Below are 57,400 nucleotides of genomic sequence, written 5' to 3' on the forward strand. Positions count from 1 at the left end.
GCAGGTGGAGGATCACGGCGGGCGGGTCGAGGCCGAGGTTGAGGTAGTGATTGCGGCCGCGCCAGAGGCCGCGCGGGCCGGCCAGCAGGTCCTCAACGGCGAAGCTGTCGCCCACGCCGAGCTCTGCGCCGGGAATCTCAATCGGGCCCTCCTGGGCGTGCGCCGGGTCGAGATTCACTCCGACCACTAGAACATCCTCAAAGTCCGGTGAAAAACGCGCGTAGAGCAGGATTTGGGGGTTCTCGGCGTGCAGGAAGCGCAGGCCCTCGATGCGCTGGAGCGCGGCGTGTTCGCGCCGGATGCGGTTTACCTTCGCAATCCAGTCTTTGATATTGCCGGGCCGGTTCCAGTCCCAGACCTTGAACTGGTACTTCTCCGAATCGGCGTACTCTTCCGTGCCCGGCAGGGCGCGGTTTTCGCATAGCTCGAAGCCGTTGTACATACCCCAGGAAGGGGAAAGGGTCGCCGCCAGCACCAGCCGCTGCAAGAACGCGGGCCGTCCGCCGCGTTGCAGAATCTCGGGCAAGATATCGGGCGTGTTCACAAAAAAGTTGGGCCGGAAATATTCCCGGCTCGGTCCCAGCGCCAGCTCAGTCAGATAGTCCGCCAGTTCGGGTTTGGTATTGCGCCAGGTGAAGTAGGTGTAGGACTGCGAAAAGCCCAGCTTGGCCAGCCGCTTCATTGGCTTCGGGCGCGTGAAGGCTTCGGCCAGAAACACCACATCGGGATAAGCCGCGCGCACCTCGCGCAGCAGCCACTCCCAGAAGGGAAGGGGCTTGGTATGGGGATTATCCACGCGAAAGATTCGGACTCCGTGGCGCGCCCAGAACAGCAGCAGATCGCGTATGGCTGCGGCTAATTCCGGCGCTGCGGGTCCATCAAAATTCAGCGGGTAAATGTCTTCATACCGCTTGGGCGGATTTTCGGCGTACTGAATGCTGCCGTCGGGCCGGTGATAGAACCACTCCGGATGCTCCATTACCCAGGGATGGTCGGGCGAGCAATTCAGCGCCAGATCGAGCGCGATCTCGATGCCCTGCGCGGCTGCCGTTGCCAGGAAGTGGTCGAAGTCTTCGATGGTGCCCAGGCCAGGATCGACAGCATCGTGTCCGCCGGCGGCGTTGCCAATGGCATACGGGCTGCCGGGATCGGCCGCCATGGCACGCAGGGCGTTATTCCGGCCTTTGCGGTTGGTCTGGCCGACCGGGTGAATGGGCGGCAAATAAATCACATCAAAGCCCATGGCGGCGATTTCGGGCAGCCGGACTTCGCATTCGGCGAAGGTGGCGCTGCGCGTAGGGTCGGTGCCCTGGGAACGCGCGAACATCTCATACCAGGAGCCAAAGCGCGCCCGCGGCCGTTCCACCAGCACCTGCCACGAGCGCTCCGCCTGCTGTCGTGCGGTCAAATCGGGCCACTGGCGTTCGGCCGCCAGGACTTCGTCCGCCAGCAGCGCCGCGGCGGTTCGCGCCGCGGCAGCGTCGCGCAGCACCGTGGCATCCTCGGGCGCCTGCGCCCGCGCGGCCGTGGCCGTGGCCAGCGCTGCTCCGGCGGTCAGCTCGCTGGCGATGTCCTGTCCCGCCGCCCGCTTGCGTTCCGTATCCCGCCGCCAGCTTGCAAAGGCCTCGGTCCAGGCCACAAAACTGAATTCATAGATCCCCAGTTTTGTGACAGTAAAGCTGCCGCGCCAGCGGTCATTCTCGGGCACGCCCAAGGGCAGCTCCTGCCAGCCGGTCTGTCCTGGCGCTTGCACCCGCAGCGCGGCCGCCAGCACGCCATGCCCGTGCTGATAGATATCGACAGCGACGTCAACCTGGTCGCCCAAGGTCCGTTTTACCGCAAATGCACCCGCATCCACGCACGGCGCGATGCATTCCATTACGATAGAACCAGGCTCGGTCACCGCCGCGGCGGTCCGTCTCCGGGGGCGCGCGGTTTGGGTTCGGACCGCTGAGCGTCGTATCATATACCAATCTTATGGTGGGTGTGCAACAGATCCTGCAGGAAGTTACCTCGCTGGAGGGCCGGCGCTTTATCGTGGTCTCCAACCGGCAGCCGTTTGCGCATGTGCGCCATGGCGACAGCATTCGCGTCGAAAAGCCGCCCAGTGGCCTGACGCTGGCCCTGGAACCCATTGTACAAGCGACGCACGGCACCTGGATCGCATCGTCCAGCGGCGATGCCGATGCCGAGCGCGTCGATGACAAAGGCCGGGTGACGACGCCGCCGCCGGGTGTGGAGTACGACTTGCGCCGCATCTTTCTGCCGCCGCGGCTGCAGCAGGACTTCTACACGGGCTTTGCCAACTCGACGCTTTGGCCGCTCTGCCACATCGCCTATCACCAGCCCCGTTTTGAGGAACGCTGGTGGAAGGCCTTTCTGCAGGCGAATCAGGTTTTTGCCGATACGGTGGCGGACGAAGTGAACGGGGACTCGGCCATCATCTTCGTGCAGGATTTCCATCTTGCGGTGCTGCCGTTACTGCTGCGCGAGCGCTGCCCGCAGGCGGTCATCGCCCAGTTCTGGCACATTCCCTGGCCCAATCCCGAAGCCTTCCGCATCTGCCCCTGGCGGCGCGACCTGCTGCGCGGACTGCTGGGCAATGACCTGCTCGGTTTTCATCTGCCCTACCACTGCAATAACTTCCTGGACACGGTCGACCGTGAGTTGCAGGTGCGGGTCGACCGCGCCGGCAGCGCGGTGGTGGGCGGGCAGAGCCGCACCAGCGTCGCGGCTTTCCCCATGAGTGTCGACTACCATCACATCCAGCGCGCTTCGCGCGAGCCGGCAGCGGTGCGCGAAGCCTCGCATCTGCGCCGCGAGTATATCCACAACGGGGACCGCAAGTTGGTGATCAGCGTGGAGCGGCTGGATTACACCAAGGGCATCCGCGAACGGCTGGAGGCGATTCAGCGCCTGTTCGAGCGCCATCCGGAATGGAAGCGCAAGGTGGATTTCGTCCACATCGCCACCCCCAGCCGGACCACCGTCCGCGCCTACCGCGACTACGCGGCCGCGGTCGAGCGCACGGTCGCGCGCGTCAACGCCCTGCACGGCACGCCCGACTGGACGCCCATCCGGCCGCTGCACATCTATGTCGAGCCGGAAAAGATCTGGCACTGGTACCAGGCGGCCGACGTGGTCATCGTGAGCTCGCTGCATGACGGCATGAATCTGGTCAGCAAGGAGTTCGTGGCGGCGGCGCGGGAAGACGCGGTGCTGCTGCTGAGCGAGTTTACCGGCGCGGCGCGTTCTTTGCGCGAAGCCGTGCTGATCAATCCCTACGCCACCGACAGCTTTGCCGATGCCATCGCCGAGGCGCTGGCCATGCCGGAAGTGGAGAGGCGGGAGCGCATGCGGCGGCTGCGCTGGCGGGTGGCGCATTATGATATTGGAGTATGGGCGCGGGAGATTTTGCGTGCCATACGGCAGCGCGAATTTGATGCCCAGGATCCCCGCCTTTCTCTCCCTCCCCTCTCCCCCGGCAGTCTCGACGGCAGCTTCGACGCCGGCAGTGGACGGCGCGGTCCGGGGCAGCGCGTGCTCGATGCCCGGCGGCTGGAGGCAACGGCTGGCCCACGCCTCACGCATCCTCATCGCCACGGACTTTGACGGCACCTTGGCGCCTATAGTGGCGGATCCCGCCGCGGCTTTGCCGCTGCCGGGGATGCTGGACGTCCTGACGGCACTAGCGGCGCGGCGCGACTTCCGCGTCGCGGTAGTCAGCGGCCGGGCCCTCAGCGACCTGCGGGCGCGCTGCCCCGTACCCGGCTGCTGGTATGTCGGCGGCCACGGCAACGAGACCACGCCCGGCGCGGGCGATGATCTCGGCCCGCCACCGGCACCGCCACGCGCCCAGGCCATGCGGCGGCGGCTGGCCGAAATTGCCGACTCGATCCGGGAGCGCTTGCCGCAATGGCCGGGCGTGCGTCTGGAAGCGAAGCCGTATTCGCTGGCGCTGCACTTCCGCCAAGCGCCCCAGTGGGAAGAACCGATTCGCGAGCTGGTTTCCGGCTATGCCGCCGGAGACGGGTTTCGCACGCTGGCCGGCCGCCAAGTGATCGAATTGTTGCCCGATGACGCGCTCACCAAAGGGCATGCGCTGGAACGCCTTCTCCGCCGCCTGGGCTGTGATCTGGGGTTCTACTTCGGCGACGATACGACCGATGAGGACGTTTTCCGCCTGTACAACCCACAGCTTCTGGGCATCAAAGTGGAAAGCCGTGAAAACTCCGCCCCCAGCGCCGCCGACTATGCGGTGGGCTCGCCCCGCGGGGTGCTGCTCGCCCTGCACGAAATTGCCCAGCTGCGACGGTTGCCGACAACTGCACACGCGGCAAAGAAAAACATGCATAATGAGGCGATTCAGCCGTAGGCTGGTAGTTGCTGGTGCTGTATGCCGGTGGTCGGAGGGCCGAACAGATGCGCGTTTTCCTGATCTATCCCAAGCGTGACCCGGAGTCGCTGGTCCGCACCCAATTCAGCATGGAACGGGTGCATGAGCTGGCGTTCTGGCCCTTGCGCGGCAAGAGCTACGGCCTGCAGTTCAACGGGCTGGAGTCGCTGAGCGCGCTCACGCCGAAATGGGTCGATCTCACCGTCATTAATGAGAATCTCCGTGACATCGACATGGACGCCAATGTCGATCTGGTCGCCATCACCGTGATGGTGACCAACGCTACGCGGGCCTACCAGATCGCCGATCATTTCCGTAAACGCGGGGTCAAGGTGGTGATGGGCGGCTATCACCCCTTCATGATTCCCCACAACAGCCTGGCCCACGCCGACGCCATCTGCACCACCGAGGCCGAGTACGTCTGGGGGCAAATTCTTACCGACTGCCGTGACGGCAAGTTGCAGCAGATCTACCGGCAGACCGAAAAGACCGACATGATCAAGGCGCAACATATTCCCCGCGTCAAGCGCTGGGAGTGGTTGCATCAGGTGTCGCTCACGCTGCAGTCCAGCCGCGGCTGCCCCTTCAGTTGCGAGTTCTGCTCTATCGTGCAGATGCTGGGCCACGACATGCGGTACAAAACGCCCGCGCACCTCACGGAAGAGCTGGAAGTCTATTTCAAGCACGACATCCTCGGCCGCGTCTTTTACCGGCCCATCTTTTTCGTGGACGACAACATCTTCGGCCACCCGCGCACGGTCAAGGAGATGCTGCGGGCCATCATCAAGCTCAAGAAGAAATATCCGCATTACCGCGCCGTCTTCGGCTCCCAGATGACCATCAATGTCTATAAGGACAAAGAGGCGCTGGCGCTACTCGAGGAAGCCGGCTTCTACAACATCTTCATGGGCTTTGAAAGCCAGGATCGCGAGACCCTGAAGGCCTTCAATAAGCTGCACAACATCGCGCACAACTACGACGAAGCGGTCGCGACCCTGCGCGCGCACGGCATGGAAGCGATCTCCAGTTTCATTTTTGGCACGGACGGCGATACTGAGGCCTGCTTCGACGCCGCCTACGATTTCTTCGACCGCAACAACGTTCTATATCCGTACTTCAACATTCTCACGCCCACGTCCGACCAGTGGAAGCGATTCCTGGCCGAAGGCCGCATTCTCACCGTCAAGGCCAAGCTCTACGATGCGCACCACACGGTCTTCGTGCCCATGAAGATGACGCCCCGGCAATTACAGGAGGGCTTCATCAAGCTGGTGTCCAAGACCTTTGATTACAAGAACATCGCCAAGCGCATGCGGGGGGTTTACCTGGACAGCGGCCGCCGTCAGGCGCGCTTGTCGCTGCCGCTGCCGCTCGAAAAGGCGTTCTATCACAAGCTCCACTTCACCCTGGGCATGCAGAACGATCGGGAAGGGCAGAGTTTCATGGAAGAACTGAAACCGCACGTCTGGAGCGGCATGGTTCCCATGGCTTCCGTGCTGCTCCAGATCGATCAGCACGACTGGGCGGTTCGCAACCGCTTCACCATGGCCGAGCACCGCTACAACCTCGATGTGCCCGCCTGGAAGGACCGGCCGCACGAGGAAACGGCGATCGCCGGCGAAGGGCTGGCTTCCGATATTGCGGCCCAGGTGCGGTAAAAAGGAAGTATGGCGGCCACTTCCTCGAAGATGGTGCCACTCGGCACCCCGGCGCCCGATTTTTCTTTACCCGACGTAGTGAGCGGCGAGACCGTGCGACTGGCGGATCTGCCCGCTGATCGTCCGCTGCTGGTGACGTTCCTCAGCCGGCACTGTCCCTATGTCTGGCACGTCAAAGCCGCGCTGGCGCAACTGGGGCGCGACTACCGCGGGCGGGCCAGCCTTGTGGCCATCAGCGCTAACGATGCCCGCGCCTATCCGGAAGACGCGCCCGAGCGGCTGCGCGCCCTGGCGGTCGAGACCGGTTTCAATTTCCCCGTTTGCTATGACGAGCCGCAAACCACGGCGCGTGCGTATGGGGCCACCTGCACGCCCGATTTCTTTTTATACAATAGCCAGCGCAGACTCGTCTATCGCGGTCAGCTCGATGTCAGCCGCCCGGGCAATGGCGTTCCGGTCACTGGCACCGACGTGCGGGCTGCGCTGGAGGCTCTGCTGGCAGGCCAGCCGGTGGCCGCCAGCCAAAGTCCCAGCCTAGGTTGCAACATCAAGTGGAAATGATGGCGGGGAATTGGCTGCCGGGCAGGGACTCGAACCCCGATAGGCAGATCCAGAATCTGCTGTCCTACCATTGAACGACCCGGCAAGCTCGACGAACAATTATACCGTGACCGCTTAAAGCAAAATCAGCGTTCGCGTATCCCGCATCGGACTGAGGCGTACGGCATTTCCTGATGTCAAAGCCGCAGGCGGTTCGATCCGCCGGGCCACAGCGATGCTGATTTTGCTTTAGCCGGAGTGTTTTCCCCAGCGGTAGCGGCGTTTGCCGCAGCGCCGGCAAGAATAGGGCCAGAGCATCGCTACGGAGGCCAGGCGGTCACTGACGGTTTCCCGCCGCCGGCGGTCCAGATCGGTGCCGCAGCGCCAGCAGTTCTTCACATGGTAGACGGGATTGCGGCGGCCGCAGTGCGTGCAGGCATAGACGATCCGGCATCCCGCCAGTTTTTCACCGAATTTCCGGTGCGTGCGTGCGGTTTCCGCGCTCTCGCAGTACTTGCAGACTGGCATGCTTGCGTTGGCGCCTCGTGCTACGGAGTTACTCACGCAGTCTATACCATTCTTCCAGTTTTGCGGTAATTTCTTCGGCGCTTTCTCTGCGGAAATGCAACATCGGTCCGAATTTCACATATGCAGGCCCGCGATGGGCGCGGCGCGCTTTGTCCGGCAATATCTCGTATAAGCCGCCAATCTCGATCGGCACGACCGGCAAGCGCAGGGCCGAAGCAAAGACGCCAATGCCGGGGCGGAAAGGATGCAATTTGCCATCGGGCGTGCGCATGCCCTCCGGAAAAATCAGCGGACAATAGCCCTGATCGGCCAGCCGCCCGGTGTGCCGCAAGGAGGCACCCACGGCGCCGTAGGCGGTGAGCAGATAGCCGTTGAAAAAGAGCTGCGATAACTGCAGCCGCCAGCGATCGCGGAAGCGGCGCCAGCGTGAGGCGCGCGGGTCATAGGCACCGACGTAGGGGTCAATCCCCATGGCCGGTGCCAGCCAGGGCCGCCATTCCCGCGGCATGGCACGCAGAATCAGGGGCACGTCCAGCATGCTCTGATGGTTAGAAATGAAAAAGATGGGGCGCTGCCAGTGGGCAAACTGCTCCGCGCCTTCGACGGTCAAACGTGAAACGGCCGTTTTCAGGACCGGGAAGACAATCGCATCGAATAAGCCGGCGCGAACATGGCGCACAGCGGGGTGCAAGGGCCAGGTTTTCTCGTGCGCCGGCACCAGCAACGGCGGCGCTTGCGGCGGGGGCAGCACAGCACCGCCCCCGACGCCGCTGACCATGGCCGCGCTCTTCTCCGCCGCGGCGGCCTGCGGCACGAGCAAGGCATCGACGTCCGCCACGGTTTGCGCCAGCACGATCGAGGTTTCCTCCAGCGCGCCGGCTGCATGCGCCTCGATCCAGCTCCACAATTCCACGCGATCGAGCGAGGACAGTCCCAGATCCGTATCGAGCCGCACCTGCGGCAACATCCGCGCCGCCGCGATGCCCCAGCGCCGCGCCACAAACTGCTTCCAGTTAACTGCTTCGCCGTCACCGATCTTTTCCGGCGTGGCTGGCTGACCCTGATTGACCCAGCGCGCAATCGCGATGCGCTGCAGCTTGTGGGTCGAGGTGGTGCGAGGCAAGTGCGCCTGCGGCCATAAGGAGGCCGCGCGCACACGCTGGTGCGGTTCCAGTTGGCCATTCGCACCGGCCACGGCCGCGTCCAGTTCCGCGGCCGGCGCGCCCTCGCGCAGCACCACCACGGCATGGACCTTGCTGCCGCCATTGCGCCGGTCTTCCACGGCCGCCACTTCGGCCACCGCCGCCTGCGCCAGCAAGGCCCGCTCCACGTCCTCGGGATATACGTTCAGCCCATCGGGTGTGACGATGACTTCTTTTTTCCGCCCCAAAAACGTCAGGTTCTTGTTTCCGTCAATTCGCCCCAGATCACCGGTATGCAGCCAGCCATCGGCAAACGCCTGCTGCGTCGCCTCGGGATTGTTGTAATAGCCCGGTGATACATTCCCGCCGCGCACCAGGATTTCTCCGTCCGGAGCGATCTTCACTTCGACTCCGTCCAGCGTCTGCCCCACCGCGCCGCGCCGGATTTTGAAGGGATGCGTAATCGCAATGGCGGGCGCGGTTTCCGTCAACCCGTAGCCTTGGACCACGGCATACCCGAGCGCGTGCCAGCCATCTTCCACTTCCTGGCTGAGCGCGGCGCCGCCGGAAATGAACGCCCACATCTTCCAGCCCAACCGCCGGTGCAACTTGCGCCAGCGCCGGAAGCGCCACAGGATGCCGTGGGCCTTGCTGATCTCGATGGCCTCCGGAAAGGTCGTGCCGATTTCCGCCAGCGCCCACTGGCTGAATAGCTGCAACTGCTGCGGGACGGCCACCAGCGCCGAGGCGCGATAGCGCTTCATCAAGCCGGCCCATTGCGCCGGCGCCTGGGTTTCCGGGTAGATCACGGTGCTGTCCACCAGGGTGGGGATCAACAACCCCATTATCTGACCGAACAAGTGACTCAGCGGAATCAGGTGAATGAATCCCAGCGGCAGCAGGATCCGCAGCCGCGGCTTGTACTTTCTAACTTCGTTGGCTACGGGCCGCAGATTCGCCAACACGTTCCCGTGCGTGATCATCACGCCCTTGGGTTCGGCGGTGGCGCCGGAGGTATAGACGATTTCCAGCAGGGAATTCGCATCGACAGCCGCGGGCTCGGGCGCCGCAGCCGCCGGCGGCAACTCGCGGATAGCGGCAAAGGGCAGGACCGCGGTATCCAGGGTTTCGCCGCGATCGGTGCACAGCAGCACGGCCTCGGTCTGCTTGCGTACCCGTGCGGCCAATTCCGCCGAAAAGGCCACATCCAGCGGCACCATGACTGCGCCGGTCAGCACACAGCCGTAAAAGGCGATCGCCCAGGCCGCCCCGGCTGCGCCCCACAGCATCACGCGGTCTCCGGGCTTCACTCCCCGGCGCACCAGTTCCTGTTGCAGAGCGCATGCCTTGCCGATCAACTCGGCGTAACTCAGCCGGTAGGCGCGATAGAGCTGTTGCTCGATGAGGGCCGTACGCTTGCCCAGACGCGCCAGCCCCAGAATGTAGTGCGACAGCGAGTCTAAGTTGTCGTGGGCGTTTGGCATGCGACTGAGACAGCCTGCAGCCCTTTCATTTTAAGCGATCCGGCCCAATCTAGACCGGCGTCGGATATTGCCCAGTAAAACACGATTTGCAGAAGCGGTCGTCGCGGTTGCCGACCGCCTCGTCCAGTCCCCCCAGCGACAGGTAGGCCAGGCTGTCGGCGCCGATCGCCGCCCGGATTTCCTCCACGCTCTCATTGGCGGCCACCAACTCCTGCTTGGTCGGCGTATCGATGCCGTAGTAGCACGGCGAGATGAACGGCGGCGAGGATATGCGCACATGCACCTCCTTCGCTCCTGCGTCCCGGATCATGTTCACGATCTTGCGGCTGGTTGTCCCGCGCACAATCGAGTCATCCACCAGCACCACCCGTTTGCCTTCCAGCAGCCGCCGCACCGGATTCAGTTTCAGCTTTACGCCGAAATCGCGTATCTGCTGCGAGGGTTCGATGAAGGTCCGGCCGATATAGTGATTCCGGATCAGGCCGAAGCGGCAGGGCAGGCCCGCGGCTTCAGCGTATCCGAGCGCGGCAGCCACGCCCGAATCCGGCACCGGTACCACCACGTCGGCCGCCGCCGGAGCCTCGCGCGCCAGAATGCGGCCCATCGCCTCGCGGCTCTGCTGCACGCTCTGGCCGAACACCTGGCTGTCCGGCCGCGCGAAATACACATGCTCGAAAACGCATTGCCGCAGCGGCCGCGGCGGGGCGAAGCGGTGGCTTTCGATCCGGGGTGCGTCTGCATCCCAGCTTACCCGCACCCATTCCCCGGCTGCGATATCCCGCTCGTAGCGGGCGCCGATGAGGTCGAAGGCGCAGGTCTCGCTGGCGAAAACCACCCCACCCTCGGGCAGGCGTCCCATCGCCAGGGGCCGGAACCCCCAGGGATCGCGGATGGCATATAAGCTGTCGGAGGTCAGCAAAACCAGTGAGTAGGCCCCCTCGACTTGTCGCAGGGCCTGCTCCAGCGCTGTATCAAAGTTCCCCGTCTGCGCTTGTGCCAGCAGGTGCAGAATCACTTCCGTGTCGCTGGTGGTCTGAAAAATCGACCCTGCCGCCTCCAGGCGCTGGTGAATCCCGGCGGCGTTGGTCAGATTGCCGTTGTGTCCAATGGCGATTTGGCCTTTGTTGCACTCGATGGTCAGCGGCTGGGCGTTGTTCAGGCCGCTGTCGCCGCACGTGGAATAGCGCGTGTGGCCGATCGCCGCCCGCCCGGGCAGGCCGGCCAGCACGTCGGGCGTAAAAATATCCGCCACCAGTCCCATGGCGCGCTGGGTGTGAATGGCATCCGTCGCGTTCCGCGCTTCCGTGGACGCGATCCCGGCCGATTCCTGTCCCCGGTGCTGCAGCGCGTACAGTCCCAGATACGCCAGCTTCGCGGCTTCGGCGTGTCCCCACACGCCTACGATGCCGCACTTCTCGCGCAGATCATCGAAGGGAGCACTCATCGCGTCATGGCCTCCCACGCTGCGGTCATCTCCTCCAGGCTCAGGCGGACCATCTCCTGACCATGCCATGTAATCTCCAGCGGCCCCAACTGGGTTGAACCGAGGCGATGTGCCCGCAATCCTTTCGCCTCCGCGAGCGCTATCAACCCGGTGGTGTCTTCCGGAGCGCAGCTAATCACCACCCGGCTCGCGGCTTCGTCAAACAACGCCAGCATCGCGCTCGCTGCGGCCAGCTCCACCTTGGCTCCGAACCTTTCCGCGGGCACTTCTTCCGCCCGCCGCGCCAGGCAACATTCAGCGAGGCAAGCGGCCAAGCCGCCGGTCGAAACCTGATGCGCCGATCGCAACCAGCCTTGCGCGTGGGCCGCGTGCAGGACTGCGTGCAGCCGCTGCTCGGCCTCCAGATCCAGCGCGGGTGGCATTCCCCACGTCGATCCCAGAATGGCAGCCGCGTACTCGCTGGCCCCCAGCCAATCGCCTTCGGGCGCGCCGCTCAGCAGCACAATTGCCAGCCCCGGGGCAGGGAATCGGCTGCCCAAAGGTCCCGGGCGAATTTCCAGCCGTCCCACCACTCCGACCACCGGAGTCGGTTGAATTCCGACGCCCAGGGTCTCGTTGTACAGACTCACATTGCCGCCCGTGATGGGCGTTCCCAGCGCCCGGCACGCTTCCCCGATGCCGGCAATGGCTTCCGCCAACTGCCACATGACCTCGGGTTTTTCGGGATTGCCAAAATTGAGGCAGTTGGTCGCGGCGATGGGTACGGCACCGGTGCAAGCCACCTTGCGGGCTGCCTCCGCGACAGCCAATTTGGCCCCGGTTTGGGGGTCGAGGGCGCAATAGCGTCCGTTGCCGTCGAGCGCCATCGCCAAGGCAAACGGCGTGTCTTTTATGCCGATTACGCCGGCATCGCCACCTGGACCGGCGAGCGTGTTGGTGCGCACCATGGTGTCGTACTGCTCCCACACCCAGCGTTTGCTGCACACATTCGGGGAGGCCAGCAGCGCCAGAACATCGGCCTTCCAGTCCCGTTGCTGGTCCAGCAGGCCCAGTGGCGCCGCCATCGGAATCGCCCGCTCCGGCCGCTGCTGCGGGCGCTGATACCGCGGCGCCGCTTCGGTTAGCGCGGCATTGGGGATTTCCGCCACAACCTTGCCGTGATGACTCACCCGGAGCTTGCCGTCTCCGGTGACCTCCCCGACGGTGACGGCATCAAGGCCCCACTTGGCAAAAACATCGAAGACTGCTTTCTCGCGCCCGCGCTCGGCCACCAGCAGCATCCGTTCCTGGCTTTCGCTGAGCAGCATCTCGTACGCCGTCATGCCGGTTTCGCGCTGGGGAACCCGGTCGAGATTCAGTGCCACACCCGTGCCGGCGCGGCCACCCATTTCGCAGCTCGAGCTGGTTAGCCCCGCGGCGCCCATGTCCTGAATGCCCACCACGGCGCCGGTCGCCATCGCCTCCAGGCACGCCTCCAGCAGCAATTTCTCCAGGAACGGATCGCCTACCTGCACGTTCGGCCGCTTGGCGGCGCTGGTTTCGGAGAATTCCTCGCTGGCCATGGTGGCGCCGTGAATGCCGTCGCGCCCGGTCTTGGCACCGACGTAAATGACGAGGTTGCCGATACCGGCGGCTTTGCCAAAAAACAGCTTGTCTTCGCGCGCAATGCCGAGCGCGAAGGCGTTCACCAGCGGATTGCCGCTGTAGCTGGCATCAAACACCGTTTCGCCGCCCAGGTTTGCCACGCCAAAGCAGTTCCCGTAATGGCCGATGCCGCGAATGACGCCGTCCATGATGGCGGCGTTCTGCGCATCTTCCGGTGGTCCAAAGCGCAAGGAGTCCATAATCGCCACCGGTCGCGCTCCCATGGTGAAGACGTCCCGCAGAATGCCGCCCACGCCCGTGGCCGCGCCCTGGAAGGGCTCGATGTAACTCGGGTGGTTGTGGGACTCGATCTTGAACACGCACGCCCAGCCGGCGCCAATCCGCACGACTCCGGCGTTTTCGCCGGGGCCCTGCAGAATGTCGGGCCCCGCCGTGGGCAGCGTCTTCAGGTGCACGCGGCTGCTCTTATAGGAGCAGTGTTCGCTCCACATCACCGCAAATACGCCCAGCTCGGTCTCGTTGGGCTCGTGCCCCAGCAGCGTGCGGACGCACTCATATTCCGCCTCCGTCAGCCCCTGCAACCGGATTTGCGCGTCGCCTACCGGCATACCATCTCTAAAGAATGCAACACCCGCCAGCCGCCCTGCGATCCCAGTGCGGCGTCAATGGCCCGCTCCGGATGCGGCATTAGCCCAACCACATTGCGGCCGTCGTTGCAGATCCCCGCAATGTCGTGCATCGAGCCGTTGGGATTGTCCTCAGGCTCATAGCGGAACACAACCTGCCGGTTGCGCTCCAGACGCTCCAACACCTCCGGCTCCGCCACGTAATTGCCTTCCCCATGGGCCACCGGAATGGAAATCACTTTGCCCGCCGTGTAGGCGGCTGTAAATGGTGTATCGATGACTTCTACCCGCACCCGAATCTGCCGGCAGACAAAGCGCATGCCGGCGTTGCGGACCAGCGCCCCCGGCAATAGTCCGGCTTCACAGAGTATCTGAAAGCCATTGCAAATTCCCAGCAGTGGATGCCCGGCGGCGGCAAACTTCGCCAGCGGCTTCAAAATTGGCGAAAAGCGCGCAATCGCTCCGGTCCGCAGATAGTCCCCATAGCTGAACCCGCCGGGCAGAATGATGGCGTCGCAGCCGCGCAGGTCTTCGCTCTCATGCCACAACGCTTCCGCCGGCTGCCCAGCCGCCAGCGACGCCGCGGCCAGCGCGTCGTGGTCGCAATTGCTGCCTGGAAACACCACCACGCCCAGTTTCATGATTTATGTACTCAGGAGACTTCTATTCTACTACTGCGCGCACCCGCCCCAGTCCCGCGTCCAGCGACGCCTGGCTGCGCGCTTCGACATTGAGCCGGAGCAGCGGTTCGGTATTCGACGGCCGCAGATTGAACCGCCAATCCGGATACGCTACCGACAATCCATCCGTGTAATCCATCTCTCCGCCGGCAAACGCGGTTTCCGCGCGCGCGATCACGGCCGCGGCATCGGCCACCTCGAAATTGATCTCCCCGCTGGCGAAATACTTTGCGCGCAGCGGCGCTACGTACTCCGACAGCTTCTTCTTCTCCCGCCCCAGCAGCTCCAGCATCAGCAGCAGGGGAATCATGCCGTTGTCCCGGTACCAGTTCCGGCGGAAATAGAAATGCGCCGACATCTCTCCCGCAAAGGCAGCGTTCACCTCCCGCATCTTTGCGGGAATGATCGTCATTCCCGCCCGGCTCAGCACGGTCTTGCCTCCGAGCGTGGCAATGGTCTCCTGTGTTGCCCAGATGCTGCGCGGGTCAATCACCACCGTCGCCCCTGGTTCATGGTGCAGAATCGACCGTGCCAGGATCGCCGTGGTGAAGTAGCCGGACAGGAAATATCCCGTCTCATCCACGAAAAAGCAGCGGTCGCCGTCGGCATCCCATGCCACGCCGAGATCGGCATGGTTTTGCTTCACCGCTTCCACAAGCTCGCCCTGGTTTTGCGGCAGTAAGGGATTCGGCACGCCGCCCGGTACGGGGAAATTTCCGTCCGGCTCCTCGTACATGCCCTGGATCTCCAGTGGTAGTCCGCCGCGCCGTGCCACCAGCCGCAGCACTTTGACCTGCAAGCCGCAGTTGCCATTGGCCACAATCCGCATTGGCCGCAGTTTCGTCCGGTCAATGTAGCCCAGCACGTAATCGGCAAACCCGTCCCAGACGTTTTCCTGCCGCAGTGCCCCCGGCACACTCGCTGGCGCTCCTCTGTTGTCGCGCAGCGCCAGCTCGCGAACCTTTTCCAGGCCGCTGGTGAGCGCGAGGGGTACGGCCCCGCGGCGGCAGCAGTTGAAGCCATTCCACTCTTTGGGATTATGCGACGCCGAGACGGTAAATCCTCCGTCCACGTCAAGCGTCGCGGCGGCAAAGTAGAACATGTCGGTCGACACCGTTCCGATGTCTACGACCTCGACTCCGGCGCGGAGTAGCGCTCCGATCGCCGCCGCGGCCAGCGCCGGGCCCGAAGCCCGCACGTCTTTGCCGACCACGACCTGCTTCGCGGCCACCACTTGTGCAAATGCCCGGGCAATCGCTTCGGCCCCGGCCTCATCCAACTGGTCCGGATACACTCCGCGGATGTCGTAGCTCTTGAAAATTTCCGGATCGATCACGTCGCCTCCAGACGCCAGTGTATCCTGCGGCGCTTCTCGGCTGGCAGCCGCGGCGCACCGCCGATCCGCTATAACACGAATGCCCCGTCACACTTGCGTGCGCCGGGGCTCGTGGGTAGTACTGCAACCTTCACGGTAACAAAAAATAGCCAGTGGCACTCAACTTTCGAGCACCGCCGGCCCAAACTGATAACTGACAACCGATAACTAAAAACTAGAAGTTCGGTTTGGCCGTCAACTCGATCAGGCGCGGCAATTCATCGTCGCCCAGGAACGATCGCAGCCGGCTCGTGGGTACGCTCACCGCGCTCAGGATTTGTCTTGCAGATGTCATTGATCGGGTTACCAGAGTTGGGGTAGTTGAACGGATTGAAGAACTGCGCTGCCAAACCCAACTGCGCGGTCTCCCAGCCGGGAATTGCCGTGTTCTTGAATACGCTCAGATCGATGTCAACCGAAATTCTGGTTGGTCGGCGTGCCCGATGCCGCCTTATCCACCACGCAGAAGAACATGTCGCATGGCTCATGGGGTGATTCAACGCAGAGCCCGGCCCGGTCGCCGCAAGCTGCGTTTGACAGCTTACAAAAAACCGGCGCCCCGCGTGTCTCCACGCGCGGCGCCGGGAGTTACAGCAAGCTGGAAGCTGTAAGGACCTAAAAGATCAACTTCGCCGTCAGCTCAATGAGACGTGGCGAGGCATCTCCTCCCAGGAACGAGCCCAGCAGGCTTGTGGGTACGCTCACTGTCCGAATAACGGTCCCGAACTGTGAGTTGGCAACATCGGCCACGGGCTGGTCGAAGTTGGGGTGATTGAAGAGGTTGAAGAACTGGATCCCCAGCGCCAACTGTCCGTTCTCCCAACCCGGAATCGCCGTGTTCTTCATCACGCTCAGGTCGGTGTCGAAGAAGCGCGGGCCGCGGAACTGATTCCGGACCTGGTTGCCAAAGCCAGTGGGCGTCGCGGTCGAGGGGGAAAACGCGGCGGCGTTCAGGCACTGCTTGTCGATCGTGCAGGTGCCGTTCTGCCCGTTGCCGGTCAGCTCACTGGCGAACAGCACTGCACTGGTCGAGGTGCCATTGCCGAAGTTGGTGGCGGCCAGTGTCGAAGTCGCGGCGTTGTCGATCACCGTCATCGGCAAGCCGCTGCGGGCAAACAGGCTTCCCGCCAGCGTCCAGCCCTTCCAGAGCGCGCTGCCGCCGCCCGAACCGAACACCCGGTCAAACGGAATCGTCCATACGTAATTCAGGCTCAGGTATTGCCGGATGTCATAGTCGGCGTTGCCGTAGTTGAACCGCCGCAGGTTGAACGGATCCTGCGGGCTAAGAACGCTGGTGTTGGTGCCGAAGTTGAAGGGATTGAAGCCACCATTGGAAATTTCATCCAGCGCGTGGCTCCAGGAGTAGTTCACGCCGAACTCCAGCCCGCCCGCCATACGGTGCTGGAATCGCACCGTCAGGCCGTTGAAATTCGAGATGGCCTGGTTCTGGAGGTGAGTGACGGTGGCGAAGCGCGGGTCTGGGGCCGTGGCCGGCAGGCCCACAAAGCCCGTCGCGAAGGCATTGATGCCGCTGTTGAGCACGGGCTCATGAATGCCATGGTTGCCTACGTAATTCAGGCTGAAGCTGGAGTTGGCGCCGATCCCCTGCTGCAGCTCCAGGTTCCATTCGTAGTAGGTCGGTGGCTTCACTTTCGTCGGCGTGCTGAAAAAGCCCGGCGGCACAAAGCCCGGGTTAGTTGCCGAAATCGAGGCCAGGGTGCCCCCGTTAGCAAAGGCGGTCAGGAAGGCGGCATTATCCGCGGTGGCGGCGGCCGGCGCAAACCCGGGCGTACCCGGCGCCAGCGTGCCCGGCACGATGAAAGTGTTCAGATTGGGAGAGTTCCCTGCCAAGCTGTCCATCAACTGTCCCGGCAGCGAGTCATTGAACATGCCAAATCCGCCCCGCAGCACCGTGTTGTGCATGCCGAAGACCTGCCAGGCGAAGCCAGCGCGCGGTTGCCACAGCACCGTTTGCGTGGAGGGGAACGCCCGCCGGAGTCCGGTCTGAATCACCGCGTTATAAGGCACGGCGGGATCGTGCGCCAGTTCCGGGAACGGCGCCGTTAGCCGGGACACGCAATTGTGCAGGCACACCGGATTGGAGTGATGCTCCAGCCGCAGCGTCAGCGTCAGCTTCAAATCCGGCGTCACGGCTACGTCATCTTCCACGTACCCGCCCAGCCGGTACAGCCGCACCGGCTGGTTGAACCGGTTGGGGAAGGCCTGTTCGGCAAACAGCGATTTGCCGGCGAAGAAGTTATCGAGGGTGGTCACGACCAGCGGGGTCGTCAAGATCCCCAAGTCGTAATCGTTGACGTCGTTCAGGGTCCAATCCACGCCGAATTTCCAGGTGTTGATGCCGTCGACCAGGGAAAAATCATCGGTCAGGCCGAACTGGGTCACGTTGCGTCCCTGCGGGAAGAGATAACTCAGCCCGCCCAGGTTGGCGAACGAGCCGCCGGCGAAACTCAGCGAATAGGGAAACACGGCCGCACGCGCCGCTGGATTCGGTCCGAAAATGGCAGAGTAATGGTTGCCGCTGGCGTTGAACTGGTTCACCGAGCCGCCGCTGAAGCTGTGGGTCCAGTTCGTCTGGCCCTGGTATTCCGGCTGGTTACTGGTGATGTTGAACGCCGGGTTGACCGGGTCAGTTTCCGTGGCCTGAATTCCCCGGTCCATCGAGTAACGGAAGTAGGCGGTATCGTTGGGGCCAAAATGCTGGTCTACCCGGGCCGCCAGGTCCCACTCGTGTGTCTTGTTGCTGGTGTTCGAGAAGAACGAATTTGCGCACACCCCTCCCGCCGGCAGGCCCGTGAATGTGCCGCACGACCCTGCCAGCGGTGTCGCCCGGCTCGCGCCGTTGGCGGTGTTATACAGGTTGAAGATGCTGTTATAGAACGGCACCTGGGCCGCATTGCCCGTGGCCGCTAGATTGGCCAAGGTCGCCGCCTGAAACGCCGGGCTCGGAATTCGGGTCTGCACGCTGGTGGGCAGCACCACATACAGGCCGTCGGTGTTCACAAAGAAAAACGTCTTATCTTTCACGATCGGGCCGCCAAAGCCCACCGACCAGTTGTTGATGTTGTCGAACGAACGCGGCGCGCCGCTGGCGTTGTTGAAGAAACTATTGGCGTTCATCGTCCGACCGTTCCAGTTGTAGGTCGCATCCCCGTGCCAGCCATTCGTGCCTGACTTGGTAACGTAGTTTACGTTCGCACCGCCAAAGCCGCCGTACTGGCCCGAGTAACCGTTGTTCACCACGGTCACCTGTTGCACCCCGCTTTGCCCCAGCGTGAGGTTGGTCGGTCCGGAGTTGTTCAGATTCAAAAACGGATCATTGTCGGGCTGGCCGTTGATGGTAAACAGGTTGGATGTGGCCGGCAAGCCGAAGGTGGAGAAATTGCCGTACCCGCTCTGGGTGTTCATCACCGCCCCCGGCGCGGTCTGCACCATCGAGGTCAGGTCGCCGCCCCCGTTGGGCACCTGTTGCACTTGCGCGTTGCTGAAACTGGTAGTGATGTTCGCATTGTTGATCTGTACCGGCGCCGCCTCGCCGGTCACGGTGACGGTTTGCGTGGCCGCGCCTACCTGCAGACTCATGTTGGCCGCCGCCACCTGGCCCACGTTCACGGCGACTCTCACCTTCTTGGGAGTGAAACCGGTGGCGACCGCCTCGACCGTATAGCTACCCGGTGGCAGCAGGGAAAACTGATATTCCCCGTGTGCGCCGGTGCTGACAATTTTTGCCGTGCCGGTTTGGGTGTTGATCAGGGTTACCTTGGCGCCCGGGATGGCGGCGCCGCTGGGATCGGTGACTACGCCAGTGACGCCGCCTGAGGTCAGGCTCTGGGCCGCCAGCAACCCTGCTACCAGCAGAAACAGAAGAGGGACGAGCAAACGGAACGATAGGACAGTGGTGCGGTTCTTCATGCCCATCCTCTTGCACCCGCAGGACCGCTCCCGCTCTGCTCCTTTTGGCTGCAACCATTGATACTTAGCAGAGCTGCCCCGTGTCTCCGGATTCCAGTCCCCACAACCCGCTACACTCGATCTAAAATTCCGGAGTGGCGGTTGCGCGCGAAACTCTCGCCAGCTTCTTTCAACCCGGTGACCGCATTGCTGCTGCGGTCTCCGGCGGCGCCGACTCCGTTGCCCTGTTCCTGTTGCTGGCGGAGCTTGCGCCTGTCTATGGCCTGCAGCTCTCAATTGCCCACTTCGATCACCACTGGCGGCCGGAATCGGCCGCCGACGCCGCCTTCGTGCGCGGCCTCGCGGCCCAGCACAGTGTTGATTTCCACCTCGGCGAGGCCCCAGCGGCGCCTCCGGCGCGCGATCGCGAGCAAGCTGGCCGGCGCCAGCGTTACGCCTACTTCACCGCGCTGATCGGTGCCGGCAGGGCTGATTTCATTGCCACCGCCCATACCGCCGACGATCAGGCTGAAACCGTCCTGCTGCGGTTGCTGCGGGGCGCCGGTCCGTCCGGGCTGGCGGGGATTCTCCCCCGTCGCGCCGATGGCATCATTAGGCCGCTGCTGGGCTTTCGCCGTGCCGAGCTGCGCGCCTGGCTCGAAGCCCGCCAGCAGCCCTGGCGCGAGGACGCCACCAACGCCGACCTCGGTCCGCGCCGCAACCTTCTGCGCCATCGCTTTGTGCCTGAGCTGGCCGCTGCCTTCAACCCGGCGCTGGCTGTCCACCTGGCCTCTCTGGCCTCGTTCGCACAGGCCGAAAACGAATTCTGGGCCAGCTACCTCGATCCCCTCCTTAGCCACCTCTGGACCCCTACGACCACTGGCGGCACGCTACCCCGGAAAGAACTCCTCGCCCTGCCGCTTGCTGTTCAGCGGCGCCTGCTGCGTGCTGCGGTGGAGCGTCTTCAGGGTGACGTTCGCGGCCTCGATTCGCTTGCCTTAGAAGAAATCCTGGCCTGGCTGGCCGCGCCCGCCCGCCGTCCGCGCCGCCGCTCCCTCGCTCGCTGCAGCTGTCTTCTGACCGCTCGCACCCTCGAACTCATCACCCCTGGCGCGGGACCGCTGCTATAATGGGAATAGCGTCGTGCGTGTGCCAACCAGCAGCACTATGCCTCTCTGTGGGAACTATTCTCCGCCATTAACATCTAAAAAAGCAGCAGCTTCGGCGCCGGCATTGGAAACCTAAACTCGAAACTCAAAACTTCCTGTGAATTCAACTGTCAAAAGCGTCGTTCTCTGGGTGGTTCTAATTGCCGCCGCGCTCGTGCTGTGGCAAATGGTGAAAATGGGGGGAGCCTCTGCTCGTGAACAGCAGATCAACTTCACGCAGTTCATGACGCAGGCGCAGAACGGCAACATCGCCTCGGTCACCATCGACGGCCAGGACGTGCACGGCAAGGTGCGCAGTCCCAAAGACGAAACCTTCCACAGCATCATCCCGGCTTCTTACCCCGACGTTTTCAAGGTCCTACAGGACAAGGGCGTCTCCGTCAACGTCAAGAACCAGTCCAACTCCGGCTGGATGGCCGAGCTGCTGATTGACGGCCTGCCCTTGCTGCTCATTCTGGTGCTCTGGATCTGGATGATGCGGCAGATGCAGACGGGCGGAAACAAAGCGCTCTCCTTCGGCAAGAGCCGGGCCAAGCTGCTCTCGACGCAGCAGAAAAAGGTCACTTTCAAAGATGTTGCTGGCGTGACCGAAGCCAAGGAAGAGCTGCGCGAGATCATCGAATTTCTAAAGGAGCCGCAAAAGTTCCAGAAGCTGGGTGGCCGCATCCCCAAAGGGGTGCTGCTGGTCGGCCCTCCCGGCACCGGCAAGACGTTGCTTGCCCGCGCGATTGCCGGCGAAGCCAACGTCCCGTTTTTCTCTATTTCCGGCTCCGACTTTGTGGAAATGTTCGTCGGGGTGGGCGCCAGCCGTGTGCGCGACCTGTTTGAGCAGGGCAAGAAGAACGCCCCCTGCATCATCTTCATTGATGAGATCGATGCCGTTGGCCGGCATCGTGGAGCGGGTCTCGGCGGCGGGCACGACGAGCGCGAGCAGACCCTCAACCAATTGCTGGTGGAAATGGATGGCTTCGAGAGCAATGAGGGCGTGATTCTCGTGGCTTCGACCAACCGCCCCGATGTGCTCGATCCCGCGCTGCTGCGCCCCGGCCGGTTTGACCGCCGGGTAGTGGTTCCGCGTCCCGATCTGCGCGGCCGCGAGGAAATCCTCCGCGTCCACGCGCGCAAGATTCCTCTTGCCGAAGATGTGGATCTGGGCGTGCTCGCCCGCGGCACCCCCGGTTTTACCGGCGCCGATCTCGCCAACCTGATCAACGAGAGTGCCCTGCTGGCCGCCCGTTACAGCCGTAAGACGGTGATGATGTCGGACCTTGAGGCCGCCAAGGACAAGGTGCTGATGGGCGCTGAGCGCCGTTCCATGATCATCACCGACGAGGAAAAGAAAAACACCGCCTATCACGAGGCCGGCCACACACTGGTCGCCGCCAAAGTCCCCAACTCCGACCCGCTGCACAAGGTCACCATCATTCCGCGCGGCATGGCGATGGGCGTGACCATGCAGTTGCCCACCGATGACAAGCACACCTATTCGCGCGATTATCTGGAAGCGCGCCTGGCGGTGATGATGGGCGGCCGCATCGCCGAAGAGCTGATCATGCAGCATATGACCACCGGCGCCGGCAACGACATCGAACAGGCCACCGATCTGGCCCGCAAGATGGTCTGCGAGTGGGGCATGAGTGAGCTCGGACCGCTCACCTTCGGTAAAAAGGAAGAGCAGATCTTCCTCGGCCGCGAGATTTCCCAGCACCGCGACTTTTCCGAGGACACCGCCATTCGCATCGATCAGGAAGTGCGGCGGCTGGTGATGGAAGGCTACGACCGCGCCCGCAAAGTCCTGACCGAAAACGTGGACATGCTGCACAAGCTGGCGCAGGCGCTGCTCGAGCGCGAATCGCTCGATGCCGAAGAAATCCGCATGGTCCTCGCCGGCCAGCCCCTGCCGCCGATGCAGGCGCCGCCGCCGCCGCCTTCGAGCGGCGAGCCGCAGCAAGAGGTGCTGCGGCCGGAGCCGGCCCGTCCGCCGCGGCCCGTCCCCGGCGATCATCCCCAACCCGCGTAAGTGCAGCGCCGCGGAGCGACGCGCGACACAACGAGCGAAAGCGGGGGTAGCGCGCCGCAAGCGCTGAGCCTACTCCCCGCTATGGCCATCGCACCGCAGCACTCCCAGATATTGCGCCCATGGCCCCACGGCTTCGCGGTATTGATGCGCCAGAATCCTGGAAATCTGGTGTAGATGGGTCAAATCATGCACCGCCCACGCGGCCAACAATTCTGTCAGCGTGATCGTCCCCAGCGCCGGATGCCTGCCCCGCAATTTCATCTCCCGATCGCCCAGCCGTAGCCCCCGCAACTGCTCCAAATTCTGCGCCCGCAGGCGCGCAAACTCGTCGAGCAACGCCCCCAGACTCTTCCCGCGCGTTTCCTGGGCAAACCCCCACCGGTTTAGCGGTTCAAAGGTCCGCTCCTCGCCCGATTCCAGAATGAGCCGCACCCTGGGCATCCAATCGACGCGCTCCACGTAGGCCAGATGTGCCACGACTTCCTGCACGCTCCACGTCTTCTCGCCCTCGTTCCGCGCGACCCAGTTCTCCGTCAGGTCCCGCACCAGCGCGCCCACTGCGCCCGGCGTTCGAGCCAGCAGGGCAATCGTGTCTCCCAGTTCTTGTTCCAATTGGTCTCGCCGCTCTGTCGCTCGCTTCAATGTACCAGAGCGACACGGGCTGGCGAGCGCCCGCGCATGTACGTTTCCGGACGGGCTTTACCCGGCTCTCCGCCTCGCGCCGCCGCCGGCGAGCGCCCGGACGATGACGGTCAGCACCACCGCTCCTAGAATTGCTACCAGGATGGTGTAGATCATCCCTCCGCTGGCAGGTGCTCCCAGCGCCTGCATAATCGCGCCGCCCAGAATCGCCCCAATGATACCGATCACAATGTCCAGGAGGATGCCATAGCCGCCGCCGTGCATGATTTTGCCCGTTGCCCAGCCCGCAATCAGCCCCACGATCACCCACCATATCAGGATCATGACGTATTGGATGCGCCTTGGAGCTTCCCGGCTGCACTTGGTCATGGCCCCCGACCTCATTCCGTCCGCAGAGTCACTGCCGGGTCCACGCGGCCGGCGCGGCGCGCGGGCATGTAGCAGGCCAGTGCCGCGATCAGGACCAGCAGCACCGCTACGCCGGCGTAGGTCACCGGATCGGTGGGGCTGACCTGATACAGCAGTCCGGCTAAGACCCGGCTCGCCCCCAATGCCAGTACCACGCCGATCGCCACGCCGATCGCCGCGGTCTGCACGCCGCGCCGCACCACCGATCCCTCCAGCGAACCCGGCGAGGCTCCCAGCGCCATCCGCACCCCGAATTCCCAGCGCCGTTGGCTCATCGTATACGCCAGGCCTAGGACCGCCAGGACCAGTGCCAGCAGGCCGAAGGCGCTCAGCAGGATCACGGTCACGTGAGCGGGGAACAGCGATACCGCCAAAAACTGCTCGCCCGTCTGCAGAGGCGACAGATCGGGATCCACCTGCCGGAGGCGCTGCTGCACGGTGAGCAGTACTGATTGCGGGGGGCCGGCGGTATGCATCATCAGAAAGCCGGTGGTTGAAAGTTTCTGCAGCTCATACAGGAACGGCTTGGGCGGCTCATCGAGCGCCGTATACTTGCCCGTCGGCGTCTCGCCAATCACGACCGCCTGTGGGGTGGTCTCATCCAGAAAGTTGACCTGCTTCCCGATCGGGTCCTGTCCGGGCCAGAACTTCTCGGCAAACGCCCGGTTGACGACCACGACACTGCCCGCATGCGCCAGGTCGGCCTCGGTAAAGCTGCGGCCACGCAGCAGTGGTGTCTGCATCGCCGCAAAAAAGCCGGGACTCACCTGCGTGTCCTGGATGTCGTAGCCACGATGGCCCGCCGGCGGCGCCACGCCCGGCACGTTCAGCATGGCGTCGGATTCGCCCGCCTGCAGGGGCGGCATCGAAATCCAGTCCGCCTGCCACCAGCGCCAGGACAATGCTTTCGATCAGCACCTGCCGGATCAGACGTCCGCGGCTCGCGCCCAGCGCCGCCCGCAGCGCCATTTCCCGGCGCCTTCCTGTGGCTTGCGCCAGCAGCACATTCGCCGCATTGGCACAGGCGATCAGCAGCACCAGTCCGACTATGCCCATCAACAGCACCATCAGTCCGCTTGCCGCCTGCCGGAACGGCATGGGGACTGTCTCCAGCGGCACCGCGACGGCACTGAACACTTTGCGGTCACTGCCCGGATAAGCCGCATCCAGATGTTGCGCAATCAGCGCCAGGTTCGCCGACGCCTGCTGCAGGGTTACACCCGGCCGCAGCCGTCCAGCCGCGAAAAAAGTGCGTGCGTTCCGGTTCGTCAGGTCTTGCTCGGCGGTAGGCGTGCCGAATGAGCCCAACCGTCCCAGGATTTTCTGCGGATGCCCAAATCCGGCTGCAGGCCCGCAAACAATCCCGCAAAGCCGGGCGGCGCTACCCCGACCACGGTAAATCCCTGCCCATTCAGATCAATCTGCTTGCCGAGGACGTCGTGGCGGCCGCCGAACTGCTGGCGCCAGAACTGATCCGACAGCACCACCGCCAGCGGTCCGCCCAACTGGGTTTCGCTCGGGTCAAACGCGCGCCCGATTTGCGGAGGCACGCCGGTCACATTGAAATAGGCTCGCGTCACCATCTGCAGCATGATGGTCTGCATCCCGCCCCGCGCCGGCCGGTAGGTGGCAAAGCCGAGCGCGTATGCAGTCAAGCCGCTGAAGCTCTGGCTCTGCGTACGGAAATCCTGGAAATCCGGATAGCTCATGGGCAGATAGCCATTCAGCGGCGCATTGGCCTCGTGGTCGCGCGTATACACTTCCGCCATCTGCCCAGGTTGCGCCACGTCCGGGGCGCGTAACACCACCGCGCGCGCCAAACTGAAGATGGTCACGTTGGCGCCAATGCCCAGCGCCAACGAGAAAATCGCCACGGCCGCCACGGCCGGCTTACGCGTCAGCAGCCGTCAGCCGGAGCGAAGGTCTCTGCCAATACCTGTGCTCATACGTGCTCCATGGCAATCCCAGGCCCACAGGCGGCTGTTGATGGCAAAGCACTTATGCGGTGGCCACTGTCCGCTTACGGGCAGTTCCATCTCATGACCGGACGATCCGCACCTAAGCAGGGGAGGCGAGAGGGTTCACGCCCTCCAGCCCAAACCAGCGCGCCGCTTCCAGTATGCGCCGATCGTTACTGTAAATTTCGGCGAACCCGTGCTGCCGCGCGCACGCCAGATGCAAGGCGTCCCCGGCCCGCAGCACCACCTCTTCCGGCAACCGCTCCAGCGTGCGCCGCGCTGCCTCGACCAGTCCCGAGTTAAGCGGCAGCCATCGCCAAACGCCGGCACTCTCGTCCCGCACAAATCCTCCCTGTGCGAGTTCCACGCCCTCCGGCGTCAGCCTCCGCTCTCTCCAGTGGCGCCGAAATACAGAGTCAACTTCAATTCGCGAGAGCTCGCAACTGGCGATCGTTTCCTGCTGCCGCGCCAATCCGCGAATGATGTCCGCTCCCGCCTCGTTCAAGTAGCACTTCGCGATAAACGCCGCGTCGAAGTAGATCATGCCCGGTCGCGGTCGTCCTGCTGGTACACCACGGAGTCAATCGTGATGAAGGGCTGACTCTTGATTTTGGCTTCGCGGTCGGGCAGCCGTGCCTGCTTGCGCGGCGCTTCGTAGGGTTGCAGCTCCGCCACCTTACGTCCGCGGTCAGTCACGACCACCGGACCCTGTTCCGCGGCATGCCGCACCCATTTTCCGGTGTCCAGATGCAGTTCGCGGATGGAGATGGTCTTCATGTGCACAATGTAACACATTTACTCGGGTGCAGCGCTGCTGGCGGCATCGCGGCCCAGGAGCGCGGCGGCGATCTCATCCAGCACGGCTACCTGCTGCTGGGCGTATTCTCTTGCCGTCGCACACAGCGCCGGGATCGCTGCGGGATTGTCCATCGCGCTTTCTTCCGGCTTCAGCTCCGGTTGCAGCCGCCAAAACCGGTCCTGACCCCGTTCGCACAGCCAAGTCGCCTCGTAATCGTCCGCCTCGCTCACCCCGTCCATCATTACCGGAGCGATCTGGCGGGCCCAGCCCAGTAATCCCCAGTGAATCGCATCGCGTGCCCGAAGGTCATCGCGCGCATTGCCGGTGCCGATCGAGACCAGATGAATCACGCTGGCCTGGGGAGATCGCCGCGCGGCTTCTGCATACGCCGCAACTGCCGGATTGTTGGCATAAAGGCCGCCATCCGCAAAGACGTAGCGTTGCCCATCCGGACCTCGCGTCGCGAAAGCCGGCAGGTAGGTCGGCGCCGCGGAGGTGGCCAGCGCCACGCTCACCAGCGGCCAGTTCTGCTGCGGCTGTACTTTCGCGCTTTCGCTCTTGAAGAAGTAGGGGACCTGCCGCGCCAGGTCATAACAGGCAATGAGTACCGGCGTCAGAGCCTCGGCCAGCCTTGCCTGTTGAAACAGCCGCGCCAGCACCCGGGTCAGTCCCGCGCCGCTGTACTTGGGTGCGAACAAATTCCGCACGCCATTCCACCAATGCTGCGGAAATATGACGTTGCCGTTGTCGCGGTAGACTTCGAGCAACTCCCCCGCGGTCAACGGCCGCCCGTCGCGCAGTGGATAACTCAATCCCAGCGCGATCAAGCCGCCGGTCGATGTTCCCGCAATGAGATCAAAGTGCTGATGCAGCGCCCCGCCCAGCCGCTGTTCCAATTCTTGCAGCAGGATGGCCGGAATCACACCCCTGACCCCGCCCCCATCCACGGCTAGCACGTTCACGGCGCGTCCCTCTTCCCTCAGTACTTCATCTCCGCGTCCCCCGCGGCCTCGGTCCGGAACAGCGCCGAGTAATCCTTGACGCTTACATCCAGCGATCGCTCACGGTTTTTCTTTACGATCTCTTCGGTCACCGCCGCCAGCGCCATTACCCCTCTGTCCTTTTCCTGATAGGTACGCACGGCCACCGTGCCGGCTTCGGCTTCGCGCTTGCCCACGACCAGCATGTAAGGAATTTTATGCAGTTCGGCATCGCGGATGCGGTAGCTGATCTTGCTCTCCGCCGGCATCATTTCGGCGCGCAGTCCCGCAGCCTCCAGCTGTTCGAGCACCTGGCGCGCGTAGGCGTCCTGGCCCTCGGCAATGGGCAGCACCATCACCTGCACCGGCGCCAGCCAGGTGGGCAGCGCCCCGGCAAAGTGTTCCAGCAGAATGCCCAGGAAACGCTCGACCGAGCCGAACAGCGCCCGATGGATCACCACCGGCGTACGCGGCTGGTTATCGCGGTCGGTGAACTCGAGCTCGAACCGCCGGGGCTGATTAAAGTCAATTTGCACGGTGCCGCATTGCCATTGCCGTCCCATGCTGTCATGCACCATCACATCGATTTTGGGTCCGTAGAACGCGCCGCCGCCAGCATCAACCGTATACGGCAGCTTCAGCGTGTCGAGCGCCTGGCGCAAGCCGGCCTCGGCCTTTTCCCACAGCTCCGACTCGCCCATCGCCTTTTCCGGCTTGGTCGATAACGTCACGGTGTAGCGCAAGCCGAAGAAGGAATAAATCAGCTTGAGCAGCTCCATCACCCGCACGATTTCGTCCTGAATCTGATCCTCGTGCAGATAGATATGCGCGTCGTCCTGGCTGAAGACGCGCGCCCGCATCAGCCCGTGCAGCGCGCCCACGGGCTCATTGCGGTGCAGAAGCTGGCCTTGGGAGATGCGCAGCGGCAGCTCGCGGTAGCTGTGCTGGCGCGTTTTGTAGTACAGCATGGTGTCGGGGCAGTTCATGGGCTTGAGCGCCATGTTCGCTTCCGGCTCTTCGCCCTCGCGTACCAGAAACATATCTTTCTGGAAGTGCTCCCAGTGTCCGGAGGTTTCAAACAACTCCTTGCGGTAGAGTACCGGATTCAGGATCTCGATGTAGCCCGCCTTCTTGTGGGTCTCGCGCCACAGCCGGCGCAGCTCCTCGCGCACCACCAGACCGCGGGGATGCCAGAAGGGGCAGCCGCCCGACCAGGGATGAAAACTGAACAAGTCGAGCTGTTGGCCGAGCTTGCGGTGATCGCGCGCCTTCGAGTCTTCAAGGAATTGCAAATACTCGTTGAGTTCCGCCTCGGTCTCCCACGCCGTTCCGTAGATGCGCTGCAGCATTTGGCGATGCTCATCGCCGCGCCAGTAGGCTCCCGCCACCGAGAGCAGCTTGAAAGAGCCGCAGACGCCACCCTTGGTGACATGCGGCCCGGCGCACAAATCAATGAACCGGTCCTGCTTGTAGAGCGATACCGCCGGGTCTTTGATACCTTCGATCAGTTCGACCTTATACGGCTGATTCCACTCCCGGAACACTTCCAGCGCCCGCTCGCGCTCCAGCGTGCTGCGGTAAAACTGGGGATCGCGCGCCACGATCTTGCGCATCCGCTTTTCGATCTCCGGCAGATCGGCCTCGGTCAGCGCCCGCGGCAGCTCCATGTCGTAATAGAAGCCGTTCTCAATCGGTGGTCCGATGGCCAGCTTGGCGTCAGGAAAAACCTCCCGTACCGCTTGCGCCATCACATGCGATGCCGAGTGCCGAATCCGCCGCAGCCGCTCCTGCCGCGGCAGATCCTGCGGCGCCTCGTTCGCCTGCCACTCAAGTCCCTGCAAAATCTCATTCGCTACCGGCATAGGGTTCAGTTTACCCTGCCCTCCGGTGGCAACGGTGTCGAAGTGCCGCGTGAAGGCAGCACGCGCTGCCGTGCTGGGCACACGCCGCTATTACTTGACGGTCATCAATCTGGGCGCCGCGCTCCGCGCCGCTGCTTTCCGGCGGGCAGGCGCGCTCCGAGTGCGTGCGACCGGCTGCCCTGACGCAATTTAGGGTCCGGTGACTTTGTTCGTACTCGGCCTGACCGTCATCAGGTAGTTGTAAATGGCTATCAAGTCGGCATCGGGCACCTGTGCGAGGCCCTGCCAGGGCATCGGTGGCTGAAGGACGTGCCCGCTGGAGTCTTTACCGGTGCGCAGCGTGGTGAGGAACTCCTGTTGCGTCCAGCTCCCGATGCCGTTGGTCTTGTCGGAGGTGATATTGCGCGCCAGGCTCAAGCCCCACGGTCCCCGGAAGGCTCCGTTGATCTCGATCAGATCCGTGCCCTCCACCGTGGGCGGCAAGGGTCCACCTTCGGGGAAGCCGGAGAGCGCCCGGTTCATATCCGGTTGCCCGCCGGGCAGCCGAGGCGTGTGACAATCGTTGCAACCGCCCAGCGCCACCAACTGTGCGCCACGCGCCGCGCTGGTATCTCCCGCCGCCACGGCCGGCGCCGAATGCGAGGAACACGCCGCCAGAGCCAAGGCGGCAACCGCTGCCACTGAAATCAGAATCGTTTTCATAAGCTCACCCATTTACCGCTTGCTTTTGCCGCCGCCCGCAGCGACCTTCGCGGGCGCGACGCCACCAATTTGCGCCAGCAGGACCTTCACCGCCGCCGCCAACTGCGGATCTTCGCCACTCTGCCATGCTCCCAGCGGATTGTGTACTTCGACGTTCACCGGTCTTGGATGCAGTTCCATGGGCTTGCCGTTGGTATCGAGCACGGTGATCATGGGCAGCCGCAGGGTCGAGCCGTCCACCAGTTGTCCAGCGCCGGTGTAAATGATCCAGCCCGCCGTCGGGAGGCCGATGACTTTGCCCAGATGCATCGCCTCGTAGCCCTCCGTAAAATCCTCTCCGTCCGACAGCGTGTTCTGGTTGGTCACCAGAATCGTCGGCTTTTCCAGCGCCCGCTGCCCGAGCATCTCGCGCGCCTGTGCCTTGGGGAAACCGCGCGGAATCATGGTGAGGTAATGCTGCCGGGTCAGTATGTCGAGCGCGTAGGCGTTGACGAAGCCGCCATTGTTATTACGGACATCGATGACCACGCCGGCCTTGCCGAACTGGGTCGAGTTCAGATCCAAGTACAACTGATCGAGGGAGTCGGCGCCCATGGCCGCCATGTGGATGTAGCCCAGGCGTCCGCCGCTGAGCCGGTCCACCAGCGCGCGGTTGTGCGCGATCCAGGCGCGATACAGAAGCTGTCCGCCGGCGCGCGCGTTCACCGGCTTCAGGATGACGGTGCGCGCCTTGGCCTGCGAGTCCGTCAGGTCGAGGGTCAGCTTCTTGCCGACGGTGTTGTGCAGCAGTTCGTCCAGATTCACCGAGCCGCTGATGGCGGTTCCATCGACTGCGGTCAGGCAGTCGCCGGCATCGACGCCGGCCAGGGCCGCCGGCCCCTGGGGCACGACATCGCTGACGCACAGCTTGCCCTGGGTTTCATACTGGACGCGGTCAAAGAACAGGCCAATGTGGCCGGTCGCCGGCTGCTCCTCGCCGCGCGGCGGATGAATGCCGGAATGCGACGAGTTCAGCCGCCCGATCATCTCCGAGAGCAGCCAGCGGAGCGAATCCGGCGTAGCTGCGGCCGCCACTTGCGGCGCAAACTCGGTCTGTACTGCCTTCCAGTCGACGCCGTTCATTTTCGGGTTCTGGTAGTCGTCGCGCAGGTAGCGCCACACCTGCGCGAACATCTCCTCCTTTTCGCGGCTGAAGTTGATGTCGAGTTCCGCCGTCACGTTGACTTCGTGGCCGGAGCCGCCGGTCACCGCGACGCGGTGAATATGGCCGCCATCGAGGTAGTAGAGCGTTTTGGAATCCGCAGTGAATTGCAGATCGGCTTTGGCGCCACTGGTCGAGGTGAGCTGCTTGGGCGCTTTGGGTTTTGTCAGCAGCAGCGTTTTCCGGTCGAGCGGCACGACGTAGAGGTTGTCCGTCGCGCCTTCCGCGCCGATATAGGCCAGCCACTTGCCATCCGGCGAAACTCGCGGCGAGCGCGCATTCAGCATGGGCAGCAATTGCACCCGCTCGGCGATATCGCTGTAATCGATCGCAGGCGTCGCGGCCGGCTGATCACTGGCTGCGGATCGCGGATGGCCTACCGGCTTCGTCGTGAACAAATCCTGAAACAGGTTCTCGCGGAACAGCGGCAGTTCGGGCGTCAGGTCCACGCGCGCGATCCGGCTTGGCTGCGTGCGCTGACTGGTTTGATAGAGCAAGAAGCGGCCGTTCGGGCTCCAGGCCAGCGCGCCGCTGTTGGTGTTGGCGACGAAGCTTACTTGCCGGGCCTTGCCGCCACCGGCCGGTACGACGTAGGCTTCCGGAAACAAGCCGTCCGCGCGGTCGAGGAACGCCAGATACTGGCTGTCCGGCGACCACGTCATGATGCCGTTGTTGACCAGTGGTGGCAGGCGGTTGAAATAACCCGCCGCCAGTAACGTCTCTTTGCCCGTCGCCAGGGCGAGCTTGACGATCTGCGTCTCGCCGCAGTCAAAGGCAATCGCTTTGCCGTCGGGGGCGTAGTGGATATTGAACTCTTCCTGATCGCCGTTGGTGAGCTGTTTTTCCTGATGGGTCAGGAAGTCGTACTGGTAGATGTGGTCCGTGCCGCTACGGTCAGACACATACGCGAGATGCTCGCTGTTGGGCGCCCAGACGAGGTCGAACTGCAGCTTGCCGTTACGGGTAATGGGCAGCGCCGGTCCGCCATCCTCGGCCATGTCCACAAACACTTCGCCGTGCACCAGAAACGCCAGCTTTTTGCCGTCCGGCGACACCGCCAGATCACTTACCTTGCTGAAATTCTTGTGCTGAATGGCCGGCACGGGGGGCGCGCCCAGGAGTTGAATCTTCACTGCCTCGGCCCGGTCATGCCGCAGGTCGAGCTCCCAAATTCTAAAGTTGCGCTCGAACACAATCGTGCGGCCGAAAGCGTCAATGGAGGGCCACAGCAGCCGGCCATCGTTGAAATGGGTCAGCTCGCGCGGCGCGGCCGCAGGCGCACCGGTTGCGGGCACGTCCGGCAACTCCCAGAGGTTTTCTACGCCGCTGCGGTCGGACATGAAATAGAGCGTGCGTCCGGTCGCGCTCCACATGGGCCAGATGTTTTTGGCTCCGCCGCTATGGAGCAGGAGCTGATAGCCGGTTTGTTGTCCCTCCTGTACCGCCGGGGTCGCGCGCCAGATTTGGGTGTTGTCGATATGCGCATGCCCGTCCCGCCACCATTGCGACAGCCCCATCTCGCCCCGCGTGACCACGGCCAGCGAACCGCCGGGCGCCACCGCGGCGTCGTACTCGCTGACGTAGCGTTCCATGCTTACCGGCAGAGGCGTGCCGCCGCTGATGCGCACGCGGTAGATATCGTTCATCCCGCTGATATTGTGGCTGGCCGAGCTGAAGTAGACCCACTGGCTGTCGCGCGACCAGCCGTCGAGCCGGTCGAGGCTGTCATCCCAGGTCAGCCGCCGCAATTCGTTGGTGGTCCGGTTGAACAGGTAGAGATCGCCGTTGCCGGTGCGCGTGGACTCGAACGCGATCCAGCGCCCGTCAGGCGAGTACAGTGGCCGGGACTCGGTCGCCGCGCTGCTGATCAGGATGCGTGCGTTGCCGCCCCTGGCCGCGACCGTCCAGATGGCGCCACCGGAGGCAAAGGCAATTTGCGTGCCGTCGGGCGATAGCGCCGGCTGCGTCATCTCGCCTGGCAAGGCCGGCGGCAGGGTGCAGCAGGCGGGAGTGGATTGGGAGCGGGCGAAGGTGACAAAAAACACTGCGACAAAAAGGCCGGCCAGAGTACGCTTCATGCCCGAGATCGTACCATCACTCGCGTACTATGGAAGGAATGACCATTGAGGAAACGCTGCGCGGCGGGCAGGTCCACACCGCCGAGAACGGGCTGATGTATGCGGTGGTGGCCGAGGAAGGCGGGCCGGACAGCAGTAGCGTGCAGCGCGGTCTGGCGCACATGATCGAGGCCGTTCCCCGCTCCCTGATTCCTCATCTCGGCCGCGCCGTTTGCTATTTCGTCCCCTGGCTGTACAAGCAGCGCCGCAGCATCCTCATCGGCCTGAAGCCCGCGGCCGAAGGGGAAGCGCGCAAGGAACTGTGCCATCACCTCGACGTGAAGCCGAGCGGCAGTCTGCTGCTCATCAGCCTCAAGTTTTACGAGCACGACACCTACGGCCTGGCCATGGAGTTTTTCGACAAGATCGCCTTTCTGGCCGCGATGGAATCGCCCGACGCCAGCGATTTTGAGTCCCTGCTGCGCCGTCAGTTCGACGCCGGCAAAGCCGGCGAACTGACCGCCGAAGCCTGGGAGTGGCGGACCGCCTATAGCGAAGCCAAAGCTGAAGATAAGCCCGAAGCGTGGCGCAACTATCGGCGCTCGGCAGAAGCTGACGCCCTCGGGCTCTACATGGCCTCGATGTTCACCGACATTTTCTATGAGGATCTGTTCGAACCGGAGCCCGGCTTCCCGCCGCTCGATCCTGCGCTGGTGCATGAGCGCGTCCGTTCGGTGGAGCACCTCTATCCGGCCAATCGCGGCTACAGCCTGCAAATTGTGCGGCAGCGGCCGCGCCACCGCCGTCCCGCGGCCAGTGCTTCCCGCTAGAATCAGTTTTGGAGATCCCCGTGCCTGACAAGCCCATCCTGCAAGTTCCCGGCGCCGGCCCGATTGACGCCCGCGCCAAAGCCGAAGTGCTGCACACCCGCATCCAGCCGGTGGACTACGACCATATTTCCACCGTGGCCGATCTGGTCGGCGCCATGCGTGGCGCCTCGATTCAGGCGCGCAATCTCGGCCGCTGTGCCGAAGTGCTGGACAATCTCTATGCCGACCCCGACCGCCCCACGGTGATGCTCGGCCTCGCCGGGCCACTCATCGCCGCCGGTCTGCGCAAAGTACTGCGCGACCTGGTCGCCGGCGGATTCATCGATGTCATCGTTTCCACCGGCGCCATCCTCTACCAGGACATCTATCAGGCCCGCGGCTTTGGTCATTACGTCGGGGATCCAAACGCCAATGACCCGGAGCTGCACGATCTCATGATCGACCGCATCTACGATACCTATGTGGACGAGGAAAAGTTCATCGAAACCGATACCTGGCTCGGCCACCTTGCCGATGAGCTGCCGCCCGGCAACTACTCCTCGCGCGCGTATCTTGACTACGTGGCCACCAAGCTCACCGACGACAACTCCATCGTCCGCACTGCGTACCAGCGTGGCGTGCCGATGTTCGCGCCCGCCATCAATGACAGCTCGATCGGCATCGGCCTGACGCACCATTACCATCGCGCCACGCTGGAAAAGCGCCCCAAGATCGCCATTGATTCCATCCGCGACAACTACGAGCTGACGCAGATCACGGTGCAGTCGAAAAAGACGGCAGCTATCTACATCGCCGGCGGCGTACCCAAGAACTACATCAACGACTCGGTCGTAATGGCCTACATCTTCAACGAAGAAAAGGGACACAGCTACGCGCTGCAGCTCACGGCCGATGTTCCGCACTGGGGCGGCCTTTCCGGAAGCACGCTGCACGAAGCCATGTCCTGGGGCAAAATTCAACCCATGGCGACCACGGCCATGTGCTTCGTCGAGCCTTCGGTTTCGCTACCCATGCTGGCCGGCTACGCCTTGCAGAAGAAGCTCGCCGCGAGCCGCAAAGCACTGAAACTCGAGTGGGAGAACGACATTTTGAAGTCGCTGCAGTAAAGCGGTATTTCAGTATTTCAGTAGATCAGTATTTCAGTTCGCCCAGCCCAGGAATGCGTGCACGCCCGAGGCTCACGATACTGAAATACTTACTCGATCGGTTGCGGCCCATTCGCGCGGGCGTCGGCCTCGTCCAGCAGCCGCCGGGCTTCGGCGGCGGACCGCTTGTACACCCAAAGCGAGAGGTTCGTGTGCAGGCCGGGGATGATCATCGCGCCGATTTCGGCGGCAATGCCCTGGGCGCGTAAAAACCCTGCCGCCAGCTCGGCTTCGGCCTCTTCGTCGAAGTTGCGCACCGCCTCGCGCTGGTCCGGCGGCACAAACGTCAGCTCCAGATCTTCCGGCAAATCGCCGTTCATTCGCTTTCCTCCTGCATTTCGCCCAACTGTTGGATCCACTCCGGATCGAGTTTCCAGGCTTTCAGCGCCCGCTGGCATGCCGCCGGGCTAAAACCGGCGCGCAGCAGCTTCCGGCACAGGCTCGCCGCCTGGCGGATATCCGCGGGTGGCTTCACGCGCCGGGCACGCAGAAAGCTGCGCAAAAGTGTGTCCTCATTAGTTCCGGCGTAACCGTTTTGCACCGCTTCTTCGGCAATGCCGGCGCTCACGCCGCGCGCTCTCAGGTCGCGTAGCGCACGCATTTTGCCGTGGCGGACAATTTCTCTCTGGTAGAGGGTGAAGCCAGCCGCCAGACGCCGGTCGTCGAGATAGCCGTGGTCGCGTAGCCGTAACAGGGCCGCCTCGATGTCGGCGGGTGAGGCGGCTTTGGGCCGCAGCGCGCGCCGCAGCTCGACCTCGCTGCGTCCGCGCGCGGCGAGCAGGCGAACCGCCTTCTGGTACAAGGCTTCGCCGTCCAGTTTGGCTGCTTCCCGGCGCGTAGTTCTCATCAGTGTCAGTGTACAATCGGCGCGAGTGGAGAATATTGTTGTTATTGGCGGCGTGGCCGCCGGCCTGAGCGCCGCCAGCCGCGCCCGCAAGCTGGCGCCCCGGGCACAAATCACGGTGCTGGAGCGCGGCGCGCAGGCGGCGTATAGCGCCTGCGGCCTGCCCTATTATCTGGCGCGGCGGGTGCCGTCGCTGGAGGCGCTGCGGGTGCACCCGGCGGATTGGTTTCGCGAGCGGCGACAACTGGATTTGCGGCTGGGGTGCGAGGCGGTCGAGATCGAACCGGCGCGGCGGCGCGTTCTGGCGCGCAGCGCGCAGGGCGCGCGCTGGATCAACTATGACCGGCTCGTGATCGCTACGGGCACGCGCTCGCGCTGGGAGCCGGAAACGAAGCTGCGGAACGTATTCGCAGCCAACACGTGGGATCAGGTGCAGACGCTGGAGGCGGCGCTGCAAACCGGCGCGCTGCAACGCATTGCGGTTGTGGGCGGTGGCTACATTGGGCTGGAAACAGCGGAGGCGCTGGCGCAGCGCGGGCTGCACGTGGCGCTGGTGCATGCCCATGAGCAAGTGCTGCGCGGATTTGATCCGGACCTGGTTGCTGACTTGCCGGGCCGGCTCGCCGCGCTGGGCATTGAGCTGCATTTGGGCACGCGCGTCGAGGGACTCGAGGGCGCACAAGGCGGGCGGGTGCTGGGCTTGCAGTCGGCATCGGAGATGATTGCCTGCGACGCGGTGATCAACTGTGGCGGCTTGCAGCCAGAGGTCACGCTGGCGCAGGCTGCCGGCATCGCGCTCGGCCGGACCGGCGCGATTGCCGTGGATGAGCGCCAGCAGACCAGCCTTCCTGGCGTTTTTGCCGCAGGCGATTGCGCGGAAACACGCCAGCAGGTGACGGGCGCAGCAGCATGGGTGCCGCTGGGCGCGCCCGCGAACAAGCAGGGCCGCATCGCCGGCGCCAACGCCGTCAACGCCCCGGCGGCGCGCTTTCCGGGCGTGCTGGCCACGTTGGCCGTTCCCCTCGCCGGCCAGGAATACGGCCGCACCGGGCTTAGCCTGGAGCAAGCGCGCACGGCCGGTTTTGATGCTGCCGTCGAGGAAGTGACCGGCTCCTCAAAAGCGGGCTACCTTGATGCCCAGCCGGTTACGGTCCGCATCGTCTATCAACCCTCGACCGGCCGACTGCTTGGCGCTCACTTCCGCGGCGCCCCGGGCACGGTTGCCGGCCGCCTGGACACCGCTGCCGCGGCGCTCACCGCCCGCATGAGCCTCGAGCAGGTGGAACATCTCGATCTCGTCTATAGCCCGGACATTGCACCGCTCTACGAGGCTCTCCTCATCGCTGCCCATAATGCACGGAAGACCTAGTTTGCGGCCTGCGAACTGCTGGCAGCTTACGCGGCGCGCCTTAAGAAGCCATGTTTGTGGCGCCCAGCCCTGCCGCCAAGGAATTTCGTCGTAGCCCAAAGGCCCACGCCATAGACCAGGTGCGCGCCGAGTGACGTAGCATGATCTTGGGTTAGCCGGTCCTTGGGGTGCTGGCCCAGACCAGCCTTATAGCGGCCCCATTCGTCCGTCGCCATCCAAGCCATCACGCCGTACGGCAGACCCAAGCCCCAGGTTGTTGGGATTCCGGCTGCACGTCCGGCGCCGGCGAGCAAGCCCCAGGTGATGCCCGTGCCCCAATGCACCGCTTCGCCGCCGTACTTGCGCGCCTGGCTGGAGGGTGAGCGTACGCCCGCGCGCTTCAGCGCTTTGCGTGCGGCCTTTTCCGTGCTGGGCTCTTCGTCGCTTTTCACCAGCTCGGGTTTGGTCTTGGCCAAGCCTTTCCAATAGGCGTTCATTGCCGCCGTGCCCGCCAGGCCGCCCAGGACTCCGATTGCCAAGTTGCGCTTAAGTTTTCCCGCCATGGCGGGATAAGATGCCCATCAGGCGTAGTGAGCAACCTGCCGGTCGGCGAAAAGGTCGTTGTACTCGCCCAGGGCTTTCGAGCGCGCCTGCGCCAAATCAATTTCTACGACCGCAGTCTCTTCGCGCTCGCGCGAGAGCCGGACCAGCAATTCACCACGCGGACTCACGACTTGGCTCGATCCGATGAACTCATGCCGCACGCTGCCATTGATTTCCAAACCGACGCGATCACATGTGGCCGCGAAGACGCGGTTTTCGAGCGAGCGCGTAATCATGGCTTGCGGACAATGCTGTAAGACGAGATTGGACGGATGCAGCAGCAGCTCGGCGCCACGCAGGGCCAGTGAGCGCGCCACTTCAGGGAACGTCCAGTCAAAGCAGATCATCACGCCCGCTTTGCCCCACGGCAGATCTACTATGGGGGCGGGGGCATCGCCAGTCGAGAAAAATAGCTTCTCCCGTCCGAAAACGTGCAGCTTGCGGTAGCTGGTCATCAGGCCTGACGGGCCGACCAAATTCGCGGAATTGAAGAACTTCTGGCCTGCGCGTTCGGGAAAGCCGTAGCAAACGTACGCTTTGCGCTCACGGGCGAAGTTCCCAAACGCTTGCAAACTCGGGCCGCTCGCCGCCGGCTCGGCACAGCGCTCGACTTCATCTTGTGCCACAAAAGTGTACCCGCTGGTGGCCAACTCCGGTAGCAGATAAACGTCAGCTTCAAGCGCGCGCATTGTTGCCAGTGCGGCGCTGACGTTAGCTTCCACTTGCAACAGTTTGGGGGCGGACTGAATCAGGGCCAGCCGCATGCTCTAGCGCCTGGCTCCGGCCGCAGCAGCTTTGGGCGCTGCGGTCAAAAGGTGCAGGGCCTTTTGCATCTGCAAGTCAGCTTGCGGTCCGGTTACACCTTCGGGAGGAAAGTCGAGCTGCGGCAGGGCTCCGGCGTACTGCACTTGCTGGATATTGGGCGTTAGCCCGTCTTGTACCAGCTTGCCGTTGGGCGTGTAGTAGCGCGCCACCGTCAGCCAGAGCGCGCTGCCGTCGCCTACCGGGATCAACTTCTGCACCGAGCCTTCGCCAAAGGTCTCATCGCCAATCAGCTTGGCGCGTCCGTTCTGTTGCAGCGCCGCGGCCGCAACTTCCGCCGGCCCGGACGTGCCGCCATTGATCAAAACCTCCAGTGGCGCCGCCGAGAGCACGGCATCGGCAGACGTGGCGGACGTGGTAAGGCGCGGATACTTTTGGCCCTCGATGTAGGTAATCGTGCCGTGCGTCAGGAAGAGGTTGGCGGTGTGCTCGGCTTCGGCGTAGGTGCCCGCCCCGCAGTTCCGCAGGTCAAGAATGAACTGGTGAGCGCCCTGCGCCTTCAGAGACCTGATCGCTTTGGTGATCTGGGCGCTGCGACCGGTATCAAAATTTGGCACGGCAATCACGCCGACGCCGCTTTGCAACGACGACTGCAAGGGAACGGCCGGCGTCACCGCAAACGGAATCGTAATCTGCACCGGATCGGAATGGTGCAGGTGCACCACGCTAAGCGTAACGCTTTGGCCGAGCGGGCCAGCCAGCCGCCGGTGAATCGCTTCCAGCGACATGTCGCGCGTGCCCAAGCCATCGATGGCTTCAACAAAATCGCCACGCACCAAGCCTGCTTTGGCGGCATTGCCGCCGGGCTGCACATCCACCACATCCGCATAGCCGACCCGCTTGGAAACCACTGCGGCGACGTGGCCTGCGGCCGGGTGCTGCTGGTTCTGCTCGAACAACTTGAATTCGGCCGGATCCATATAGCTGGAGGCAGCATCGAGCGAATCCACCAACCCGTGCAGGGCTCCATCGGATACCTTGTGCAGATTGGGCGTCACCACGTAATCATCGTTGATGTAGCGGTAGACTTCGGCCATGATGCCCAACTGTTGTGCCGGTCCGCTGGCATCCGCCGGGTGCTGCGCGCGCAACATGGCGCCCGACACCAGCGCTGCAATGATGACCAGCGAACAGGCGAGGACAATCAGACTGGTTTTTCTGGACATGAAACGGCTCGGTTCTTTTCAGTATATCGGATGCGCCTCATATCTCGACCAGGCGGAAGGCTTGCGGTGGTTTCTGTGCCAGCAGCAACGGCTGGGCGACGTTGTAGACGGGGATGCCGCCGCGGGTGCGGCCCTCCAGGGCGCCGTGGTGGGCGTGGCCGTGAAATATGGCGCTGGCGCCAAACCTGTCGCACACGTCCGCCAATCGCGAGCTGCCGAGGAAGGGATAAATCTCCCGCGCCTCGCCCGCTGCCGTCTCCGGGATGGGAGCGTAGTGCAACAAGACGACGCGCTTCTCATTGCGCAGCCGCGCCAAAGCCCGCTCCAGCGACAGGCTTTCCCCCATGGAGGCATGCACAAAGCGCTTGATTTCGCTCTCCCCAAACGAGGTCAGCTCGCCGCGCCCGAAGCCGCCGCAAAACCCCTTGACGCCGGCAAACCCCACGCCATCGCGCTCATACGGTTCGCCGTCCAGCGTTTTGATGCCCACCGCGCGCAGACGCTTCAGCAGTTCGGGCGCGGCGTCGGATTCAAAATCATGGTTTCCCAGGACCGTAATGATGGGGAGGCGCAGTCGCAACAATTGACTGATCAGCACCTCCAGTTCCTCGGGCCGTCCGTAGTCGGTCAGATCGCCGCCGATGAGGAGCACGTCGGCATCCTCCGGCAGCGCGTTCAGCCGCTCGCGGATGCGCTCCCGGTCGCCCACGCCGCAGTGTAAATCCGCTACCGCCGCAATTCGCATGCGTTCACTCCTGGGATAGCTGCCGCCGGCGCGACTCATCTTCCAGATTGTCCAGCCCCCACTGGCCCACATCCACAGCGAACATCAAGGGGTCAATCAACGATCCGCGAAACGCTACGGCCGGCGGCACGGTATCCGCCTCGATCTGCCGTCGCTCCAGTTCCCGCCAGACGGCTTGTGGCACCACCGCCCGCACTGCAGCCGGATAGATATAGCGGAACAGGATCAGGTGCCAAAGCAGCATTTCCCAGTGCGCGCCCACTTCTTCCAGTAGGTGCGGCCAATTCAACGTGCCTCCGGTGCGGTAGAGCAGATGACAAATATCGCTGCCGTCAAAGCGGTCGCGCCGGGTGACGAAGATTTTGCTCAGAATCATCTCCTCGGGCGCGAGGATGCGGTACCTGTGACCCAGGACGATGCCGCTTCGTGCGCGCTCCATCCAGGATGGCGTTACCCAGTACACGCCGTTCGACATGCCGGAGATCAGATCGACATAATAATCGCCGGCCCACGCCTTGGCCAGCCAGACTGGATCGGTCACTTCGGTGATGAGGCCGGCGGTGCGGCAGAGCGTCAGCGCCACCTGCACTTTTTCAGCGGGGAGAAAAATGTCGAGATCCTTGGTGAAGCGCCAGATGCCGGTGTAGTGTTGAAAGGCGAAAGCTCCCGCAACGGCAAAAGTGACGCCGCCATGACTGAGTGCGCGCAGCACACGCTGGAAAAGCTGCCGCTGCTCGGCGACCCAGACCGGCGCCGCCGGCGGCGTGGCCGGATTCGGCGGAGGCGCGGGATCGGGTGATGGCGACATATGGCATGGCAGATGGTTCAGGCCGCTAGCGGCGTTGCCCCTTTGTCGGCGGCGGAGCTGGCCCGCGCACGCCAGTATCTGTACGGCGGCATCGCCTGGAGCGTGGCTTCCGAGTTCTGGATGCTGGCGCTGCTCGCGGCGGCTTATTTCTCCGGGGTCACAGCCCGATTCCGGACCTGGCTGGAAAAGGCCATCAGCCATCAGCCATCGGCCATCAGCCGACATTCAGCCTCGGCGTCGGCGGTGACGGCGCTGGCGACGGCGGCGCTGTTTACGGTGATTCTCGGGTTGCTGCTGCCGTTCGATTTCTATATCAGCTACCACCGCGAGCGCGTGTTCGGGTTTCAGCACCTCGCGATGGGTGCCTGGTTCGGTCAATGGGTGACCGCGCTGGTGCTGACGGTGGTAGTGGGCGTAATGGTCGCCTCCATTGGGTACGCGTGGGTACGCAAGCGCGGCGGACCGCGGTGGTGGGTGAAGTTCTGGATCGTCGTATCGGTGGCAGTGGTACTGGCGGTGGCGATCGATCCGCTGGTGATTGCGCCGCTGTTCAACCAGTTCACGGTGGTTCAGAACCCCGAGATTCGCGCCGACATCGAGGCGCTGGCGCGCAAGGCCGGCATTCCCCATGCTGCAATCCTCGAGATGAACGCCAGCCATGACTCCGCTCATGCCAACGCCTACGTCGTCGGCATCCTGGGCAGTCAGCGAATTGTCGTTTATGACACCTTGCTGCGGGAAGAAACCCCGGCGGAAATTGAGTTCACGGTCAGCCACGAAATTGGGCACTACGTTTTGCACCATTTGTGGAAGGGCATCGTTTTCACGATTGGCCTGCTATTCGTGCTCTTTGCCATGCTCGGCTGGTGGTTTCCGCGCTGGGCGGCCATTGCCAAGGGGGATTCGCCCGCCGATCCGGCGGCGCTGCCGCTGATTCTGTTGATTCTACTGGGGCTGCTATTTCTCGCCTCGCCCGCGACCAACGGGTTTTCGCGCTGGGAGGAGCATCAGGCGGATGCCTTCGGCATCAGGCTGAGCCAGAAGCCGCGCGCGGCGGTGAGCGGCTTCGAAAAGGAAGAGCACACCGACCTGATCTATCCCGATCCTCCCGGCTGGATGGTCTGGTTCTTTTTCAATCATCCCAGCCAGCAGGCGCGAATTAACTTTTCGCTGAACCAAATTCCCCAGTACGGCTCGCGCCGTCGCTAGCCGGGGCTTCGCCCCGCGCCTCCCGTTGGTCGGCTTCCCCTCAATCTCCGGTGCCGAATCGGGGCTGCATCGGGTACGATAATTAGTCGTCCGGAGAATAGCCCTGCTACGCACCACGCTTCTTGCCCTGTCGCGCAATCCCGGCATGCGCCACTTCACCGAGAACAGCGCTCTCGGAAAACGCGTTTCCCGGCGTTTCGTTGCTGGTCTGACGCTGGAGGACGCCATCGCGGCCATTGCCGCCGTCAACCAGCTCGGGATGACGGCGACGCTCGATCCGCTGGGCGAAAATGTGACCTCGCAGGCAGAAGCCGAGCAGGCCGCCACGACCGCCTGCCATATCCTGGAGACCATCCACGCGCGCCGCGTAGACTCAACCGTTTCGGTCAAGCTGACGCAGTTTGGCCTGGATCTCGGCCTCGACCTGGCGCGTGCTCAGCTCCACCGGGTGCTCACTGCCGCGCAACAATGGGATACGTTCATCCGCGTCGACATGGAGGGCAGCGCGTATTCCGAAACCACCGTGGCACTGGTCGAGCAGATGCATGGCGAAGGGTTCAACGTTGGCACGGTGCTGCAAGCCTATATGCACCGCACCGAAACAGATATGGACCGGCTACTGGCACAGAACATCCGCATCCGGCTGGTCAAAGGCGCCTACCGCGAGCCGGCCGAGCTGGCGCTGCAGGAAAAAGCCGACGTCGACGCCAACTACGTCCGGTTGATGCACCGCCTGCTGACCCACGACGGCTACCACGCCATCGCCACCCACGACGAACGCATGATTACCGCGGCAGTGGCCTGTGCCCGCAGCGAAAAGCGCGCGCCTGACAGCTTTGAGTTCCAGATGCTGTACGGTATCCGCCGCGACCTGCAGCAGAAACTCCGCGCCGAGGGCTGGCGCGTCCGCGTCTACATCCCCTTCGGCCCCGAGTGGTATCCCTATTTCATGCGCCGTCTCGCCGAGCGGCCCGCGAATCTGCTGTTTCTGCTGAAGAATCTCGCGAAGTAGTTTTCAGTTTTCAGTCATCAGTTCTCAGTTCGAACGCGCTGGCCTGACAACGCCAAGGGCGTACTGAAAACTGTGAACTGAAAACTGAGAACTTTTGCCTCAGTCTTCGCGCAGCAGCACTGCCGGGCGAATGGCCAGGGCGCGGCGTTCGGGCACCCACACTGCAATCAACCCGATGAGCGCCATGGCGGCAACCACCCCAGCCATCGCGAGGGGATCGCGTGGCGTGGCCTTATAGACAACGGCGCCCAAAACGCGCGCGGCCAAAATCCCCAGCACCAGGCCGGCGCTTGCTCACGGCCGCAGCCGCGAGGCCGAAAATGCCGGTCAGCGAAAGGATCACGCCCATCAAGCCGAGCAGGCCCAGCGCCGAGGCGGCCACGCGGGCGGCGAACAAGGCGCCCGTCATGGCCTGATTCCAGGTTTCAATGAACGACGGTAGTCCCGGATCGAGACTCCGCAATTTCCCTTTGATCGCCAGCACCAGCGTCTGCGGGTTGAGCGGCGAGCGCACGATCATGACGGAACTACTGGAGGGCCACTGCAGCAGCGGCAAAAACATGGCCGGTTGCTGGGCTTCGGTAAGGCTGTTGTACTTGCCGTTTTCGACCACCCCTGCAACCTCGATGCGCGTGCCGTCGTGCAACTTGAAATAGCTACCCACGGCGGCGGTGGTCGAGCCGAAGAGCTGCCGGGCGAATTGCTGGTTCACAAGCGCGACTTTTGCGGCAGTGGCGTCATCGCTCCAGTCCAGCCTGCGGCCGGCCAACAACGCCGTGCCCGCAGCGGGGTACGACAGACGCAGCGAGGTGTCGTGCAGGCGGGGTTGTAGGGCGTAGAGAGTCTGCGCCTGCGGGACATTCAGCGGGCGCAGAATGACGGCGTTCAGTGCGCCAAATACGACCGCGTTGGCGGCAATCGCCACCGCCAGCGTGATGATGGCGGTGAGGGTGAAGCTGGGGGTCTTGCGCAGGCAGCGAGTGGCGTAGCGCACGTCGCGCCAGAAGGCGTCGAGGCCAACCCAGTGCGTTGCTTCCCAGAATCGCTCCTGGGCGCTGGCAGTGTTGCCGAACGCCCGGTGCGCTGCCGAGCGCGCTTGCTCGCCGCCGAGCCCCTGCTCGGCCAGGGCATCCGCCTCAAGTTGCAGGTGGGCTTCAATTTCCGCTTCAAAATCTCTGCTGCTGCGCTTGCGCCGAAACCAGCTTGGGAACATGGCTACACCTCTTTTGCCTCCAGTACGCGGCCCATCGCCGCCGCAAACCGTTTCCATTTCTCCGTCGCGCGCGTCAGTTGTGCCCGTCCGCTGCGTGTGAGTTCGTAGAAACGCGCTCGCCGGTTGTTACTCGACGTTCCCCATTCGGCCGCGATCCAGCCGTGCTCTTCCAGCCGCTGCAAGGCCGGATAAAGCGCGCCGTGTTCCACCAGCAGTTCCTTGCCCGAGGAGTCCTGAATGGCGTGCGCGATCGCTTGCCCGTGGTGCGGGCCAAAAATCAACGTCCGCAGGATGAGCAAATCGAGCGAGCCCTGCATCAGTTCCAGGCGTTCCTTTTCCGTTCTGGTCAGCATTTGACCCAAGCGTCCCCGGCTTGGGTAAGATGTCAACTGGAACGTCAGTTGTCGGTTCTCAGTTTTCAGTTCGTACGTGCTTGCCCGCGGGTGCCGGGTGCGAACTGAAAACTGATGACTGAGAACTGTAAACTTGCTGTATGCATGTTCTTTCCGCGGCGCAGATGCGCGAGGTCGATCACCTCACCATCACGGCGCACGGCATTGCCGGTCCGGAGCTGATGCTGCATGCCGCACAGGCGGTAGAAAAGCGGCTGGAACGGGATTTTCCGCGTGCGCTGGAGGGCCGCATCGGGATCGTCTGCGGCGGCGGGAATAACGGCGGCGACGGCCTGGTGCTGGCGCGTCTGCTCGCCGAGCGCCACGTCGATGTGTTGTGCCTGTTGTGCGCGCCGGCAGACCGGCTGCGCGGAGATGCTGCGGCGGCGCTGCGGCTCTTACCCGTCAAGCCGGTCGAGCTGACTTCCGCCGCTGCCTGGACCGGGCAGCGCGCCGGCTTGCTCGGGTGCGATCTCATAGTTGACGCGCTCTTTGGCACAGGCCTGCTGCGGCCATTGGCGGGGTGGCTGCGGCAGTTGGTGGAAGAGTTGAACCGTGACTACGCGCGGCCGGTGCTGGCAGTCGATATTCCTTCGGGGTTGGGAGCGGATGGGGAAGGGCCGGTCGAAACCGCGGATGCGGCGGTGATGCGTGCGACTGCGACGGTTACCTTCACGGCGCCGAAACGTGGACTGTATTTTTCGCGCTACGCCGCTGCCGTGGGTGCGCTCACGGTGGCGCCGATCGGCTCGCCCGAAGAGGTCATTGCCGCGTGCGGGCCGCATTTGCGGCGGACCACACCGGGCGATTGCCGGCCTTTTTTGGCCGCGCGGCCGCGCGACAGCCACAAAGGACTTTACGGCCATGTACTCGTTATCGGCGGTTCGCTCGGCAAGTCGGGCGCGGTCGCCATGGCGGCGACGGCCGCGTTGCGCACCGGCGCAGGTCTGGTGACGGCGGCCGTGCCCGCTTCGGTGCTGCCGCTAGTGGCCGCGGCACGGCCGGAACTCATGACCGAACCGCTGCCGGAAACGGCAACCGGGGCAGCCAATTTCCACGCACTCAGCCCCGAGGCACTCGATCGGCTGCTGCATCCGGCCACGGTGCTGGCGGTCGGCCCCGGGCTTTCGCAGGATCCAGAAGCGGCGGCTCTGGCCCGGCATTTGATCCAGCACAGCAAGCTCCCCTGTGTGCTTGACGCCGATGGGCTCAATGCCTTCGACGGGCACCTGGCGGAATTGCGACCCGCTCACGGCGTGCTGACGCCGCATCCGGGCGAGATGGCCCGCTTGTTCGGTACCTCGACCGCCGATGTGCAGTCGCGCCGGCTTTACTACGCTTCACGGCTGGCGGCGGAAACCGGGGCGGTCGCGGTGCTCAAAGGTCAGTTCAGCCTGATTGCCGATCCCAGCGGCAATGCCTTTGTCAACCCCACGGGCAATCCCGGCATGGCCACCGGAGGAGCGGGCGATGTGCTCACGGGCGTGGTGGCCGGTCTGCTGGCGCAGTTTCCCGCGGCGCCCGCACTGGAGCTCGTGGCGGCTGCCGTCTATCTGCACGGCCGCGCTGGCGACGCGGCTGCCGCCCGTACCGGCGAAATGGGTCTGCTGGCCGGCGACATCACGGCTGCGCTTCCTGCCGCTATCATGGAAACGCGCAGCCGATGAATCCTGTGACTTGTGCCACCGCCGACGACCTTCGCGCCTGGGGACGCCAGCTTGCAACCCAACTGCCTCCCTTCACGATTCTGGTGCTGGTGGGCGAGCTCGGCGCGGGCAAAACCACGCTGATGCAGGGCGTCGCCGTAGGCTGGGGCGTGGCGCGCGAGGACCAGATTGCCAGTCCTACGTACACGTTAGTTCACGAATACCGCTGCGACCGCCGCTGGATGCTTCACCTCGATCTCTACCGGGTTGAAAGCGGCGCGCAGCTCGATACACTTGGACTGGAGGATGTGCTGCTTCCGCCTCCGCCGGGCGAAGAAAAGCTGGTGGCCATTGAGTGGGGCGAGCGCCTCGAGGTCAGCCTCCCACACCCCTACCTGCGCATCGGCATCTCGACCGATCCGGTCACCGATGTGCGTACGTTAACGCCACACTGGGTGCGATAACCGGTCAGCTTGCCAGCCAGCCGATCGACTTGCCCGCCTGTTTCGTCCCACACGCAACGTTGCGGCCAATCTCCTTGCCGGCTTTGGCGACCGCCTTGGGCACCCGCCGCAACGCCCGCCGCGTAGCGCGGGGATGCTGCGTAATCGCGGTGACCGGCGACACCAGCGCCAGCAGGAACCCCAGCCGCCTGTGCCCACTCAAAATCAGTGCCACGCCGAACCCCAGCGGTGCCCACGTAAGTAGCTGTTCGGTTGTTCTCTCCATGCGCCGGTTAGTTGCCCTTTGGCCGTGGCCCGTTGCCCATTGGCGGCAGCTTGGAGGAGCTCTGAGCACCAGCGGGCGGACCCTGCCAGGAATCGAAGCCCGCACTCCAAGCGACCAAAGGGAGCGACCAGGGCAAAAAGTGGCGAGCCACAATGCTAACCTTGACCTCTCTATGCCCGCTGCGTACATCTGGGCTCTGGCGCTTGGCATTTTGGCTGCGCTGGCCAACATCTTCGGCGGCCTGGTGCTTACCGGGCGCGACTGGGAACGTCAGTACTTGCGCTACTTCGTGGCTATCGGGGCCGGTTTCATGCTCGGCACCGCACTGCTGGAAATGGTTCCGCAAAGCTGGAAGCTCAATGCCACCACCACGCCGTTCCTGTTGCTGGGAGGCTACCTGCTCGTCCATTTGGTCGAGCACAGTTTTGTCGCTCACTTTCACTTCGGAGAAGAGACGCATGGCGGCGCTTTCCTGCAAGGCCAACTGCCCTGGTCGGTGCTGGCTGGGCTTTGCATTCACACCTTTTTCGACGGCGTGGCGATCGGCAGCGGCTTTCTAGTCTCGAGCTGGCTGGGCTGGGTGATATTCATCGCCATCTTCATGCACAAAATTCCGGAGGGATTCACCATCGCCTCGGTCATGCTGGCGGCCGGACGCGGCAATCGCGCCGCGTTGCTGTCAGCGGCCGGCATCGGCGGTGCTTCGGTCCTGGGCGTCGGCATAATTCTGCTGTACCCCATGAGCCTGGCGCAGGCGCTGCCGTTTGCTGCCGGCGTGACGCTCTACGTAGCCGCCACCGACCTGATTCCAGAAGTCAACCGCGAGTCCGGCATTGGCATGGCCTTCTGCGTCTTCCTCGGCGTCGGGGTGCTGGCGCTGCTGCAGTTCCTATTTCACGGAATCTGAACCACCCTCAAGCCGATCTGGAACAACGAGACGGGCACCTGCCAGGGTTTCGGCAAACATGGTGATGGCCCGGAGGCGCGCGCGAATCAGCGCTCGCATGGGATAGGCTGCACTCAGCCGGGAGTGGCGCGGAACGCCTCGACCTGTTGCTCCGAAGATTGTTCATGTGCTGGAAACTGCTGCTCCAACTCTTCGAACCTAGGACCGGCAAGTTCGGCGATCTCGCCGAAGGCGGTTCCTGCCGAGAACGATGACGGCGGCAGGCACCCATGAATCGGCGCGGCCGGCTGCAGGAAGGTACTGCGAAGGGCAGTCGTCGATGAAGTGCGCGGAGAATCCGGCCACCCACGGCACCCAGCGGTAAACGGGCAGCTCGCGGTTGCCGGCAAAGACGGAATTGCGGAGTCCGCTGGAGTTCGCCGCTGCCGGGCCAAATAGCGCTGGCTGGGTGGTGCCCATGTGTTCTTAGGCTGTCAGGGAACGGCGGGGGCAGGGGTGCTACTCTTTTCTTTCATATGGGCTTGCGCGTCAAAAGGGTCGGCCTCATTGTGGTGGCGCTGCTGGTGACGGTGGCGCTGCGGGCGCAGGCGGTTCCTGCTGCCAGCAGTCTCAAGCCGCAAGGGCTCGTCAACGACTACGCACATGTGCTCAGCCCCGATGCGGCGTCCCAGCTCGAGCAGGCGGCCGAGGCTCTGAACCAGGCGCTCAAGGTTCAGGTGGCCATGGTGACGGTCACAACCACCGGGCAGACCGACATTTTCGACTACTCCTATGCGCTCGCCCAGCATTGGGGCGTGGGCGCGAAAGTTGCCGCCAATGGCCAGGATAAGGACACCGGCCTGCTGATCTTGCTGGCGGTCAACGACCGGAAATATTTCACCCAGGTGGGTTACGGGTTGGAACCCTACATCACCGATGCTGATGTCGGCACCTGGATGCGCGACCTGACGCCTGAGCTGCGGGCGGGCCGCTACGGCGCCGTCTTCGCGGGCATGCTGCAGCAGATCGAGACGACGCTGGCGGCGCGCATGCCGGGCGCGGCCAAGCAGCTACAGGCCATGAGTGCCCAAGGCCAACTGCCCAGCCGCAGCCTGCGCGATGCGCGCGGGGGGCCGTCGCCCGCGGGCCAATTGGGCTTCATCGTCTTTTTAATCGTTATCTGGATCATCGGTGCGTTCGCCATGCGCGGCCGCGGTGGCGGCTGCTTCTGGCCGCTGGTGTTTTTCAGCATGATGAACGGCGGCTTTGGCGGCGGCAATCGCGGCGGCTGGGGCGGCGGTTTCGGCGGTGGTGGCGGAGGAGGCTTCGGCGGTTTCGGCGGCGGCGGTTTTGGCGGCGGCGGAGCGGGCGGGAGTTGGTGAAGAAGGGTGGTCAGCGTGTCAGCTAATCAGCTTGCGAGGTGGGCGGATCGGAATAGGCCATGGGAAAGATAGATACTGAGCAGGCGCTGGAAAAGATCACGGCTTGGCTGCGCGAGATCTACGGCGCGCGGTTGCAGTTACTGATTGCCTATGGTTCGGCCGCGGGCGGCAATCACCAGAGCAAACACAGCGGCATCAATCTGCTTGCGATTTTGGACCGCCTGGATGCGTCTACGCTGGACGTCGGCGCGCCGGCGGCGAAGTGGTGGAAAGACCAGGGCCACCCGCCGCTGGTGATGTGGGCGCGCGACGAATGGAACGATTCCGCCGACGTCTTTCCCATCGAATTTTCCGACATTGCCGCGCATCACCGCGTTCTGCATGGTGAGGACCTATTTGGCAACATCCCCAAGTATCCTGAGCTGCATCGCTTGCAGGTGGAGCACGACCTGCGCGCCAGCATATTGCGCTTGCGCGGCGCGTATATGGTGCACGGCCGCGACGCCAAGGCTCTGGAGGCGACTCTGCTCGACTCGGTCAGCAGTTTTCTGACCCTGTTCCGGCACGCGCTGACGGCTCTCGGGGAGCCGTGGGAGGTCGACAAGCGCAAGGTGCTGGCGGCGGCGGCCCAGCGCTTTCAATTTGCTGCCGCGCCGCTGGAGGAGGTGCTGCAAGCACGGCAATCCGGCGGACGGCTCCAGGGTGGTAAGCTGGAGCCATTGCGGCAACTGTTTGCCCAATATCTCGCTATCATGATGCAAGTGGAGCGCGCGCTGGAGGCCAGCCAACCATAATGCCAAGCCATCGTACACAAGGTGCAGCCAAGCCATGGCTGATCGCGGTGATCGTGATCGTGCTTGTCGTTCTCGGTTTCGCCACCAGCTTTACCGGCCGCTACAACAACATGGTGAAGATGCGCGAGGCTGTCAAGCAGAGCTGGTCGGAAGTGGATGTGAACATCCAGCGCCGCGCCGACCTGATCCCTAATCTGGTCAATACGGTCAAAGGGTTTGCCAAGCAGGAGCAGACGGTCATTGGCGAAGTCACCACGGCTCGTGCCGAGCTGGGCGGAGCGCGCACGCCGCAGCAAGAGATGAAGGCCAACAACCATTTGGATGGTGCGCTCAGCCGGCTGTTGTTGATCGTCGAGAACTACCCCGACCTGAAGAGTAATCAGAACTTTCTGGCGTTGCAGGACGAGCTGACGGGAACGGAAAACCGCATTGCCGTCTCGCGCCGGCAGTACAACCTGGCGATTCAGCAATACGATGCTTACATTCAGACCTTCCCCAACAACATCATCGCCCATTGGGGGGGGATGAACTACAACGACGCCTACTTCGAGACCGCGCCGGCGAACCGCAAAGCGCCGCCGAAAGTCAGTTTCAACTGAAACAAAGTGCCTGACGACCGCAACTTGATGCCGCCGCTCGGGTTACCGTTGCCGGGGGATGGCGTGCTCAGCAGCGGCGCAGCGGTTCTGGATGGAGCAGTAGCGGCGATTGACGTCGATACGGCGCTGATGCTGCGCTTTCAGGCCGGTGAAGACGTCTGTTTTGAAGAGCTGGTGACGCGCTTCCGGCGCCCGCTGATGGGCTATATCTATCGCATGGTGCACGACGCCGCCGCCAGCGAGGAGCTGCTGCAGGATGCTTTTGTGCGCGTCTACCAGCACCGGCAGCGCTACCGTCCGGACGCGCGCTTCAGCACCTGGATGTACCGCATCGTGCACCGGCTGGCGCTGAACTATCTGCGCGATCATCGCCACGAATTGGCGGTTCCGGCGCAAGTAGAGGATGCGGAAGAAAGCCGCCGGCAGCGCGAGCAGGCCGACCTGCACCCCAATGTGGAGCAGGCGATGCTGGCGTTTGGCGAAGCGGAACGGCGCCGTCTGCGGGTGCAGCAGGCCATTGCCGTGCTGCCGGAACGCCAGCGTGCGGCTGTGATTTTGAATAAGTATCAGGGATTCGACTACGAAGAAATCAGCCGGGTGCTGGAGCTGAGCGTCAGTGCCACGAAATCCTTGTTGTTCCGCGCTTACGGAACCTTGCGCCGCGAACTGAGGGATTTGCTATGAATCTTCCGGAATGGGACAGTCTGGATTCACTGTTGAACGAGTGGCAGCCGCCGACGCCGCTTCCAGGCGCCGCTGGCGTCGATGCGGAACGGACCCTGTGCCAGCGGGTCCAGGAACGCGTTCGCGCGTCGCGCGTGTGGCGCAGCGTCGTCGCCGCCGGAGCCGCCGCGGCTGTGCTGGCGGGGCTGGTCTATCTGGGGCCGCTGACGCCCGCACCGGCTGCGCGCACAGTGGAGCAAATCGCGGTGATGCAGGACATGCAACTGCTTAGCCGGAATGCCGACCTCATCGAGCATCTGGACTTTCTCATGCTGCCTGCCTCCTCGGCTACGGAAGCATCCCAGCCGGAGTAAGCCGTGTTGCGATGGAGCCGAGGCAGTTGCGTATTCCTGCTGGTGCTGCTGGCGGCGGCGACGGTCGTCGCGCAACGGCCGCATCGCCGCAGTCCGCCGCGGCTGACCTCACCCGGCGCGGGATTGCATCGCCTCACCCAGCTTCCGCCCCCGGAAAGCGAACAACGGCTGCGGCAGAATCCGGATTTTCAGCGCCTTTCGCCGGAGACGCAACAGAAAATGCTGCGCAGGCTGAAGCGGCTCAACGCCATGCCGCCACAGAAACAGAAGCGCGTCATCCGGCACCTGCGGGCCTTCGGCAAGCTGACTGCGCAACAGCAAGCGGGCCTGCGGCAGGTCTACGCGCAGTACAGCAAGATGCCGTCCGCCGACCAGCTCGCCTTTCGCACGGCCTATCATTCTCTGCGCCCGATGGCGCCCGCTGCGCGCCAGCAGTACCTGGCGCAACTGCAACAGCAGCACAGCCTGACCGCCCCTGAGCTGGTGACGTTGCGCCACGCGCTGGATCTGGATCTGCCGGCTGACCTGGTGAGCGCCCCTGATCCTTAACCAAGGGCGGCGCGGAGGGTGTTAACACCGGCGGTGGCGCCCTGAGGATGGCCGAAGACGGCGCTGCCAGCGACGAAGATGTTAGCGCCGGCGGCGCGAGCCTCGGCAATCGTGGAGGGTTCGATGCCGCCATCGACCTCGATGTCGCAGACGAGGCCGCGGGCGTCGAGCACTTGGCGCAGGCGGGCGATTTTGGGGAGCACGCTGCTGATGAATGCCTGGCCGCCGAAACCGGGCTCGACCGTCATCAGCAGCACCAGTGCGACTTGATCAAGCGCTTCTTCGATCAGCGCCAGCGGTGAATCCGGGTTGAGGGCGACAGCGGGTTGGGCGCCGGCTTTGCGGATCGAGGCGAGCAGACTGTGAAGGTGGACGGTTGCCTCGGCGTGGACAATGATGACGTTGGCGCCGGCCTGGGCGCAAGACGTCACCCATTGTTCGGGGCGCGAAACCATCAAATGGGTTTCGATGGGCAGGGTGGTGAAACGGCGCGTGGCGGCGACGAACATGGGGCCCATGGAGATGTTGGGCACGAAATGGCCATCCATGATGTCGACCTGAAACCGATCCGCGCCGGCGGCTGCGGCGGCAGCAAGTTCACGCTCCAGGCAGCCGAAGTCGGCGGACAAAATCGATGGGACCAGTTGTACTGCTCGCTTCGCCGCGCTCATGCGGCGGCGGCTTCCCAGCCGGCCATGAGTGCCAAACCGCGTTCGAGAGCTAGCTGAAACAGCCGGTCGGCGCGATGAATCGAGAGTTCTTCGGAGAGCGTGGCGGCTTCGCCGCGCAGCAGCATGTCGCCGGCGCTCGTGCCCGTCCATTCACCCACGACGGCTTCACCCTGGCGGATGGTGATGCCGATATGCGGACCACGATGTTCGATGGCGACGACAGTGCGCGGCGAGCCGCCTTCAATGATGATGTGCTTCAGCAGGCATTCGTGCGAACTGGCCGGCTCGAAGCGCAGCAAGACGGGCGCGCCTTGCGGCCGGTTGAGTCGCAGGCCCTCGCGGGTGCGCTCGCCGGATTGCCATTGCAGCTTCTGCGCCATCCAGCCGGCCATCATAGTGGCTGCGAGGCTGCCGCCGCTGTCGGCAGGATCGCCAATGCCTCCGGCGGAAACGGTTACGGCTTCGATGCTGGCGGGATTGGCCAGCTCGCCTTCGAGACCCTGGCAGACCAGATGCCGCCAGGGCGTCAGTCGCGTCCAGGTGAGATCGCCGATGGTGGTGTTGCCCGGCATGGACTGCGCCAGTTGGGTCAGCCGCGCCGCCGGCAAGTGTAGCCGATGCGCATCCACCAGAATGCGTCCGCTGAGACTGGCCCAGGCCATGAACTCTCCGTTGCCGCTGGGGTCGCCTGCGCGCCAGAGCAGCAATACCGGCAAGTCACAGGCCAGCAGCGGAGCAACGATGCTGGGCATGCGCTCGGGCAGGCCACAGAGGGACACCATCTCCGAGCCCCCCGGATGGGCCGCCACGCACACGCGCACTGCGGCATCGCCCGGTGCGATCAGAAAAACGCGCGCCGGATGGTGCGGTCCCAGATCCCAGAGCTGCTGCGCGATGCGCCCGGCGTCGGCTTCATCGTGCGCGCGGCAAATCAGATTGAGCGCCAATGCCCGCGGCTGCGTCATGCCCTCTGCCTCGGGCAGACGGAGCTGACGCCACTGACTTTCGAGTTTGGCAATGCGTCCCGCGCGCCATTCCAGTTGCATATCGCCGCCCCCTTCTCGCCATCCCCTCACGGACGCCGCCATTCGCGCCCGTCTTTGCGAATAAACTCTTCGGCCGCCTCCGGCCCCCAACTGCCCGCCGCGTAGTTGGGCAGCTCCGGCGCCGGCGTCGACTCCCACGCCTCCAGCAGCGGGGTGGTCAGCGTCCAAGCCGATTCCACCATATCGTAGCGCGCAAACAGCATGCCGTCACCCAGCATGGCGTCCAGCAGCAGCGTCTCATAGGCTTCCGGCTGCGGCTCGCCAAAGCTGGTGCCGTACTGAAAGTCCATTTTGACTGGCCGCAGGCGCATATCCGTGCCCGGCACTTTGGCCTCGAAACGCAGGGAGATACCTTCGTCAGGCTGGATGCGGATGACCAGCACGTTGGCCTCGATGGTTTCCGGGTACACATCCTGGAACATCAGGAACGGAGGGGACTTGAACTGAATGGCGACTTCGCTGACACGCTTGGGCAAACGCTTGCCCGAGCGCAGATAGAACGGCACACCCGCCCAACGCCAGTTCTCGATCATCAGCTTGAGTGCGACGAAGGTTTCGCGGTTGGAATCGGGCGCCACATTGGCCTCTTCTCGGTAGCCTTTGACCTCCTCGCCATCGACCAGGCCAGGGCCATACTGGCCGCGCACGGCCACGCTGTCGTAGGTAGCCGCGCCCGGTGGCAACAGCGGCCGGATGGAGCGGATGAGCTTGATCTTTTCATCGCGCACCGAACCCGCCTCAAAGCGCACCGGCGCCTCCATGCCCACAATCGATAGCACCTGCATGAGATGGTTCTGCACCATGTCGCGCAGCGCGCCGGCTTCTTCGTAATACTTGCCGCGGCGCTCGATGCCGATGGATTCGGCCACCGTGATCTGCACGTGGTCAATATAGCGGCGGTCCCAGATGGGCTCGAAGATGCCGTTGGCAAAGCGGAAGACGATCAGATTGCGCACCGTTTCTTTGCCGAGATAGTGGTCGATACGGAAGATCTGCTCTTCTTTGAAATTCCGGTGCAGATGCTGGTTGAGGGCCCGCGCACTGGCCAGGTCATGGCCGAACGGTTTTTCCACGATGATGCGCGTCCAGCCCTGCGGCGAAAACTGGTTCAGGCCGGCGCGCGCCAATTGATCGGCGAGCGGCGCAATCAGGCTGGGCGGAGTGGCGAAATAGAACAGCACGTTGCCACCGCCCTGGGGCAGCTTGCGCAGCATTGTGGCCAGCTTCTGGAACAGATCGGGATGGTCGAACGTGCCGCCAAGAAACTGCATCCGCCCCGCGAAGGAATTCCATACCGCGTCATCGAGCTGTCCGGAGCCTCCCTCCCCGTCATCCGGCGTGGCGTACTGTTCGATGGCCTTGCGCATTTGGTCGCGAAAGTCCTCGCTGGTCCAGTCCGAATCCGCGACGCCGATGACATGAAAGGTGGGCGCCAGCCGTTGCATGCGCGCCAGCGCGTAGAGCGCGGGCATGAGCTTACGGTGCGTGAGGTCGCCGGAGGCGCCGAATATCACCATGGTGCAAGGCGGCGCGGTGCGCTGCATGCGAATGCCGGTGCGCAGGGGGTGGGGGGCGGTGGTCGTCGTGGTGGCCATGGCGGATGCCTAGTCTGCGGCATTCTCGTTGCGCGCGCCCTGCGGCAGCGCCAGCGCCGCGGCCAGTTCCTTCAGGTCAACAGCGGCATCCGCGCCGAGATCGACGCGCAGCAGACGGCGCTGATGCTTGGCCAGTGATTCATAGTCGCCAATCGCTTGCGCCGCCAGCAGCGTGGTGAAGCCGTACTTCTGACCGGGAATCGGCAGGTTCTGCCTGGGCGGCGCGGTGATCTGCAGGAAGACGCCATTGTTGCCGCCGCCCTTGTGCAACTGACCGGTGGAGTGAAGAAAGCGCGGGCCAAAACCGAGCGTGGTCGCTACGTGGAGGCGGTCACGCAAACCGAGACGGAGTGCCTCGAGGGCTTTGTTCCAGTCGTCGTTGCGGTCGACGTAGGCCATGATGGCGATGTAATCGCCGGGTTTGACTTTGTCCAGCCACTCGTCCAACGGCTTTTTGGCGCTGCTGGCCGGAGCGAAAAACTGCAACGCACCGGTGCGCGCCGTGGGTACGGCGGTGAAGCCGGCGGCAGCATCGCCGCCTTTCAGGTACTCGCCCAGCACGCGCACGGTGTTGTCTTTGCTCTCCTGCACGTTGGGTTCGTCGAAGGGGTTGATCTCCAGCACCGCGCCGGCGATGGCGGTGGCGAACTCCCAGCGGAAAAACTCGCGGCCGAGATCGTAGCGGTCGCGCAGGCCGATCTGGAAGACGGGCGCATTGCTGCTCAGGCCAGTGCAGGCAGCGCCGGTGGCGTCGTTGGTGCCGCCCAGGCCGAGTTGTGCGAAAACGCGATCGTCGCCGTAAACGCCGGGCTTGCCCAGTGCTTCGCCCGCAACCGGCACGATGCCGGTGCCCAGCTTGCCGGTGCTTTCGGCCAGCAATTGTTCGAGCCATGAGCCCAGGCTCGCCAGCTCGGGGCTGGTAATGAACGTGAGCTTGTCTTTTCGCGGTTTGGAATCGGCTCGTGCCCAAACGCCGATGGCGGCGCCAAGCTGTGCGGCCGGATTGTGCGCCAGCGGAATGTCGGGACCGCAGGCTTCGGCCATGTCTTGCGCGAGGCGCAGCAGCTTGGCGACATCGACGCCCAGCAACGCCGCCGGAACGAGCCCAAAAAATGACAAAGCCGAATAGCGGCCGCCAATATCG

The 57,400-nt window shown here is 63.8% G+C and carries 53 protein-coding genes and 1 tRNA gene (1 of these 54 cut by a window edge); 20 read left to right on the forward strand and 34 right to left on the reverse strand.

Annotated features, from left to right (window positions below):
- Positions 1–1,966, reverse strand: a 1,966-nt coding sequence (locus tag EPN33_13155) for a DUF3416 domain-containing protein (protein TAN21034.1), incomplete at its 3' end; no start/stop codon positions are given.
- Between the two features lie 11 nt (positions 1,967–1,977).
- On the opposite strand from EPN33_13155, the gene EPN33_13160 reads away from it, so the two are divergent.
- From EPN33_13160 to EPN33_13175, 4 genes are read left to right on the forward strand one after another with little or no spacing between them, the layout of a single operon-like run.
- Complete coding sequence (locus EPN33_13160) at positions 1,978–3,612, forward strand: trehalose-6-phosphate synthase (GenBank protein TAN21035.1); 1,635 nt, start codon at positions 1,978–1,980, stop codon at positions 3,610–3,612.
- Positions 3,386–4,375, forward strand: coding sequence for a trehalose-phosphatase (otsB, locus tag EPN33_13165; GenBank protein ID TAN21036.1), 990 nt, complete (start codon positions 3,386–3,388; stop codon positions 4,373–4,375). Before EPN33_13160 ends, otsB begins: the two co-directional genes overlap by 227 nt.
- 47 nt (positions 4,376–4,422) lie before the next feature.
- Positions 4,423–6,054 carry a B12-binding domain-containing radical SAM protein gene (locus EPN33_13170; protein TAN21037.1) on the forward strand — a complete coding sequence of 544 codons (1,632 nt, stop codon included), beginning with the start codon at positions 4,423–4,425 and terminating at the stop codon, positions 6,052–6,054.
- Between the two features lie 9 nt (positions 6,055–6,063).
- Entirely contained in the window at positions 6,064–6,615 is a 552-nt protein-coding gene (locus EPN33_13175; protein ID TAN21038.1) for a thioredoxin family protein, read from the forward strand.
- 11 nt (positions 6,616–6,626) lie between these two features.
- Here EPN33_13175 and EPN33_13180 read toward each other — a convergent pair.
- From EPN33_13180 to EPN33_13215, 8 genes are all read right to left on the reverse strand, one after another.
- Positions 6,627–6,700 (reverse strand) — tRNA-Gln (locus EPN33_13180).
- A gap of 143 nt (positions 6,701–6,843) precedes the next feature.
- Entirely contained in the window at positions 6,844–7,122 is a 279-nt protein-coding gene (locus EPN33_13185) for a hypothetical protein (protein ID TAN21039.1), read from the reverse strand.
- A 28-nt stretch (positions 7,123–7,150) separates the two neighbouring features.
- On the reverse strand, positions 7,151–9,748 hold the full coding sequence (locus EPN33_13190; protein ID TAN21040.1) for a hypothetical protein: 2,598 nt from the start codon (positions 9,746–9,748) through the stop codon (positions 7,151–7,153).
- A 49-nt stretch (positions 9,749–9,797) separates the two neighbouring features.
- Entirely contained in the window at positions 9,798–11,192 is a 1,395-nt protein-coding gene (locus EPN33_13195) for an amidophosphoribosyltransferase (protein ID TAN21041.1), read from the reverse strand.
- Positions 11,189–13,405 (reverse strand): phosphoribosylformylglycinamidine synthase subunit PurL, encoded by a 2,217-nt coding sequence (gene purL / locus EPN33_13200; GenBank protein ID TAN21042.1) that lies wholly within the window; start codon positions 13,403–13,405, stop codon positions 11,189–11,191. The genes EPN33_13195 and purL overlap by 4 nt, the downstream gene beginning before the upstream one ends.
- Entirely contained in the window at positions 13,396–14,064 is a 669-nt protein-coding gene (gene purQ, locus EPN33_13205; protein ID TAN21043.1) for a phosphoribosylformylglycinamidine synthase subunit PurQ, read from the reverse strand. The genes purL and purQ overlap by 10 nt, the downstream gene beginning before the upstream one ends.
- 22 nt (positions 14,065–14,086) lie before the next feature.
- The gene (locus tag EPN33_13210) at positions 14,087–15,439 is read right to left on the reverse strand and encodes a phosphomannomutase/phosphoglucomutase (protein TAN21044.1); all 1,353 of its coding nucleotides are present in this window, start codon (positions 15,437–15,439) and stop codon (positions 14,087–14,089) included.
- Positions 15,440–16,093: 654 nt separating this feature from the next.
- Positions 16,094–19,414 carry a TonB-dependent receptor gene (locus EPN33_13215; GenBank protein ID TAN21045.1) on the reverse strand — a complete coding sequence of 1,107 codons (3,321 nt, stop codon included), beginning with the start codon at positions 19,412–19,414 and terminating at the stop codon, positions 16,094–16,096.
- Positions 19,415–19,542: 128 nt separating this feature from the next.
- Here EPN33_13215 and tilS point away from each other — a divergent pair, with 128 nt between their 5' ends.
- Together tilS and EPN33_13225 are read left to right on the forward strand one after the other, a co-directional pair.
- Entirely contained in the window at positions 19,543–20,517 is a 975-nt protein-coding gene (gene tilS / locus EPN33_13220; protein ID TAN21046.1) for a tRNA lysidine(34) synthetase TilS, read from the forward strand.
- A gap of 136 nt (positions 20,518–20,653) precedes the next feature.
- Positions 20,654–22,576, forward strand: coding sequence for an ATP-dependent metallopeptidase FtsH/Yme1/Tma family protein (locus EPN33_13225; protein TAN21047.1), 1,923 nt, complete (start codon positions 20,654–20,656; stop codon positions 22,574–22,576).
- A 69-nt stretch (positions 22,577–22,645) separates the two neighbouring features.
- Here the strand turns inward: EPN33_13225 and EPN33_13230 are convergent, their stop codons facing one another.
- The 11 genes from EPN33_13230 to EPN33_13280 all read right to left on the reverse strand — a co-directional run bounded on the left by EPN33_13230 (position 22,646) and on the right by EPN33_13280 (position 33,206).
- On the reverse strand, positions 22,646–23,188 hold the full coding sequence (locus tag EPN33_13230; GenBank protein ID TAN21048.1) for a DinB family protein: 543 nt from the start codon (positions 23,186–23,188) through the stop codon (positions 22,646–22,648).
- 87 nt (positions 23,189–23,275) lie between these two features.
- Entirely contained in the window at positions 23,276–23,542 is a 267-nt protein-coding gene (locus EPN33_13235) for a GlsB/YeaQ/YmgE family stress response membrane protein (protein TAN21049.1), read from the reverse strand.
- A 56-nt stretch (positions 23,543–23,598) separates the two neighbouring features.
- Positions 23,599–24,492 carry an FtsX-like permease family protein gene (locus EPN33_13240; protein ID TAN21050.1) on the reverse strand — a complete coding sequence of 298 codons (894 nt, stop codon included), beginning with the start codon at positions 24,490–24,492 and terminating at the stop codon, positions 23,599–23,601.
- The gene (locus tag EPN33_13245) at positions 24,224–24,934 is read right to left on the reverse strand and encodes an FtsX-like permease family protein (GenBank protein ID TAN21051.1); all 711 of its coding nucleotides are present in this window, start codon (positions 24,932–24,934) and stop codon (positions 24,224–24,226) included. The genes EPN33_13240 and EPN33_13245 overlap by 269 nt, the downstream gene beginning before the upstream one ends.
- Positions 24,895–25,530: a hypothetical protein gene (locus EPN33_13250; protein TAN21052.1), complete on the reverse strand. Its 636-nt coding sequence runs from the start codon at positions 25,528–25,530 to the stop codon at positions 24,895–24,897. Before EPN33_13250 ends, EPN33_13245 begins: the two co-directional genes overlap by 40 nt.
- Positions 25,531–25,684: 154 nt before the next feature.
- Positions 25,685–26,128 carry a PIN domain-containing protein gene (locus EPN33_13255; protein TAN21053.1) on the reverse strand — a complete coding sequence of 148 codons (444 nt, stop codon included), beginning with the start codon at positions 26,126–26,128 and terminating at the stop codon, positions 25,685–25,687.
- The gene (locus EPN33_13260; GenBank protein TAN21054.1) at positions 26,125–26,379 is read right to left on the reverse strand and encodes a type II toxin-antitoxin system Phd/YefM family antitoxin; all 255 of its coding nucleotides are present in this window, start codon (positions 26,377–26,379) and stop codon (positions 26,125–26,127) included. The genes EPN33_13255 and EPN33_13260 overlap by 4 nt, the downstream gene beginning before the upstream one ends.
- The gene (locus tag EPN33_13265) at positions 26,380–27,441 is read right to left on the reverse strand and encodes a patatin (GenBank protein ID TAN21055.1); all 1,062 of its coding nucleotides are present in this window, start codon (positions 27,439–27,441) and stop codon (positions 26,380–26,382) included.
- Positions 27,363–29,225, reverse strand: coding sequence for a threonine--tRNA ligase (gene thrS / locus EPN33_13270; GenBank protein ID TAN21056.1), 1,863 nt, complete (start codon positions 29,223–29,225; stop codon positions 27,363–27,365). Before thrS ends, EPN33_13265 begins: the two co-directional genes overlap by 79 nt.
- Positions 29,226–29,414: 189 nt before the next feature.
- On the reverse strand, positions 29,415–29,939 hold the full coding sequence (locus EPN33_13275) for a c-type cytochrome (protein ID TAN21057.1): 525 nt from the start codon (positions 29,937–29,939) through the stop codon (positions 29,415–29,417).
- Complete coding sequence (locus EPN33_13280; protein ID TAN21058.1) at positions 29,940–33,206, reverse strand: PDZ domain-containing protein; 3,267 nt, start codon at positions 33,204–33,206, stop codon at positions 29,940–29,942. It lies immediately after the preceding gene.
- Positions 33,207–33,244: 38 nt separating this feature from the next.
- Here EPN33_13280 and EPN33_13285 point away from each other — a divergent pair, with 38 nt between their 5' ends.
- Positions 33,245–34,015 carry a hypothetical protein gene (locus EPN33_13285; GenBank protein ID TAN21059.1) on the forward strand — a complete coding sequence of 257 codons (771 nt, stop codon included), beginning with the start codon at positions 33,245–33,247 and terminating at the stop codon, positions 34,013–34,015.
- 20 nt (positions 34,016–34,035) lie between these two features.
- The gene (locus EPN33_13290) at positions 34,036–35,121 is read left to right on the forward strand and encodes a deoxyhypusine synthase (protein TAN21060.1); all 1,086 of its coding nucleotides are present in this window, start codon (positions 34,036–34,038) and stop codon (positions 35,119–35,121) included.
- Between the two features lie 89 nt (positions 35,122–35,210).
- On the opposite strand, the gene EPN33_13295 is transcribed toward EPN33_13290, so the two are convergent.
- Positions 35,211–35,480 (reverse strand): hypothetical protein, encoded by a 270-nt coding sequence (locus EPN33_13295; protein ID TAN21061.1) that lies wholly within the window; start codon positions 35,478–35,480, stop codon positions 35,211–35,213.
- Positions 35,477–36,007 (reverse strand): regulatory protein RecX, encoded by a 531-nt coding sequence (locus EPN33_13300; GenBank protein ID TAN21062.1) that lies wholly within the window; start codon positions 36,005–36,007, stop codon positions 35,477–35,479. Before EPN33_13300 ends, EPN33_13295 begins: the two co-directional genes overlap by 4 nt.
- On the opposite strand from EPN33_13300, the gene EPN33_13305 reads away from it, so the two are divergent.
- Entirely contained in the window at positions 35,865–37,373 is a 1,509-nt protein-coding gene (locus tag EPN33_13305; protein TAN21063.1) for an NADH oxidase, read from the forward strand. The two genes, EPN33_13300 and EPN33_13305, sit on opposite strands and share 143 nt — an antisense overlap.
- Before the next feature lie 26 nt (positions 37,374–37,399).
- Here EPN33_13305 and EPN33_13310 read toward each other — a convergent pair whose 3' ends face one another.
- Genes EPN33_13310 through EPN33_13330 form a run of 5 tightly spaced genes read right to left on the reverse strand, consistent with a single transcriptional unit; the run spans position 37,400 to position 41,496 of the window.
- On the reverse strand, positions 37,400–37,891 hold the full coding sequence (locus EPN33_13310) for a hypothetical protein (GenBank protein TAN21064.1): 492 nt from the start codon (positions 37,889–37,891) through the stop codon (positions 37,400–37,402).
- 42 nt (positions 37,892–37,933) lie between these two features.
- A complete protein-coding gene (locus tag EPN33_13315) occupies positions 37,934–38,719 on the reverse strand; it encodes an acyltransferase (GenBank protein TAN21065.1) in 786 nt (261 codons plus the stop codon).
- 3 nt (positions 38,720–38,722) lie between these two features.
- Positions 38,723–39,943, reverse strand: coding sequence for a peptidase S41 (locus EPN33_13320; GenBank protein TAN21066.1), 1,221 nt, complete (start codon positions 39,941–39,943; stop codon positions 38,723–38,725).
- A gap of 37 nt (positions 39,944–39,980) precedes the next feature.
- The gene (locus EPN33_13325) at positions 39,981–40,688 is read right to left on the reverse strand and encodes a metallophosphoesterase (protein TAN21067.1); all 708 of its coding nucleotides are present in this window, start codon (positions 40,686–40,688) and stop codon (positions 39,981–39,983) included.
- 4 nt (positions 40,689–40,692) lie between these two features.
- Complete coding sequence (locus EPN33_13330) at positions 40,693–41,496, reverse strand: hypothetical protein (GenBank protein ID TAN21068.1); 804 nt, start codon at positions 41,494–41,496, stop codon at positions 40,693–40,695.
- Here EPN33_13330 and EPN33_13335 point away from each other — a divergent pair, their 5' ends adjacent.
- Both EPN33_13335 and EPN33_13340 read left to right on the forward strand, forming a co-directional pair.
- Positions 41,497–42,705, forward strand: a complete 1,209-nt coding sequence (locus EPN33_13335) for a hypothetical protein (GenBank protein ID TAN21069.1) — start codon at positions 41,497–41,499, stop codon at positions 42,703–42,705.
- A gap of 145 nt (positions 42,706–42,850) precedes the next feature.
- The gene (locus tag EPN33_13340; GenBank protein TAN21070.1) at positions 42,851–43,717 is read left to right on the forward strand and encodes a proline dehydrogenase; all 867 of its coding nucleotides are present in this window, start codon (positions 42,851–42,853) and stop codon (positions 43,715–43,717) included.
- Positions 43,718–43,949: 232 nt separating this feature from the next.
- Here EPN33_13340 and EPN33_13345 read toward each other — a convergent pair whose 3' ends face one another.
- Positions 43,950–44,987 carry a hypothetical protein gene (locus tag EPN33_13345; GenBank protein ID TAN21071.1) on the reverse strand — a complete coding sequence of 346 codons (1,038 nt, stop codon included), beginning with the start codon at positions 44,985–44,987 and terminating at the stop codon, positions 43,950–43,952.
- Positions 44,933–45,283, reverse strand: a complete 351-nt coding sequence (locus EPN33_13350; GenBank protein TAN21072.1) for a PadR family transcriptional regulator — start codon at positions 45,281–45,283, stop codon at positions 44,933–44,935. The genes EPN33_13345 and EPN33_13350 overlap by 55 nt, the downstream gene beginning before the upstream one ends.
- Before the next feature lie 140 nt (positions 45,284–45,423).
- Here EPN33_13350 and EPN33_13355 point away from each other — a divergent pair, with 140 nt between their 5' ends.
- Together EPN33_13355 and tsaE are read left to right on the forward strand one after the other, a co-directional pair.
- Positions 45,424–46,989 carry an NAD(P)H-hydrate dehydratase gene (locus EPN33_13355; GenBank protein ID TAN21073.1) on the forward strand — a complete coding sequence of 522 codons (1,566 nt, stop codon included), beginning with the start codon at positions 45,424–45,426 and terminating at the stop codon, positions 46,987–46,989.
- Positions 46,986–47,432, forward strand: coding sequence for a tRNA (adenosine(37)-N6)-threonylcarbamoyltransferase complex ATPase subunit type 1 TsaE (gene tsaE / locus EPN33_13360; protein ID TAN21074.1), 447 nt, complete (start codon positions 46,986–46,988; stop codon positions 47,430–47,432). Before EPN33_13355 ends, tsaE begins: the two co-directional genes overlap by 4 nt.
- A 4-nt stretch (positions 47,433–47,436) precedes the next feature.
- Here tsaE and EPN33_13365 read toward each other — a convergent pair whose 3' ends face one another.
- Positions 47,437–47,646 (reverse strand): hypothetical protein, encoded by a 210-nt coding sequence (locus EPN33_13365; GenBank protein TAN21075.1) that lies wholly within the window; start codon positions 47,644–47,646, stop codon positions 47,437–47,439.
- A 223-nt stretch (positions 47,647–47,869) separates the two neighbouring features.
- Between EPN33_13365 and EPN33_13370 the strand changes: the two genes are divergently transcribed.
- The 7 genes from EPN33_13370 to EPN33_13400 all read left to right on the forward strand — a co-directional run bounded on the left by EPN33_13370 (position 47,870) and on the right by EPN33_13400 (position 52,944).
- A complete protein-coding gene (locus EPN33_13370) occupies positions 47,870–48,604 on the forward strand; it encodes a ZIP family magnesium transporter (GenBank protein TAN21076.1) in 735 nt (244 codons plus the stop codon).
- A 515-nt stretch (positions 48,605–49,119) separates the two neighbouring features.
- Positions 49,120–49,965, forward strand: coding sequence for a TPM domain-containing protein (locus tag EPN33_13375; GenBank protein TAN21077.1), 846 nt, complete (start codon positions 49,120–49,122; stop codon positions 49,963–49,965).
- A gap of 59 nt (positions 49,966–50,024) precedes the next feature.
- Entirely contained in the window at positions 50,025–50,759 is a 735-nt protein-coding gene (locus tag EPN33_13380; GenBank protein ID TAN21078.1) for a hypothetical protein, read from the forward strand.
- Positions 50,759–51,358 carry a LemA family protein gene (locus EPN33_13385; GenBank protein ID TAN21079.1) on the forward strand — a complete coding sequence of 200 codons (600 nt, stop codon included), beginning with the start codon at positions 50,759–50,761 and terminating at the stop codon, positions 51,356–51,358. The genes EPN33_13380 and EPN33_13385 overlap by 1 nt, the downstream gene beginning before the upstream one ends.
- Before the next feature lie 108 nt (positions 51,359–51,466).
- Positions 51,467–52,042, forward strand: coding sequence for a sigma-70 family RNA polymerase sigma factor (locus tag EPN33_13390; protein TAN21088.1), 576 nt, complete (start codon positions 51,467–51,469; stop codon positions 52,040–52,042).
- Positions 52,039–52,395 carry a hypothetical protein gene (locus tag EPN33_13395; GenBank protein ID TAN21080.1) on the forward strand — a complete coding sequence of 119 codons (357 nt, stop codon included), beginning with the start codon at positions 52,039–52,041 and terminating at the stop codon, positions 52,393–52,395. The genes EPN33_13390 and EPN33_13395 overlap by 4 nt, the downstream gene beginning before the upstream one ends.
- A 3-nt stretch (positions 52,396–52,398) precedes the next feature.
- Positions 52,399–52,944 (forward strand): DUF3106 domain-containing protein, encoded by a 546-nt coding sequence (locus tag EPN33_13400; protein ID TAN21081.1) that lies wholly within the window; start codon positions 52,399–52,401, stop codon positions 52,942–52,944.
- Here the strand turns inward: EPN33_13400 and rpe are convergent.
- The 4 genes in view from rpe to EPN33_13420 are tightly spaced (at most 9 nt apart) and all read right to left on the reverse strand, a layout consistent with a single transcriptional unit that may run on beyond the window.
- Complete coding sequence (gene rpe, locus EPN33_13405; GenBank protein ID TAN21082.1) at positions 52,941–53,615, reverse strand: ribulose-phosphate 3-epimerase; 675 nt, start codon at positions 53,613–53,615, stop codon at positions 52,941–52,943. The two genes, EPN33_13400 and rpe, sit on opposite strands and share 4 nt — an antisense overlap.
- A complete protein-coding gene (locus tag EPN33_13410) occupies positions 53,612–54,703 on the reverse strand; it encodes a hypothetical protein (GenBank protein ID TAN21083.1) in 1,092 nt (363 codons plus the stop codon). The genes rpe and EPN33_13410 overlap by 4 nt, the downstream gene beginning before the upstream one ends.
- Positions 54,688–56,256: a glucose-6-phosphate dehydrogenase gene (gene zwf, locus EPN33_13415; protein ID TAN21084.1), complete on the reverse strand. Its 1,569-nt coding sequence runs from the start codon at positions 56,254–56,256 to the stop codon at positions 54,688–54,690. Before zwf ends, EPN33_13410 begins: the two co-directional genes overlap by 16 nt.
- A 9-nt stretch (positions 56,257–56,265) precedes the next feature.
- Positions 56,266–57,400: the end of a bifunctional transaldolase/phosoglucose isomerase gene (locus tag EPN33_13420; GenBank protein ID TAN21085.1), read on the reverse strand. Its footprint extends 1,706 nt past the window's final position; 1,135 of the gene's 2,841 nt are visible here — the last part of the coding sequence; its start codon lies beyond the right edge, outside the window; it ends in the stop codon at positions 56,266–56,268.

It is taken from the genome of Acidobacteriota bacterium (assembly GCA_004299485.1).
GTDB lineage: Bacteria > Acidobacteriota > Terriglobia > Terriglobales > SCQP01 > SCQP01.

Excerpts from the sequence above, each read along its gene's own strand:
- EPN33_13185 (TAN21039.1), bottom strand. The coding sequence starts at position 7,122 with ATGCCAGTCTGCAAGTACTGCGAGAGCGCGGAAACCGCACGCACGCAC.
- EPN33_13315 (TAN21065.1), bottom strand. The coding sequence starts at position 38,719 with ATGCGGCTGGCCCTGATTCAGTCCGCCCCCAAACTGTTGCAAGTGGAA.
- EPN33_13175 (TAN21038.1), top strand. The coding sequence starts at position 6,064 with ATGGCGGCCACTTCCTCGAAGATGGTGCCACTCGGCACCCCGGCGCCC.
- EPN33_13260 (TAN21054.1), bottom strand. The coding sequence starts at position 26,379 with ATGTGTTACATTGTGCACATGAAGACCATCTCCATCCGCGAACTGCAT.
- EPN33_13190 (TAN21040.1), bottom strand. The coding sequence starts at position 9,748 with ATGCCAAACGCCCACGACAACTTAGACTCGCTGTCGCACTACATTCTG.
- EPN33_13255 (TAN21053.1), bottom strand. The coding sequence starts at position 26,128 with ATGATCTACTTCGACGCGGCGTTTATCGCGAAGTGCTACTTGAACGAG.
- rpe (TAN21082.1), bottom strand. The coding sequence starts at position 53,615 with ATGAGCGCGGCGAAGCGAGCAGTACAACTGGTCCCATCGATTTTGTCC.
- tsaE (TAN21074.1), top strand. The coding sequence starts at position 46,986 with ATGAATCCTGTGACTTGTGCCACCGCCGACGACCTTCGCGCCTGGGGA.
- EPN33_13300 (TAN21062.1), bottom strand. The coding sequence starts at position 36,007 with ATGAGAACTACGCGCCGGGAAGCAGCCAAACTGGACGGCGAAGCCTTG.
- EPN33_13320 (TAN21066.1), bottom strand. The coding sequence starts at position 39,943 with ATGTCCAGAAAAACCAGTCTGATTGTCCTCGCCTGTTCGCTGGTCATC.
- EPN33_13370 (TAN21076.1), top strand. The coding sequence starts at position 47,870 with ATGCCCGCTGCGTACATCTGGGCTCTGGCGCTTGGCATTTTGGCTGCG.
- EPN33_13325 (TAN21067.1), bottom strand. The coding sequence starts at position 40,688 with ATGCGAATTGCGGCGGTAGCGGATTTACACTGCGGCGTGGGCGACCGG.
- EPN33_13240 (TAN21050.1), bottom strand. The coding sequence starts at position 24,492 with ATGCCGCCCCTGCAGGCGGGCGAATCCGACGCCATGCTGAACGTGCCG.
- thrS (TAN21056.1), bottom strand. The coding sequence starts at position 29,225 with ATGCCGGTAGCGAATGAGATTTTGCAGGGACTTGAGTGGCAGGCGAAC.
- EPN33_13355 (TAN21073.1), top strand. The coding sequence starts at position 45,424 with ATGCATGTTCTTTCCGCGGCGCAGATGCGCGAGGTCGATCACCTCACC.
- EPN33_13330 (TAN21068.1), bottom strand. The coding sequence starts at position 41,496 with ATGTCGCCATCACCCGATCCCGCGCCTCCGCCGAATCCGGCCACGCCG.
- EPN33_13375 (TAN21077.1), top strand. The coding sequence starts at position 49,120 with ATGGGCTTGCGCGTCAAAAGGGTCGGCCTCATTGTGGTGGCGCTGCTG.
- EPN33_13280 (TAN21058.1), bottom strand. The coding sequence starts at position 33,206 with ATGAAGCGTACTCTGGCCGGCCTTTTTGTCGCAGTGTTTTTTGTCACC.
- EPN33_13235 (TAN21049.1), bottom strand. The coding sequence starts at position 23,542 with ATGATCCTGATATGGTGGGTGATCGTGGGGCTGATTGCGGGCTGGGCA.
- purQ (TAN21043.1), bottom strand. The coding sequence starts at position 14,064 with ATGAAACTGGGCGTGGTGGTGTTTCCAGGCAGCAATTGCGACCACGAC.
- EPN33_13215 (TAN21045.1), bottom strand. The coding sequence starts at position 19,414 with ATGGGCATGAAGAACCGCACCACTGTCCTATCGTTCCGTTTGCTCGTC.
- EPN33_13410 (TAN21083.1), bottom strand. The coding sequence starts at position 54,703 with ATGGCGGCGTCCGTGAGGGGATGGCGAGAAGGGGGCGGCGATATGCAA.
- purL (TAN21042.1), bottom strand. The coding sequence starts at position 13,405 with ATGCCGGTAGGCGACGCGCAAATCCGGTTGCAGGGGCTGACGGAGGCG.
- EPN33_13395 (TAN21080.1), top strand. The coding sequence starts at position 52,039 with ATGAATCTTCCGGAATGGGACAGTCTGGATTCACTGTTGAACGAGTGG.
- EPN33_13340 (TAN21070.1), top strand. The coding sequence starts at position 42,851 with ATGCGCCACTTCACCGAGAACAGCGCTCTCGGAAAACGCGTTTCCCGG.
- EPN33_13285 (TAN21059.1), top strand. The coding sequence starts at position 33,245 with ATGACCATTGAGGAAACGCTGCGCGGCGGGCAGGTCCACACCGCCGAG.
- EPN33_13345 (TAN21071.1), bottom strand. The coding sequence starts at position 44,987 with ATGGAAACGGTTTGCGGCGGCGATGGGCCGCGTACTGGAGGCAAAAGA.
- otsB (TAN21036.1), top strand. The coding sequence starts at position 3,386 with ATGATATTGGAGTATGGGCGCGGGAGATTTTGCGTGCCATACGGCAGC.
- EPN33_13275 (TAN21057.1), bottom strand. The coding sequence starts at position 29,939 with ATGGGTGAGCTTATGAAAACGATTCTGATTTCAGTGGCAGCGGTTGCC.
- EPN33_13160 (TAN21035.1), top strand. The coding sequence starts at position 1,978 with ATGGTGGGTGTGCAACAGATCCTGCAGGAAGTTACCTCGCTGGAGGGC.
- EPN33_13335 (TAN21069.1), top strand. The coding sequence starts at position 41,497 with ATGGCATGGCAGATGGTTCAGGCCGCTAGCGGCGTTGCCCCTTTGTCG.
- zwf (TAN21084.1), bottom strand. The coding sequence starts at position 56,256 with ATGGCCACCACGACGACCACCGCCCCCCACCCCCTGCGCACCGGCATT.
- EPN33_13305 (TAN21063.1), top strand. The coding sequence starts at position 35,865 with ATGTCGGCGGGTGAGGCGGCTTTGGGCCGCAGCGCGCGCCGCAGCTCG.
- EPN33_13385 (TAN21079.1), top strand. The coding sequence starts at position 50,759 with ATGCCAAGCCATCGTACACAAGGTGCAGCCAAGCCATGGCTGATCGCG.
- EPN33_13380 (TAN21078.1), top strand. The coding sequence starts at position 50,025 with ATGGGAAAGATAGATACTGAGCAGGCGCTGGAAAAGATCACGGCTTGG.
- EPN33_13295 (TAN21061.1), bottom strand. The coding sequence starts at position 35,480 with ATGAACGGCGATTTGCCGGAAGATCTGGAGCTGACGTTTGTGCCGCCG.
- EPN33_13350 (TAN21072.1), bottom strand. The coding sequence starts at position 45,283 with ATGCTGACCAGAACGGAAAAGGAACGCCTGGAACTGATGCAGGGCTCG.
- EPN33_13195 (TAN21041.1), bottom strand. The coding sequence starts at position 11,192 with ATGAGTGCTCCCTTCGATGATCTGCGCGAGAAGTGCGGCATCGTAGGC.
- EPN33_13170 (TAN21037.1), top strand. The coding sequence starts at position 4,423 with ATGCGCGTTTTCCTGATCTATCCCAAGCGTGACCCGGAGTCGCTGGTC.